General features: G+C 44.1%; 64 protein-coding genes (2 of these 64 cut by a window edge). 45 read left to right on the top strand and 19 right to left on the bottom strand.

All coding sequences use genetic code 11. From position 1 onward, the window contains the following. The 8 genes from DP120_RS08140 to DP120_RS08105 form a co-directional block, all read left to right on the top strand. On the top strand, nucleotides 1-505 hold the end of the coding sequence (locus tag DP120_RS08140) for a DegT/DnrJ/EryC1/StrS family aminotransferase (protein WP_112223134.1). The gene continues 695 nt to the left of window position 1, outside the view; 505 of the gene's 1200 nt are visible here — the last part of the coding sequence; its start codon lies off the left edge, out of view; it ends in the stop codon at nucleotides 503-505. Between the two features lie 189 nt (nucleotides 506-694). Continuing rightward, complete coding sequence (locus tag DP120_RS08135) at nucleotides 695-1825, top strand: YeiH family protein (protein WP_112223285.1); 1131 nt, start codon at nucleotides 695-697, stop codon at nucleotides 1823-1825. Nucleotides 1826-1892: 67 nt separating this feature from the next. Next, nucleotides 1893-2222, top strand: a complete 330-nt coding sequence (locus tag DP120_RS08130; RefSeq protein ID WP_112223133.1) for a hypothetical protein — start codon at nucleotides 1893-1895, stop codon at nucleotides 2220-2222. 140 nt (nucleotides 2223-2362) lie between these two features. Continuing rightward, nucleotides 2363-2668, top strand: coding sequence for an antibiotic biosynthesis monooxygenase family protein (locus DP120_RS08125; protein WP_112223132.1), 306 nt, complete (start codon nucleotides 2363-2365; stop codon nucleotides 2666-2668). Then, a complete protein-coding gene (locus DP120_RS08120) occupies nucleotides 2665-3018 on the top strand; it encodes a hypothetical protein (protein ID WP_112223131.1) in 354 nt (117 codons plus the stop codon). Before DP120_RS08125 ends, DP120_RS08120 begins: the two co-directional genes overlap by 4 nt. Nucleotides 3019-3034: 16 nt before the next feature. After that, a complete protein-coding gene (locus DP120_RS08115) occupies nucleotides 3035-3691 on the top strand; it encodes a cobalamin B12-binding domain-containing protein (protein WP_112223130.1) in 657 nt (218 codons plus the stop codon). Continuing rightward, nucleotides 3669-4436 (top strand): STAS domain-containing protein, encoded by a 768-nt coding sequence (locus DP120_RS08110; protein WP_112223129.1) that lies wholly within the window; start codon nucleotides 3669-3671, stop codon nucleotides 4434-4436. The genes DP120_RS08115 and DP120_RS08110 overlap by 23 nt, the downstream gene beginning before the upstream one ends. A gap of 164 nt (nucleotides 4437-4600) precedes the next feature. Further along, on the top strand, nucleotides 4601-5608 hold the full coding sequence (locus tag DP120_RS08105; protein WP_112223128.1) for an LLM class flavin-dependent oxidoreductase: 1008 nt from the start codon (nucleotides 4601-4603) through the stop codon (nucleotides 5606-5608). 214 nt (nucleotides 5609-5822) lie between these two features. Here DP120_RS08105 and DP120_RS18400 read toward each other — a convergent pair whose 3' ends face one another. Further along, nucleotides 5823-5996 carry a hypothetical protein gene (locus DP120_RS18400; protein WP_165843741.1) on the bottom strand — a complete coding sequence of 58 codons (174 nt, stop codon included), beginning with the start codon at nucleotides 5994-5996 and terminating at the stop codon, nucleotides 5823-5825. 155 nt (nucleotides 5997-6151) lie between these two features. On the opposite strand from DP120_RS18400, the gene DP120_RS08100 reads away from it, so the two are divergent. After that, nucleotides 6152-6958, top strand: a complete 807-nt coding sequence (locus DP120_RS08100) for a serine hydrolase (RefSeq protein WP_112223127.1) — start codon at nucleotides 6152-6154, stop codon at nucleotides 6956-6958. A gap of 17 nt (nucleotides 6959-6975) precedes the next feature. Here the strand turns inward: DP120_RS08100 and DP120_RS08095 are convergent, their stop codons facing one another. The 4 genes from DP120_RS08095 to DP120_RS08080 all read right to left on the bottom strand — a co-directional run bounded on the left by DP120_RS08095 (nucleotide 6976) and on the right by DP120_RS08080 (nucleotide 10264). Then, a complete protein-coding gene (locus tag DP120_RS08095) occupies nucleotides 6976-7860 on the bottom strand; it encodes a hypothetical protein (protein WP_165843740.1) in 885 nt (294 codons plus the stop codon). A 181-nt stretch (nucleotides 7861-8041) separates the two neighbouring features. Continuing rightward, nucleotides 8042-8764, bottom strand: coding sequence for an amino acid ABC transporter ATP-binding protein (locus DP120_RS08090; protein ID WP_112223126.1), 723 nt, complete (start codon nucleotides 8762-8764; stop codon nucleotides 8042-8044). Beyond that, entirely contained in the window at nucleotides 8757-9416 is a 660-nt protein-coding gene (locus tag DP120_RS08085; protein ID WP_112223125.1) for an amino acid ABC transporter permease, read from the bottom strand. Before DP120_RS08085 ends, DP120_RS08090 begins: the two co-directional genes overlap by 8 nt. A 77-nt stretch (nucleotides 9417-9493) precedes the next feature. Continuing rightward, on the bottom strand, nucleotides 9494-10264 hold the full coding sequence (locus DP120_RS08080) for a transporter substrate-binding domain-containing protein (RefSeq protein WP_112223124.1): 771 nt from the start codon (nucleotides 10262-10264) through the stop codon (nucleotides 9494-9496). A 169-nt stretch (nucleotides 10265-10433) separates the two neighbouring features. Here DP120_RS08080 and pcp point away from each other — a divergent pair, with 169 nt between their 5' ends. Together pcp and DP120_RS08070 are read left to right on the top strand one after the other, a co-directional pair. Continuing rightward, nucleotides 10434-11081 carry a pyroglutamyl-peptidase I gene (pcp, locus tag DP120_RS08075; protein WP_112223123.1) on the top strand — a complete coding sequence of 216 codons (648 nt, stop codon included), beginning with the start codon at nucleotides 10434-10436 and terminating at the stop codon, nucleotides 11079-11081. Nucleotides 11082-11105: 24 nt separating this feature from the next. Further along, nucleotides 11106-11315 (top strand): hypothetical protein, encoded by a 210-nt coding sequence (locus DP120_RS08070; protein WP_112223122.1) that lies wholly within the window; start codon nucleotides 11106-11108, stop codon nucleotides 11313-11315. A gap of 54 nt (nucleotides 11316-11369) precedes the next feature. Here the strand turns inward: DP120_RS08070 and DP120_RS08065 are convergent, their stop codons facing one another. Next, nucleotides 11370-12038: an HAD family hydrolase gene (locus tag DP120_RS08065; protein ID WP_338066466.1), complete on the bottom strand. Its 669-nt coding sequence runs from the start codon at nucleotides 12036-12038 to the stop codon at nucleotides 11370-11372. Between the two features lie 139 nt (nucleotides 12039-12177). Here DP120_RS08065 and DP120_RS08060 point away from each other — a divergent pair, with 139 nt between their 5' ends. Both DP120_RS08060 and DP120_RS08055 read left to right on the top strand, forming a co-directional pair. After that, nucleotides 12178-12468, top strand: coding sequence for a hypothetical protein (locus tag DP120_RS08060; RefSeq protein ID WP_112223120.1), 291 nt, complete (start codon nucleotides 12178-12180; stop codon nucleotides 12466-12468). Between the two features lie 258 nt (nucleotides 12469-12726). Beyond that, a complete protein-coding gene (locus DP120_RS08055) occupies nucleotides 12727-14400 on the top strand; it encodes an acyl-CoA dehydrogenase family protein (protein ID WP_112223119.1) in 1674 nt (557 codons plus the stop codon). Nucleotides 14401-14645: 245 nt separating this feature from the next. Here DP120_RS08055 and DP120_RS18395 read toward each other — a convergent pair whose 3' ends face one another. Genes DP120_RS18395 through aceA form a run of 4 tightly spaced genes read right to left on the bottom strand, consistent with a single transcriptional unit; the run spans nucleotide 14646 to nucleotide 17999 of the window. Continuing rightward, a complete protein-coding gene (locus DP120_RS18395) occupies nucleotides 14646-14915 on the bottom strand; it encodes a hypothetical protein (protein WP_165843739.1) in 270 nt (89 codons plus the stop codon). Nucleotides 14916-14959: 44 nt separating this feature from the next. Further along, the gene (gene yhfH / locus DP120_RS08050; protein ID WP_112223118.1) at nucleotides 14960-15091 is read right to left on the bottom strand and encodes a protein YhfH; all 132 of its coding nucleotides are present in this window, start codon (nucleotides 15089-15091) and stop codon (nucleotides 14960-14962) included. A gap of 19 nt (nucleotides 15092-15110) precedes the next feature. Beyond that, on the bottom strand, nucleotides 15111-16703 hold the full coding sequence (gene aceB / locus DP120_RS08045) for a malate synthase A (RefSeq protein WP_112223117.1): 1593 nt from the start codon (nucleotides 16701-16703) through the stop codon (nucleotides 15111-15113). A 6-nt stretch (nucleotides 16704-16709) separates the two neighbouring features. Continuing rightward, nucleotides 16710-17999 (bottom strand): isocitrate lyase, encoded by a 1290-nt coding sequence (gene aceA, locus DP120_RS08040; protein WP_420812428.1) that lies wholly within the window; start codon nucleotides 17997-17999, stop codon nucleotides 16710-16712. A 172-nt stretch (nucleotides 18000-18171) separates the two neighbouring features. On the opposite strand from aceA, the gene DP120_RS08035 reads away from it, so the two are divergent. Both DP120_RS08035 and DP120_RS08030 read left to right on the top strand, forming a co-directional pair. Beyond that, the gene (locus DP120_RS08035) at nucleotides 18172-18822 is read left to right on the top strand and encodes a LytTR family DNA-binding domain-containing protein (RefSeq protein WP_112223115.1); all 651 of its coding nucleotides are present in this window, start codon (nucleotides 18172-18174) and stop codon (nucleotides 18820-18822) included. Between the two features lie 70 nt (nucleotides 18823-18892). After that, entirely contained in the window at nucleotides 18893-19387 is a 495-nt protein-coding gene (locus tag DP120_RS08030) for a cupin domain-containing protein (protein ID WP_112223114.1), read from the top strand. Nucleotides 19388-19783: 396 nt separating this feature from the next. Here the strand turns inward: DP120_RS08030 and DP120_RS08025 are convergent, their stop codons facing one another. Then, nucleotides 19784-21208: an NAD-dependent succinate-semialdehyde dehydrogenase gene (locus DP120_RS08025; protein ID WP_112223113.1), complete on the bottom strand. Its 1425-nt coding sequence runs from the start codon at nucleotides 21206-21208 to the stop codon at nucleotides 19784-19786. Nucleotides 21209-21406: 198 nt separating this feature from the next. On the opposite strand from DP120_RS08025, the gene DP120_RS08020 reads away from it, so the two are divergent. From DP120_RS08020 to DP120_RS07995, 6 genes are all read left to right on the top strand, one after another. Continuing rightward, the gene (locus DP120_RS08020; protein WP_112223112.1) at nucleotides 21407-21703 is read left to right on the top strand and encodes a replication/maintenance protein RepL; all 297 of its coding nucleotides are present in this window, start codon (nucleotides 21407-21409) and stop codon (nucleotides 21701-21703) included. A gap of 393 nt (nucleotides 21704-22096) precedes the next feature. Next, complete coding sequence (locus tag DP120_RS08015) at nucleotides 22097-22762, top strand: YveK family protein (RefSeq protein ID WP_112223111.1); 666 nt, start codon at nucleotides 22097-22099, stop codon at nucleotides 22760-22762. A 25-nt stretch (nucleotides 22763-22787) separates the two neighbouring features. Then, complete coding sequence (locus DP120_RS08010; RefSeq protein WP_112223110.1) at nucleotides 22788-23792, top strand: GNAT family N-acetyltransferase; 1005 nt, start codon at nucleotides 22788-22790, stop codon at nucleotides 23790-23792. Between the two features lie 58 nt (nucleotides 23793-23850). Further along, entirely contained in the window at nucleotides 23851-24318 is a 468-nt protein-coding gene (locus DP120_RS08005) for a hypothetical protein (protein ID WP_112223109.1), read from the top strand. Nucleotides 24319-24353: 35 nt separating this feature from the next. Beyond that, entirely contained in the window at nucleotides 24354-24671 is a 318-nt protein-coding gene (locus DP120_RS08000; protein WP_112223108.1) for an MGMT family protein, read from the top strand. Nucleotides 24672-24839: 168 nt separating this feature from the next. After that, nucleotides 24840-25574 carry a gamma-glutamyl-gamma-aminobutyrate hydrolase family protein gene (locus tag DP120_RS07995; protein WP_112223107.1) on the top strand — a complete coding sequence of 245 codons (735 nt, stop codon included), beginning with the start codon at nucleotides 24840-24842 and terminating at the stop codon, nucleotides 25572-25574. Between the two features lie 53 nt (nucleotides 25575-25627). On the opposite strand, the gene DP120_RS07990 is transcribed toward DP120_RS07995, so the two are convergent. Both DP120_RS07990 and DP120_RS07985 read right to left on the bottom strand, forming a co-directional pair. After that, nucleotides 25628-25843 (bottom strand): hypothetical protein, encoded by a 216-nt coding sequence (locus DP120_RS07990; RefSeq protein WP_112223106.1) that lies wholly within the window; start codon nucleotides 25841-25843, stop codon nucleotides 25628-25630. Next, a complete protein-coding gene (locus DP120_RS07985) occupies nucleotides 25840-27189 on the bottom strand; it encodes a tetratricopeptide repeat protein (protein WP_240611986.1) in 1350 nt (449 codons plus the stop codon). Before DP120_RS07985 ends, DP120_RS07990 begins: the two co-directional genes overlap by 4 nt. A gap of 232 nt (nucleotides 27190-27421) precedes the next feature. On the opposite strand from DP120_RS07985, the gene DP120_RS07980 reads away from it, so the two are divergent. Both DP120_RS07980 and DP120_RS07975 read left to right on the top strand, forming a co-directional pair. Beyond that, nucleotides 27422-28135, top strand: a complete 714-nt coding sequence (locus tag DP120_RS07980) for a YflT domain-containing protein (protein WP_240611985.1) — start codon at nucleotides 27422-27424, stop codon at nucleotides 28133-28135. Nucleotides 28136-28289: 154 nt separating this feature from the next. Next, a complete protein-coding gene (locus DP120_RS07975) occupies nucleotides 28290-29321 on the top strand; it encodes a general stress protein (protein WP_112223104.1) in 1032 nt (343 codons plus the stop codon). Between the two features lie 108 nt (nucleotides 29322-29429). Here DP120_RS07975 and DP120_RS07970 read toward each other — a convergent pair whose 3' ends face one another. Continuing rightward, the gene (locus DP120_RS07970) at nucleotides 29430-29738 is read right to left on the bottom strand and encodes a hypothetical protein (protein WP_112223103.1); all 309 of its coding nucleotides are present in this window, start codon (nucleotides 29736-29738) and stop codon (nucleotides 29430-29432) included. Between the two features lie 106 nt (nucleotides 29739-29844). Between DP120_RS07970 and DP120_RS07965 the strand changes: the two genes are divergently transcribed. Next, nucleotides 29845-30810: an NAD-dependent epimerase/dehydratase family protein gene (locus DP120_RS07965; RefSeq protein WP_112223102.1), complete on the top strand. Its 966-nt coding sequence runs from the start codon at nucleotides 29845-29847 to the stop codon at nucleotides 30808-30810. Nucleotides 30811-30938: 128 nt separating this feature from the next. After that, a complete protein-coding gene (locus DP120_RS07960; RefSeq protein WP_112223101.1) occupies nucleotides 30939-32015 on the top strand; it encodes a glycosyltransferase family 4 protein in 1077 nt (358 codons plus the stop codon). 100 nt (nucleotides 32016-32115) lie between these two features. On the opposite strand, the gene DP120_RS07955 is transcribed toward DP120_RS07960, so the two are convergent. After that, on the bottom strand, nucleotides 32116-33153 hold the full coding sequence (locus DP120_RS07955) for an LCP family protein (protein WP_112223100.1): 1038 nt from the start codon (nucleotides 33151-33153) through the stop codon (nucleotides 32116-32118). A 163-nt stretch (nucleotides 33154-33316) separates the two neighbouring features. After that, complete coding sequence (locus tag DP120_RS07950; protein WP_112223099.1) at nucleotides 33317-33952, bottom strand: YigZ family protein; 636 nt, start codon at nucleotides 33950-33952, stop codon at nucleotides 33317-33319. A 155-nt stretch (nucleotides 33953-34107) separates the two neighbouring features. On the opposite strand from DP120_RS07950, the gene DP120_RS07945 reads away from it, so the two are divergent. From DP120_RS07945 to DP120_RS18685, 6 genes are all read left to right on the top strand, one after another. Beyond that, nucleotides 34108-35253, top strand: coding sequence for a sensor histidine kinase (locus DP120_RS07945; protein WP_112223098.1), 1146 nt, complete (start codon nucleotides 34108-34110; stop codon nucleotides 35251-35253). A gap of 26 nt (nucleotides 35254-35279) precedes the next feature. Then, nucleotides 35280-35954, top strand: coding sequence for a response regulator (locus DP120_RS07940; protein WP_112223097.1), 675 nt, complete (start codon nucleotides 35280-35282; stop codon nucleotides 35952-35954). Between the two features lie 142 nt (nucleotides 35955-36096). Next, the gene (locus DP120_RS07935; protein ID WP_112223096.1) at nucleotides 36097-36654 is read left to right on the top strand and encodes a DUF4440 domain-containing protein; all 558 of its coding nucleotides are present in this window, start codon (nucleotides 36097-36099) and stop codon (nucleotides 36652-36654) included. 90 nt (nucleotides 36655-36744) lie between these two features. Beyond that, nucleotides 36745-37581: a DegV family protein gene (locus DP120_RS07930; protein WP_112223282.1), complete on the top strand. Its 837-nt coding sequence runs from the start codon at nucleotides 36745-36747 to the stop codon at nucleotides 37579-37581. 65 nt (nucleotides 37582-37646) lie between these two features. Further along, complete coding sequence (locus DP120_RS07925; protein WP_112223095.1) at nucleotides 37647-38975, top strand: ATP-dependent helicase ComFA; 1329 nt, start codon at nucleotides 37647-37649, stop codon at nucleotides 38973-38975. Continuing rightward, nucleotides 38972-39628, top strand: a complete 657-nt coding sequence (locus DP120_RS18685; protein WP_240611984.1) for a ComF family protein — start codon at nucleotides 38972-38974, stop codon at nucleotides 39626-39628. Before DP120_RS07925 ends, DP120_RS18685 begins: the two co-directional genes overlap by 4 nt. A 41-nt stretch (nucleotides 39629-39669) precedes the next feature. Here the strand turns inward: DP120_RS18685 and DP120_RS07915 are convergent, their stop codons facing one another. Further along, nucleotides 39670-40377: an SDR family NAD(P)-dependent oxidoreductase gene (locus DP120_RS07915; RefSeq protein ID WP_112223094.1), complete on the bottom strand. Its 708-nt coding sequence runs from the start codon at nucleotides 40375-40377 to the stop codon at nucleotides 39670-39672. Between the two features lie 129 nt (nucleotides 40378-40506). Between DP120_RS07915 and hpf the strand changes: the two genes are divergently transcribed. The 12 genes from hpf to DP120_RS07855 all read left to right on the top strand — a co-directional run bounded on the left by hpf (nucleotide 40507) and on the right by DP120_RS07855 (nucleotide 53617). Continuing rightward, nucleotides 40507-41073 carry a ribosome hibernation-promoting factor, HPF/YfiA family gene (gene hpf, locus DP120_RS07910; protein WP_112223093.1) on the top strand — a complete coding sequence of 189 codons (567 nt, stop codon included), beginning with the start codon at nucleotides 40507-40509 and terminating at the stop codon, nucleotides 41071-41073. A 349-nt stretch (nucleotides 41074-41422) separates the two neighbouring features. Continuing rightward, on the top strand, nucleotides 41423-43939 hold the full coding sequence (secA, locus tag DP120_RS07905; RefSeq protein ID WP_112223092.1) for a preprotein translocase subunit SecA: 2517 nt from the start codon (nucleotides 41423-41425) through the stop codon (nucleotides 43937-43939). A gap of 161 nt (nucleotides 43940-44100) precedes the next feature. Next, a protein-coding gene (gene prfB / locus DP120_RS07900; RefSeq protein WP_112223280.1) for a peptide chain release factor 2 occupies nucleotides 44101-45202 on the top strand; the annotation gives its coding sequence in 2 pieces (ribosomal slippage) (nucleotides 44101-44172 and nucleotides 44174-45202; 1101 coding nt in all). A gap of 467 nt (nucleotides 45203-45669) precedes the next feature. Further along, nucleotides 45670-46542 (top strand): YitT family protein, encoded by an 873-nt coding sequence (locus DP120_RS07895; protein ID WP_112223091.1) that lies wholly within the window; start codon nucleotides 45670-45672, stop codon nucleotides 46540-46542. A 46-nt stretch (nucleotides 46543-46588) separates the two neighbouring features. Then, on the top strand, nucleotides 46589-46945 hold the full coding sequence (gene cccB, locus DP120_RS07890) for a cytochrome c551 (RefSeq protein ID WP_112223090.1): 357 nt from the start codon (nucleotides 46589-46591) through the stop codon (nucleotides 46943-46945). Between the two features lie 287 nt (nucleotides 46946-47232). After that, on the top strand, nucleotides 47233-47919 hold the full coding sequence (gene ftsE, locus DP120_RS07885) for a cell division ATP-binding protein FtsE (protein WP_084244664.1): 687 nt from the start codon (nucleotides 47233-47235) through the stop codon (nucleotides 47917-47919). Continuing rightward, entirely contained in the window at nucleotides 47909-48793 is an 885-nt protein-coding gene (ftsX, locus tag DP120_RS07880; RefSeq protein ID WP_112223089.1) for a permease-like cell division protein FtsX, read from the top strand. Before ftsE ends, ftsX begins: the two co-directional genes overlap by 11 nt. A 96-nt stretch (nucleotides 48794-48889) precedes the next feature. Then, entirely contained in the window at nucleotides 48890-50212 is a 1323-nt protein-coding gene (locus DP120_RS07875; RefSeq protein ID WP_112223088.1) for a murein hydrolase activator EnvC family protein, read from the top strand. A gap of 123 nt (nucleotides 50213-50335) precedes the next feature. Beyond that, a complete protein-coding gene (locus DP120_RS07870) occupies nucleotides 50336-50911 on the top strand; it encodes a redoxin domain-containing protein (protein ID WP_112223087.1) in 576 nt (191 codons plus the stop codon). A gap of 12 nt (nucleotides 50912-50923) precedes the next feature. Continuing rightward, on the top strand, nucleotides 50924-52030 hold the full coding sequence (locus tag DP120_RS07865; RefSeq protein WP_112223086.1) for a trans-sulfuration enzyme family protein: 1107 nt from the start codon (nucleotides 50924-50926) through the stop codon (nucleotides 52028-52030). A gap of 127 nt (nucleotides 52031-52157) precedes the next feature. Beyond that, nucleotides 52158-53306, top strand: a complete 1149-nt coding sequence (locus DP120_RS07860) for a PDZ domain-containing protein (protein ID WP_112223279.1) — start codon at nucleotides 52158-52160, stop codon at nucleotides 53304-53306. A 53-nt stretch (nucleotides 53307-53359) separates the two neighbouring features. Next, nucleotides 53360-53617: a CsbA family protein gene (locus tag DP120_RS07855; protein WP_112223085.1), complete on the top strand. Its 258-nt coding sequence runs from the start codon at nucleotides 53360-53362 to the stop codon at nucleotides 53615-53617. A 13-nt stretch (nucleotides 53618-53630) separates the two neighbouring features. On the opposite strand, the gene DP120_RS07850 is transcribed toward DP120_RS07855, so the two are convergent. Together DP120_RS07850 and DP120_RS07845 are read right to left on the bottom strand one after the other, a co-directional pair. After that, a complete protein-coding gene (locus DP120_RS07850; RefSeq protein ID WP_112223084.1) occupies nucleotides 53631-53936 on the bottom strand; it encodes an AzlD domain-containing protein in 306 nt (101 codons plus the stop codon). Beyond that, on the bottom strand, nucleotides 53936-54628 hold the full coding sequence (locus tag DP120_RS07845; protein ID WP_112223083.1) for an AzlC family ABC transporter permease: 693 nt from the start codon (nucleotides 54626-54628) through the stop codon (nucleotides 53936-53938). The genes DP120_RS07850 and DP120_RS07845 overlap by 1 nt, the downstream gene beginning before the upstream one ends. Nucleotides 54629-54768: 140 nt before the next feature. On the opposite strand from DP120_RS07845, the gene DP120_RS07840 reads away from it, so the two are divergent. Then, entirely contained in the window at nucleotides 54769-55398 is a 630-nt protein-coding gene (locus DP120_RS07840; protein WP_112223082.1) for a TVP38/TMEM64 family protein, read from the top strand. A 77-nt stretch (nucleotides 55399-55475) separates the two neighbouring features. Beyond that, on the top strand, nucleotides 55476-56266 hold the start of the coding sequence (gene addB, locus DP120_RS07835) for a helicase-exonuclease AddAB subunit AddB (protein WP_112223081.1). 2686 nt of this gene lie beyond the right edge of the window; the window shows 791 of its 3477 coding nt (coding positions 1-791); it begins with the start codon at nucleotides 55476-55478; its stop codon lies beyond the right edge, outside the window.

Here is a 56266-nt window from a genome sequence, read left to right as displayed (position 1 = left end):
CTTTCTGTCATCACAGGCTAAAGATGATGCCCCTTTTTATAAACACAGTGAAGTCGGCTATAACTATCGCATGAGCAATGTGTTGGCCGGTATTGGCAGAGCTCAGCTCGAAGCGATCGATGACCGGGTGGAAGCTCGGCGTGCAGTCTATAAACGTTACGAAGAAGAACTTGCTGATTTGCCGGCCGTCAGCTTTCAGCCGGAAATCGAAGGCAGTTTTTCAAACCGCTGGCTCACCGTTATGCTTTTGGATCCGGAAGTAACACGCGTTACGCCACACCGGCTGAAAAGAGCATTGGAATCCGATAATATTGAAGCCCGCTATGTCTGGAAACCGCTGCATACCCAAAAACTTTTCGAAACAGCGAAGTTCTATCGGCATGAAGGCAAGGTCCCGGTCAGCGAGAAACTTTTCAAATATGGATTGTGCCTGCCATCCGGTTCCAATATGACTTACGATGAGCAAACGCGCGTGATCGAAGGCATCAGAAAAATGCTTGTGTAGTTTTATAGAGCCGGTTATCGACCGCAGCACACACATAAAACTAATGAATAAAACCAGGCCGCCCACCGGCCTGGTTTTATTCGTTGTGAGCTCTTTTTAGCAATCACATATATCCCTTTGATGATACTATGTATAATATAGTATTGACGGGAACAGGGAGACGATGAAATGGCGAGCAAAGAAAACACAATGAGCAAAATTATCGGTGCACTCCCAGGGTTGCTTCTGAGCGGGGCAGTCATGGCCATGGGAATATTCAGCGCCCAGCTGATTGGTGTGCTGCTTGTGACGGGCGGTATCCTGCCTGCAGGAAGTGCCAGCCCCATCTCTGGTATTTTTACTGCCATTTTGATCGGGATACTTATCCGGAATTTAATTGGCTTGCCTGATTTCTTCGGTGCGGGCATCGACTTTGCACTTAAATATGCCTTGCGCGCAGGAATCATTCTACTCGGTCTGCGCCTCAGCCTAAGCGAAGCATTAAAGCTTGGTGCTTGGGGAGTGCCATTGATCATCGCCTGTATCTCAACCGGTCTTTTCGTAACATTGTATTTTACACGTAAGCTCAACCAATCGAGCCGTCTTGGCACCCTGATTGCCACCGGTACCGGGATATGCGGTGTCACCGCTATCATGGCAACGGCTCCGGTGATTAAAGCGCGTGAGAACGAAATCTCCTATGCCATTGCCAATATTACGATTTTCGGTTTGATCGGCATGCTGTTCTATCCATATCTTGCGCATATCTTTTTTGCGGATAATCCGGTCAAAGCGGGACTGTTTCTTGGGACCGCAATCCATGATACGGCCCAGGTCGCTGGGGCAGCATTGATTTACGCTCAAGTTTTTAACGCGAATGAAGTCATTGATGTCGCAACGATTACAAAACTGACCCGCAATGTTTTCATCATTGCAGTGATACCATTTGTTTCCTATCTTTTTTTCCGCAATCACAGAGAAAGCGAAGAGGGGAATGCAGGACAGTTGCCGAAATGGTATAAGCTCTTTCCGTTATTCATCCTCGGTTTTCTTTTGCTGTCGATGATGAGGTCAATCGGTGATGCGACCGCGTCAGGAAACGGACAGGCATTCGGCTTGTTTTCGCCAACCGGCTGGGAGGAATTCCATCGTTTTTGGAGTTCTTTCGGTTCAACATATATGCTTGGCATTGCAATGGCGGCTGTAGGGTTGTCAACTAATTTGAAAGCTTTCAAGGGAATGGGCATCACTCCGTTTTACATCGGATTGATTGCGGCGGTTGCTGTAGGTTCCGTCAGTCTGCTGCTGATCGCATTGTTCGGGGATTACGTCGCTGTGTAAATTAGGCGGCGTTTTTTAAAGCTCCGCCACGGGTATACTCGTATTAGCAGACAAGGAGGAGATTTTCATGGATATTCAACCAGAACGGGATATGTTGAAAGACGATTATGGCAATTATTATGTTGTCTCGAACGCTTCGGGCGATTCATTAACCATTATAAATGCCGCCTTGTATTATGCGTTCAACCAAATGATCGATGAAGAGTTTGTGGCAAAAGCGCGCGAGCTCTATCCGAATGATGTTGCATGCGGTAAGTTTTTCGCCGATCAGGTCATGGAGCATATCGAGGAACTTGAGAAACCGGAATCAACCGGCAATATCTATCCAATCGAAGAAGTGAAGAAGCACTACGATCTCCATGTAAAACCGATTTATGAAGATTCCTTCCATATGTAATGAGAAAGCCTTTGCCGATGCGAAGGCTTTTCATTTTATAGGGTCTGTGAATAGCGAATGATCTTCCTTCAATTCTTTTAATTCGGATGCCGTAATGTTATACTTTTATAATCAAAATTAGAAAAGGGAGGCCCATAAAAATGTATATCGTTACATCTACGGTGCTGGTGTCTCCGGAAAAGACGGATGAAGTGATCGGCATTTACCGGAAACGCTCAAGGCGGGTTGATGAGAATGAAGGTTTCCTTTCATTTAAACTGATCCAAAATACGAAAAAGAAAAATGAACTGACTGTCCATATGGAATGGGAATCAAAAGAAGCATATATGGCTTGGGTCAAGAGCCAGGAGTTTAAGGAAATCCATGATATGGAGAAGAATTATCCGGATCAGGAACTTGCCGGAATCATTCCGACAGTCCGTCAATATGAGGTAGTGGCCGAGTGAAGATAGAAACGAAGCAATTGATAGCCGCTGAAGCGGCAAAAAGTATATATGAAGCGTATCCGGATTTATGGGACCGTTTCGGCGAAAAAGGTTTTATCCACACGGAAAAGGATAATCATCACCATTTGGATCATTTGGAGACAGCTTTTTCAATGGCGGATGAGGCTATCTTTTTGGATTATACAAAGTGGCTTGAATCGGTTCTTCGGAGCCGGGGTGTTGAAACGGCCTTGATCATTGATAATTTTGATCGCCTGATAGCGATATTGCCGAAAAAAGTGGATAAGGAAGAAGAAGTGTTTATGCTTGGGTGTTTGAAAAAAGCGAACCGGCTTTTAGGACAGGTATGAGCAAAAGGAGGCTGGCATGACGGAACAAGCACGTGAACTGGCTGAAGTGTTTTTGGCTGGCGAAGACGAAAAAGCGATGGAAACCGTTCTTGGGTATTTGGAAGATCATTCGCATGATGAGCTATACCACGACTTACTGACGCCAGCGATGTATTTGATCGGAGACTGGTGGCAGGAGAACCTCATTTCAGTGGCGGACGAACATCTGGCGACAGCGATCTGTGATTTTGTGGTTTCGGCGGCAGAATTGAAACGGCAGCCGAAAAATGGAGTACACCGTAAAGTGATGGTCCTTGGCCCGGAAGGCGAAGATCATTACATTGGCTTGAAAATGGTTTCGTCTCTGTTCAAAGACCATGGGTGGCAGGTCCAGTATATGGGACCGAATCTGCCTTTGGATGCAGCGCTTGAATCTGCCCGGCGCTGGCAGCCGGATGTTATCGCAATGTCCGCTGCACTTGCTTACCGTTTGCCTTCTCTCAAAGCATATTCAAAGGCTTTCCGGCAACTTGAATTTAAACCGGCAATCATTCTTGGAGGGCGTGCGGTTGCTGCCGCTGATATTTCGAAGATACGAATTGAAGGAACGCTTGTCGTCAAAGACTTGCCCCAGTTAAAAAATTGGCTACAAACCGGAAAGGAAGCAGAAAATGACTTCGATATCTCCATTTGACAGCTGGCCGCTGCCGGCATATCAATTGAATAGCGAGCTTGAGATTGTTGAATCGTCAGGAACAGCGAAATCGATGTTCGGGGAAAAACCGCATTTTTTGGATCTTCTTGATGAAGGAAGTGTTTCAAAAGCTGCGAATTTTCTTCAAGCATCCAATTTTTCAGGTCCGTTTGAATTGAATTTTAAAAACACTGCTGGATATCTGCAGGTTTGCGACCTTCATTGCAAATGGGACAGTGATTTTACCCTGAATGTAATCGTTGTTCCGAAAGATAATCAGGTCTCAAAGATTTCTGCCCAGCTGTCCAGCCTGCGAAACCGTTTGAATGATACAAATTATGATTTGTTGCTTGAAAAAGAACGTACCGAGAAATTACTGCAGCGTGTCCGGGAATTATCGGCACCGACCATTGAACTTGGAGATGGGCATCTGCTGATCCCGTTTTTTGGCGATTTGGATTCAGCGAAAATCGAGTCGATCAAAAGCCATATCCTTAATGATGTCTATGCCAAAAATGCTGAAACTGTAATTCTTGATCTGACCGCAATGGATAAAATCAGCCAGGAAGGGATGGGCTATCTGAATGCACTTTTGCAGACTTTCAAAGTAATGGGAATCGACACTATCATTACAGGCGTCCATCCGGAGCATGCCAAGCAACTGCATGCCTTGCAAACGACAATTCATATGCGCTTTGAAGCATCACTGGCAGCTGTATTGTCCGAGCGGCGTTTAGTGATATAAACTCTTGAACAATGAAATGAATAAGCAGGAAAACCGGTGCCTGTGCTCCGGTTTTTATTTTTTCAGAAAAGCTTTTCTTCTTAAAATGTAGATTCCCTGAGCCGGAAAGATGCCTATTAATGGCAAATTCGCTACAATTGTTTTGAGAAGGAGTGAAATGTATTATGCCAATAAAGAAATTCAATCATATACCACTGGCTGTACTTGATTTGGCGCCGATTAATGAAGGCGACGAAACAGCACAGGCATTCAAAAATAGCGTTAATCTTGCTCAGCATGTCGAGAAACTGGGCTTTAATCGCTTCTGGCTTGCCGAGCACCACAATATGCCGGGAATCGGCAGTTCAGCGACATCAGTGCTGATCGGCCATATTGCCGGCCATACAGAATCCATACGTGTCGGCTCCGGTGGCGTCATGCTTCCGAACCATGCACCACTTGTTATAGCTGAACAGTTCGGAACGCTGGAAACAATTTATCCAGGACGCATCGACCTGGGACTTGGGCGTGCCCCGGGCAGTGACCAAGGCACTTCCTATGCACTGCGCCGGACTTTGGGCACAACGGGCGACGAATTCCCTCAGCTTGTCGCGGAATTGGAGAATTACTTCTCTCCGAATCCAGTTGGACGGGTAAAAGCCTATCCTGGCACCGACTTGAATATTCCACTCTGGCTGCTTGGTTCAAGCGGGTTCAGTGCGCAGCTTGCTGCACAGAAGGGCTTGCCGTTTTCATTTGCCAGCCATTTTGCACCGGATTATATGATGCAGGCCCTGCAGTTATATCATCAGAATTTCAAACCGTCGAAAGCTTTGGATAAACCGTATGCGATGCTTGGCGTCAATATCATCGCTGCCGATACCCAGGAACGCGCCGAATGGCTTGCCACTTCCCAGCAGCAGCAGATGTTCAGCCTTATGCGCGGGGAACCGACAACATTCCGTGCACCGATCGACAATATTGAAGAAGTCTGGTCGCCGCGTGAAATTGCGATTTACCGGGAGAAAATGAATTCCGAATCGACAATTGTCGGAACGCCGGATGTGGTGCATGAAAAACTGACAGCATTCATCAATAAAACAAGAGCTGACGAAATTATCGTCAACTCCCAAATTTTCCATCACGAAGACCGTTTGCGTTCTTACGAAATTGTAGCGGACATGATGGAGTAATATATGTAGAAAACCCCGCAGGAATGCGGGGTTTTTTAATGGGCAAGAACGTGAAATTTTTTTGTATGAGGATTCTTAGGAAAAGTGTTTCCTTGGTTAGACTCCAGCGCCCAGCTCTTCGGGTCATAAGCCAGCCCAGCTCTGCGGTCAAGACCGCGCCGCTGTTCTGGCTTGTGCCTTTCAGAGCTTGACGGGCGCTTGCGCTTTTCTTTTGTTATTGCAGTTCCCGGGCTTTATCGTCGTTGCGTTTTATCTCAGCAGGAGCATCGTCTTCTTCGTTATAAGGTGCATAATCAGGGGCTCCTTCACCGATCATATTCAACGCAGCGTAATAATCCTCATCCATTCGGCGTTCCATTTCCCTTAAATCAGAAAACTTGCGTTCCATAATTATCAGCCTCCTTCTGAATTAATATGCAGCACCGGCGGAAGAAGAGTGTCCCTTTACTCTTAGTATACTGATATTTCAGTTAATTTAAAGTGGAATGTCTTATAAAGATTTTCACAGGAAATATCGTATAATCAAAAGGTGGAGGTGGCCATATGGAAGCGGATGAAATACTCGAATTTCAAGTGAAAAAAGCACTGGAACATTCTTCCGGAAAGGTATCTTTAGCCATTGAGACAAAAAATGGCCGAATTGACATCAACAGCCATAAGCAGATGAAGTCTGCAAGCACGATAAAATTGGCCGTGCTGTTGGAGGCTTTTAGCCAGATTGACCGTGATTTGGTGAAGCCATACGATATCATAAGACTCCAACCGGAAGATTTCACGCAAGGGTCCGGTGTATTATTCCATCTGGGTTCTGTTAAAAAACTGTCCTTCGAAGATTTGCTGACATTGATGATCATCGTTTCCGATAATACAGCATCCAATCTAGTAATACGCACAGTCGGCATCGACAGAGTCAATGCGCTTTTGAATCGTCTTGGATGTAATGAAACCGTGCTGGGCCGTCAATTTATGGATATCCAGGCAGCCTTGGATGGGCTCGATAATTTCACATCGGCGGCAGACTTGGTGACAATGCTGAAAGCGGTGGATTCTGGGGAATTGTTATCGGAAGACAGCCGCAGGCGTGTGCTTCATATTCTGAAGAAACAGCAATTGCTTACGAATCTGCATGGCCGAATTGATGAAGAAGATGAAGTTTCGGTCGCTTCAAAATCCGGCAGTCTGCCGGGTGTTGTAAATGATGCAGGGATTTTTGAATACCGCGGCGATAAAGTCTATGCAGCTGTGCTAGTAAGTGATTCACCTGACAATCACAGCGGCCAGGAAGTAATCGCGGAAATCGGCGGCTATATTTATGACTGGCTGAAAATGCAAGAAAGCCCTGCTGGATAAATTCAGCAGGGCTTTTACTAATTTTGGGATGCTTCAGCATTCAATAGCATGGTCTCGAAATACAGGGAAGGGGACGTTTCGTTCCATTCCTGTGAAGCAGGGTCTGCTGTTCGTTCGTCGATATAGCCATATGCCAGCTGTGTGCGCGGGTCATCGGTGATCGGCAGTTTCACCAGAGGGCCTTCCGGTGTCAGCCAGTTGAGCTGCTGATAGCGATTGTCGAGGGCAAACTCGATCCAGTCTTCTTCCGCTTCCTTGCTTTCAAAGAAAGGTTCATCCGCAATCATCACCCAGGTGTGGAGGTAATGTTTTGGCGGTAACCAAAAACTTTTCTCCATAATACCTTCTTCAATGGTGAAGTTCGGGTTTTCTGTACGCAGTTCATGCGCCTGTCCATCATTGTCCTGTGGAATTATACGGGATACATACAAATTGCCCTGCAGGAAATGCTTGCCGCCAGCTGCGATTGTGCCAAACGGATTGCTGGTCGGGTCTTCTCCGAACACATCATCAGCCTCATTGGTTACCGGACGGGGATTCCAGGAATTAGTCTCTGCATTTTCGAGCTCTTTATGAATCAGAGTGATAGCGAATGGCAGCCAGCTGGAATTATGCAATTCATCAAAAAGGATGGTCACATCATTTTCCAATGTACGCTCGGTCATCGTATATGTGCCGACATCCAAACCGACAAATGTCATATCGCGGACGGTGGTGATATCCGTGTCCTGTTCCGTAATTTCCGGTTCGCCAAGCGTGATGAAAGTCGGCTTCTTGATGGTGAGTGTAACGCCATCTTCATCATATATCGTTTCTTCGTTCGTCAGGAACATGACCGCAGTGAAGATGATCATGGCCATAAAAAATACAACGAATAGTAAAATCATCAGTTTTCTGAACAAAATTTCCACCTCTTATTTCGTTTGAACGCATTGCTTCGATTATATCACGCCAATGAACCCAGCGCGGCAGACAGTTTTGAGCAATAGATGAACGTTGAATGGATGGAGAATGAATAAAGGAACATAAAAATCAGTGGAAAGTTATTTCCACTGATTTTTATAGGTTTGGCAATTTAATTGCTTACAGCACTTTCTCCAGGAATTCACGTGCACGTTCCGTTTTCGGACTGGCAAAGAAGGCTGCAGGCGAACCTTCTTCGACGAGGCTGCCGTGGTCCAGAAAAATGACGCGGTCAGCGACTTCACGGGCAAAGCCCATTTCATGGGTGACGACAACCATCGTCATACCGGATTTCGCAAGGTCCTTCATGACATCGAGCACTTCTTTGACCATTTCGGGATCGAGAGCGGAAGTCGGTTCGTCGAACAACAGCAGCTCCGGCTCCATCGCCAGTGCGCGGGCAATTGCGACACGCTGTTTCTGGCCGCCTGACAAGCTGGATGGATAGGCAGCTGCTTTATCGGATAAACCGACTTTAGCGAGCAGGAGACGAGCTTTGTCATTTGCTTCAGCCCGTTTCAGCCCTTTTACTTTAATCGGGGCGTATGTCAGATTCTCAAGCACCGTCAAATGAGGAAACAGATGGAAATGCTGGAACACCATACCGATCTGCTGCCGGCTTTTATGGATGTCCGCTCCTTTGGCAGTCAAATCGGTTTCATTGATCAGGACGGTTCCGGAAGTCGGTTTCTCCAATAGATTCAGACAGCGCAGGAAAGTCGACTTGCCCGATCCCGAGGGACCGATGACTGAAACGACTTCGCCTTGTTTGATTGTTACGGATATATCATTCAGCACCAGATTTGAGCCGAATTTCTTATAGAGGTTCTGTACTTTAATCACTTAACTTCAGCCTCCGTTCAATCATTCTTCCGATGACAGTGAGAACCATGACCATGCACCAGTAAATAAACCCGACAAATAATAATGGCTCGAAATTCCGGAACAGATCGGAACCTACAACCTGCGCACGGCGCATCAGATCTAGATAGCCGATAGTGGACACGATTGCGGATTCTTTAGTCAGGGTAATGAATTCATTCATAAGGGCAGGCAGTATATTTTTCAAAGCCTGCGGTAAGATGATGTCTTTCATCATTGCGCGGTATGGGATGCCAAGAGCCTGTGCAGCTTCCATCTGCCCTTTGTCGACTGCCTGTATGCCGGCACGGATGATTTCGGAAATATAGGCGGATGAGTTCAAGCCGAAAGCAAGGACGGCGGACGTAAATGCATTGATATCATAGCCAGTCAATTGAGGAACAGAATAGTAGATAATCATCAATTGCAGGATCAGCGGAGTTCCTCGGAAAATTGATGTATAGGCGTCAGCAAACCAGCGGAGAGGCTTTACTGTGCCGATTTTGAATAAGGCAAGCAACGTACCCAGAATGGAACCCACTATAATGGAGACGATGACAAATTGGATTGTTGTCCAGATCCCTTTCAGCATGAAGGGTATGTATGGGACTAGTTGAGAGAAATCGAGGTTCATGGGAGTCAGCTCTTTTCCAGGTTCAGATTTTTAAAAGGAAGGATCAGGGGAAAATTTTCCCCTGATCCGGATGTTTTCTATTTTTCTTCGCTTAACCATTTGTCCTGCAGTTCTTTCAAAAAGCCGCTTTCTTCCGCTTTTGCCAAGACTTCATTGACATCGTCCACAAGCTCGCTGCCTTTCGGGAAGGCTGCAGCCATGCCAGGTGAGCTTGTTGTAGGATCGTCAAAAGCTTCCAAATCCTGTTGTTCCAGGTAACCGAGTGCGACTTCCTTGTCCATGTATGCGGCTTCGATGCGACCGGAGAGCAGTTCTTGGATCAAAGCACCTGAATCATCCAAAGCTTTCAGTTCGAAATTGACGTTTTCTTCTTCAAGGATTTTGTTCGCGCCTTCTTCCTGGATAGTGCCAAGCTGTACGCCGACTGTCAGCCCTTCGAGATCATCGAGGCTTTTGACATCAGAACCCGCTGGTACAACGAACATTTCCCCGGAATGATTATACTCTGTGGAGAAATCCACATTTTCACGACGTGAATCCGTTGCGGACATTCCGGCAATAACGATATCCACACGGTCGTTTTGCAAGGCACCAATCAGGCCGTCGAATTTCATATCCGTAATTTTAAGTTCGTAGCCCAGTTCATCTGCTATGTAATGTGCCAAGTCAATATCAAAACCGACGAACTCCCCTTCAGCATTGATGGATTCAAATGGAGGGAATTCAGCTGATGTCCCCATTTCCAGCACTTTCTTCTCTTCTGTATCTGCAGAAGTATCGTCGCCACATGCGCCAAGCAGTAAAGCCGCTGATGTCAATAAACCGATGAACAATGATTTCTTTTTCATAATTGATTCCTCCAATGAATTAATTTTTATTCGTTAATATGTATAATAAGGGGTAAAATATGCAATGTAAAGAGTAAATATTCTATTTAGTGAATAATTATGTATTTAGATTATTCTGCATTTTAAAGTGGTTTGCTGTATGATTAATAATAAGAGGGGAGGCTGGGCAATGAAAAAGTTGCTGTTGACGGGCTTTGAACCGTTTCTGGATTTCTCAGTAAATCCAACGATGAAAGTAGTGGAAGAATTGGACAATGCTGTTGTTGGCGAGTACCAGGTAATTGGCAGGATACTGCCTGTTGACTTTGCGAAAGCAGGAGGTCAGCTGATAGACCTGATTGAGGAAATCGAACCGGACGCAGTAGTTTCCTTAGGGCTGGCAGCCGGCCGATTCAAGATGACGCCAGAACGGATCGGCATCAATCTCAAGGATGGACCGGTTGATAATGAAGGTAATCAGCCAGTCGATGAACCCGTACAATTGGATGGAGCGGCGGGATACTTGTCGACGTTGCCCATCCGAAATATGGTCAACCGCATGATTGAAGAGGGATTGCCATCGGATATATCAAATACAGCAGGTGCATATTTATGCAATAACGTTATGTACGAAGCATTGCATTACTTGGCCATACATAAGAAGGACGTCCCATCCGGTTTTATTCATATGCCCGCTTCACATGAACTGGCAATCGAACATGGCAATGTGCCAAGCTGGCCGCATCGTGATCTGGTAAAAGGGGTGAGGATTTGTTTGGAGGTTTTGGCGGCGGAAGAGGCGTCTGAGTCCAGTTCTGAAAATGCAGTTACCCAGTGATCAATCAAATGAAGGAGGAGCCTTGTGGAGAAAGTTAAAATTCATCCCTTGACCCAATTTGCGTTGATCATCAGTTCCATAACGATGGGGTTGTTTGCTTATCAGAATTTCAGCGCAGACAATACTGCTTATGGCATCGTATTTATCGTTCTGGCAATCTTGCTGTTAACCATGGTGGTTTACGGATTTGTGCGGAACCGAAAAGTCGGTGAGCAGCAGGGTCAGCAAAACTGATGAAAAAAGCAGACAGTATCACAGGTGGGTTGCCTGGATACTGTCTGCTTTTTATTATTGGATGATTTCCCAGTCACGCTTCTCTGCCACGTTACGCAGGCGTAGTTCTGGATGGACGGCAACCGGATTGCCGACAAGTTCGAGCACCGGCAGGTCAGAAAAGCTGTCTCCGTATGCAAAGCTGTTTGACCAATCAATCTGCTGGCCATTCAATGCTTCCTGGATCTTTTCCGTTTTTAATGAACCTTGGATGTGCGTTACAGGCGTCCGGTGATCCAGGATGCCGTTCTTATAATGAATTTCTGTTCCGATGATTTTTTCAATCGGCAATTTTTCCGTGACCGCATGAAGCAGCGGCATGAAGGCGCCGGATACGAGCATCACGTACACATTGTCGGCAACATGCTGGCGCAGCCGTTCAACAACCCGGCTGTTCATATCATCGTGCATCTTATCCGCGATTTCCGCGAAAAACTGTTCCAGTTCCGTCCGGCTGAATGTCTCGAGTGCCATCAGATACGCCTGCACGGAGCGCGCACGCATTTTCGCTTCCGGATAGATTTTTAGTTTGTGGCCAAGATAAGGAGGCATAATTGCGCGGTAAAATCGGCGATAGCGCAAACTGTGTTCCGGATGGTTTTTCAGATGTGCCATCATCAATTGGAAAGTTTCTTTCGAATACAGGGTTCCGTCAAAATCAAATATTGCTACTCGCACTCTCATCACTCCGGTTTCATTGAGTCTATATTCTCCATCATAACGGAAACCCAGTTCGTCTTCCAGTTCCCGGAAGATGTTTATTAAAATTCAGGGGCAGGGTATAGGACAGTAAAGCAGTATTAAAGAGACAGGAGGAAAAAGCATGCAAAAGCAGCAGATCACAGTGGGGTATATAGAATTGACAGAAGATGAATCAGAAAGTCTTTTTGAAAAGGTGCAAAAAGATAAAGGTATTGAAGGATACGCGGAACTGCAGGGATTAATGGACGATTTCGACTCGCGTGTCATCGAGCCGAGTGAGGAACCTCTGCAAGATATGCTCGGTGAAGAAGCTCCTGCCGAGGAAAGTGACAAAGGCACCCGCTACATCGAAGTCTTCAACAAACTCGAAGAGGATTCGCGTTACCGCATCAAAGCATCCAAACAGCATTAATAGTTTAAAAGCCGGGCAGATGATGCCTGGCTTTTTTTGTGGATGAATAAATGAGCATCCGCTGGCGGTTTGGAGTAAAGGTAAATTTAGATTTGATGGACGCAGCGCAAACAAATCAGAATCTGCGCAAATAAATCATCTTAAAAGATGTTGCCAGCACAAAAGAGAGGCAAGAACTTATAGAAGAGCCCTATTACTATAGACGAGAACAAATGCTAAACTTGAAATAACTAAAAATTGAAAAAAGAGGTGTCTGACATGGTCGTATTAAAAGGGCAAGCGCTGTCGGGTGAACGCAACTTCTACAGTAAAGACGAGACATTGAAAAAAATATTAGTTGATGTATTGCCAGCTGATTTCCTGGAATATGCAGACCGGGAGTTATCTTCATTCGGCAGGCTTGCCGCCAATGAAATCGACGAGCGTGCACGTCACACTGACCGGGAAGGCGGGCCGAAATTGGAAAAATACGACCGGCTCGGTGAAGATATCTCGCATGTGTGGGTCAATGAAGGATATAAAAAGACAGTCTCAGAAACATACGCAACGGGCATTGTCGGCTACGTGCATAAGGAAATCCCGGAAATAGGGCGCAAAGGGAATTATGTATACAGCTTCGCGCAAGGCTATCTGCTGTCACAGTCGGAACCCGGATTTTATTGTCCGGTGACGTTGACAATGGCGACGGCTTACTTACTGGACCACTTTGCGGATGAAGAAGTGAAGGCACGATTTTTGCCGCATGTCTGTGCCACAGAAGATGTGGAATTATTCGAAGGCGCCACTTTTCTGACAGAGCGGCAAGGCGGATCGGATGTCGGCGCAAACGAAGTGAAGGCAGTGGAGTCAGAGTCGGGATACCATTTATACGGTGAGAAGTATTTTGCATCAAATGCCGGCATGGCAGGTGTGGCTATGGTGCTTGCGAGAATAGAAGGCGCGCCGGAAGGTTCAAGGGGCCTGACTTTATTCGCGGTGCCGTGGCGTGTCGATGGTAAATTGAACGGCATTAAGATCCGGCGCTTGAAAGACAAACTGGGTGTGCGGGCAGTGCCATCGGGCGAAGTTGAATTCGACGGGGCGGAAGCGTTTGTTGTCGGGGATCCGGCGCAGGGGCTGAAGTACATGATGGAAGCTCTGAACTTGTCGCGGATTTGCAATGGGGTGGCGTCCATCGGCATCATGAAACGCGCGCTGGATGAAGCAGCGGAATATGCAGGTCGCCGCACTGCCTTTGGCCGCAAGCTGACGGATTTTCCGATGGTGCAGGACAGTTTGATGAAGCTGCGCGCCAAACAGGAATTTGAAACTGCCGCGATTTTTGACTTAATCACGCTTTATGACCGGATAACATCCGGTGAAGCTTCGTCTGAGGAGCAGGTATTAAACCGGCTGCTGATTGCAATTCTGAAAAAAGAGTCGGCCGAGCAGGCCATCCATTTCTCGCACGAGGCGATTGAGATGCACGGCGGCAACGGTTATATCGAGGATTTCGTGACGCCACGTCTGCTGCGTAATGCCCAGGTGCTGACAGTGTGGGAAGGGACAGCAAATATCCTTGGCCTTGAATTGATCCGTCTCGTCAATAAATTCAGTGCGCATGAAGTGTTTGGGCGGCATTTGATGGGACGTTTGAATAAGCTGGCGGCGACTGCTGATGTAGAAGTGGTGCGGTGTAAGCTGAAGGAATTGCAGGGTGAATTAACTACTTTTGCCGGTTTTGAAGCTGACTTGCAGACGTTTGAAGCGAAAATCTTGATGCAGAAAATGGCGCAGCTGTTTGAAAATGTGGTCGCGCTGGAATGGGCGGAGAAGCATGGCGGCGTTTATGTACCGCTTGCTGAAATTTTCACGGAAATGACGTGGAATACGCGTGAATTGGGCGCTGAAATGAAAACTGTGAAGTATTTTGGATATGTGATGGGTGGATAAATGGAGACCGGCCGCAGATTGGTGATCTGCGGCCGGTTTTTAATGTTGTTTTGAAGAGGTAATTCCCAGTTATTTGGATATACTGTCCGGAACCACTCAAATACTGTCTGTTAGAGACCAAATACTGTCCATTGTAAGTCAGTTACTGTCCAATAGAAGCCAAATACTGTCCAATACGTTTTGGGCAAGAAATATAGGAGGTAATTTCCCGCAAAGTTTACTAATTTGATTGAAAATAAACGAAATCACCTCCCATAGTAAAATTGAAAATCCAGTATTTGGCGATACTTTCCAATATGGCATAAATACTTTCCAAATTGGCTCAGATACTTTCCAATTGACGCTAAATACTTTCCAAAAAGGGTTAAATACTTTCTAATTGATTTTCTAGAATTAATTTGCATAATGCTGGAAATAGTATTGTCATCCCTTTCCCAGATATTTGGATATACTGTCCGCAAATCAAAAATACTGTCCTGAGAAGAAAAATGCTGTCCGGAACCAATTTCTCCCATAAAAAAGCGGTCCGCACTCAGCGGACCGCTTCACCGTACATATTCTATTCTTCGCCATGCCCCATGCAGCGTTCGCATTCGTAGACGATCGACTCACGCTGCTCCTGGATTTCTGCTCCACATTCGCGGCATTCTTTCTTAGTGCGTGTTCCGTAAGTTGTCTGCAAGTTTTTCATAATGATCTCCTCCAATAAATTAGTTTAGTTTGTCATACCCTGGCAGTGTCAGAAACTCAGCAAAATCACTTTCCAATGTCAGTTTTGCAAATAATTCTCGGGCAGCGGCATAGTTACCGGAAACATAAACTTCTTCACCGACGGCTTTTTTAATCTTATCGGTTTCTTCATCAAGAAAATCATGGAACAGGCTGACGTTAATCTTACGGCCGTCTTCAAGGATTCCTTTTGGATGGCGGATCCACTGCCATACCTGGGAGCGGGAAATTTCAGCGGTCGCTGCGTCTTCCATCAGGTTATTGATGGGAGCGGCGCCGTTGCCGGATAGCCAGGATGCGATGTACTGGATGCCGACAGAGATGTTGGAGCGCAAGCCTTCTTCGGTAATGGTGCCGTGAGGGACTTCAACGAGCTCCTCAGCGGTGACGTTTACGTCGTCAGGCTGTCTGTCGATCTGGTTCGCATTCGGCATATGTTCGTTGAATTGTTCCATCGCCACTGCGACCATTCCTGGATGGGCGACCCATGTGCCATCGTGGCCGTCCGTCACTTCGCGGCGTTTGTCTTCTGCAACTTTCGCAAAAGCAGCGCTGTTGGCAGCGTCATCACCTTTGACTGGGATCTGGGCAGCCATTCCGCCCATTGCCGGTGCACCTCTGCGGTGACAAGTTTTGATGCACAATAAAGTATAGGCTCTCATAAACGGTACAGTCATCGTCACCTGGGAGCGGTCCGGGAAAATATAATCCGGATTACCCCGCATCCGCTTGATGACGGAGAAGATATAATCCCAGCGGCCGCAGTTAAGGCCAGCGGAATGGTCATGCAGTTCATACAGGATTTCATCCATTTCAAAAGCCGCGAGAATCGTTTCGATCAGCACCGTTGCGCGGATGGAACCGTGCGGAATGCCGAGTTCCTGCTGGGCGAAAACGAAAACATCATTCCACAACCTCGCTTCGAGATGGCTTTCAAGTTTCGGCAAATAGAAGTAAGGGCCGGAACCGCGGGCAATCAACTCTTTCGCGTTATGGAAGAAATATAACCCGAAATCGACGAGGCTGCCGGAAGCGGCGCGGCCGCCAATTTCAATATTCTTCTCCGGCAAATGCCAGCCGCGGGGCCGCACCATCAATACGGCCGTTTCTTCATTCAATGCATATTTTTTACCCGTTTCAGGAATTTCGAAATCGATTTGGCGGCGAACTGCATCGTATAGATTCACCTGGCCATCGATTACATTAAACCAATTCGGCGCAGTGGCATCTTCCAGATCCGCCATGAACATCTTCGCTCCGGAATTCAAAGCGTTGATGAGCATCTTGCGGTTGGTCGGACCTGTGATTTCAACGCGTCGGTCTTTCATATCATCCGGCAGGGCAGCGACCGTCCAGTCACCGTCCCGGATGTGTTTGGTTTCCGGCAGAAAATCGAGTTTTTTGCCGGAGTTCAATTCTTTCTGGCGCACTTGGCGCCGGTCCAGCAATTCGCGCCGGCGCTGGTCGAAATTTTTATGAAGCTTTTCGACAAATTCAAGGGCTTCCGGCGTCAGGATCTTTTCCATGTCCGGCGTAATGTCGGCAGTGATTTTGATATCCGATTTGGTAATCAAACTACATCACCCTTTCACCGCTTGGAATTGAGCTGTTTCTGTAGATCCTTTCATTGCGGTAGTAGAGCTTGTGCCGCCGGAAATGATCTGTGATACTTCATCGAAATAGCCTGTACCGACTTCGCGCTGGTGACGTGTAGCCGTATAGCCTTTTTCTTCGCTGGCGAATTCAGCCTGCTGCAATTTCGAGTATGCGGCCATGCCGTTGTCCTTATAATCATGCGCAAGTTCGAACATGCTGTGGTTGAGTGCATGGAAGCCTGCCAATGTAACGAATTGGAATTTGTAGCCCATCTTGCCAAGTTCAACTTGGTACTTCGCGATTGTTTCTTCATCCAATTTCGCTTTCCAGTTAAATGAAGGAGAACAGTTGTAAGCAAGAAGCTTACCAGGATATTCAGCATGGATGGCATCTGCGAATTGCTGTGCTTCTTCAAGGTTCGGGTGCGAAGTTTCACACCACACTAAATCTGCATACGGTGCATAAGCGAGTCCGCGGGCAATCGCCTGGTCGATGCCAGGGTTCGTGCGGTAGAAGCCTTCCGGTGTGCGTTCGCCGGTGATGAAACGGTGGTCAGCAGGATCGATGTCGCTTGTGATCAAGTCTGCTGCATCCGCATCTGTTCTGGCGATCAGCAATGTCGGAACCCCAAGTACATCAGCTGCAAGTCTTGCTGAAATCAGATTGCGCACTGCGTTTTGTGTCGGTTGCAATACTTTGCCGCCGAGATGGCCACATTTTTTCTCTGAAGCCAATTGATCTTCGAAATGGACGCCGGCTGCACCAGCTTCGATCATCGCTTTCATTAATTCGAAAACATTCAGCGGTCCGCCGAATCCAGCTTCCGCATCAGCGACGATTGGTGCGAACCAGTCGATGCCTTCTGTGCCTTCGACATTATCGACCTGATCGGCGCGCTGCAATGCCTGGTTGATTTTCTTAACGACGTTAGGCACGGAATCGACCGGATATAAACTTTGATCCGGGTACATCTGACCTGCTGAGTTTGCATCTGCGGCCACTTGCCAGCCGCTCAGGTAAATCGCCTGAAGGCCTGCTTTAACCTGCTGTACTGCCTGGTTCCCGGTCAACGCTCCAAGCGCGTTAACAAAATCCATTTCGTGGATGGAACGGAAAAGACGATCGGCACCGCGTCTTGCGAGTGTATATTCAATTTGAACAGAGCCGCGAAGTTTCACTACATCTTCTGCCGAATAAGGGCGGGTAATGCCGTTCCATCTGCTATCCTGTTCCCAGTATTTCTTCAATTCTTCAATTTGCTGCTTGCTTACCATCAAATCATTCCCTTCGAATAAAAATTTTTATTTAACTGTATTAATACAGTTTGTGTTGATGTATATTAATATATAACAGATAATTCTGATTGTCCTGAAATTTGGATGAACAGTTTTATTGGAGGATAAAATGGTGTATTAGCAGACAAACGACTGGAAAGGGGCCGAAGGGATGGAAAAAGGATTAGTGGAACAGATCAGCCAAATCATGGGAGACTGGCTTCCGGAAGCCGCGTCAATCGCTGTAGCAGTAGGGGATTCGTATGTATATTTCAAAGCGGGGGAGCTCGATCTGCGGATACATGCAGGAGATCCGGTGCCTGCCGGAAGTGTGGCGGAACTGACGTTCAAAAAAAGAGGGAAGGTTGAAAAACTGGTGGAAAACTCGCCATTGGGTTTTCCTTATTACGGTATCGGTTATCCGGTGGAGTACGCGGGACAGGCAGGAGTATTGGTGGTTATCCTGCCGCCTAACAATGTATTGGCGAGAAAGCCGCAGCTTCGTTTTTTGACCGGCAAGCTCGAAGACAATTGGCGGCCAGTGCCGATTGAGCGTGTGACACATATCGAAAGCAGCCAGAAAAAGACCTGGTTCTATTCCGAAGAAGAAGCCTACAGTACAATCCATACATTGAAAGAACTCAGATATCAATTGCCGGATTATTTTCTGCCGGTCCATCGTTCCTTTATTGTGAACATTAATTATATAGAAGAAATCGCTCGCGACGTTTCTTCGAACTACGTTCTCACAATGAAAGACGGCTCGCTGCTGCCGGTCAGCCAAAATTATGCTGGATCAATCCGGGAACGCCTCGGCTTTTAAAACTGTATCAATTGATTAATATCCTGACAGCCGGGTAAAGTCCTATAAAAAGCTTTGGAGTGATTAATTGATGGAAAAAGCGAATTTCATTCATTTTGAAGATGATGGCATGATACCGAACAACGACTCATTGGGTGTGGCAATTTATCCCGGGGCATTTGAAAACAATCCGGAAAAGATTGAAGAGACGTTTAATAAGAATGGCTGGACGAACAGCTGGACAAATGGAGTATTTGATTACCACCATTACCACAGCAACACACACGAAGCACTTGGTGTGCGCTCCGGCTCGGCTGTTTTAATGCTTGGCGGCGAAGACGGACAAGAAATTGAAGTCAAAACAGGCGATGTTGCAGTTTTGCCTGCAGGCACAGGACATAAGAAACTGTCCGCCAGCGACGATTTCCAGATAGTCGGCGCATATCCGGGCGGTGTCAGCCCGAACAAGAAAGTCGGGAATCTGGATGAACGACCGTACGTACTGGAAGATATCCAGAATACACCTTTACCGCAGAAAGACCCGGTCTATGGCAATGAAGGGCCTCTGCTCGACAACTGGAAATAAAATATCCCCTGCTCACAATATCTGTGAGCAGGGGATATTTCTTTAGTTTTAAGACTGTCGGGATGTAGTGTTTTCCTGTCCAGACTCCAGTGCCTAGCTAGCTCTTCGGGTCATAAGCCAGCCCAGCTGCGTGGTCAGGACCACTTCGCTGCTCTGACTAAACCCTTATTGCTCCTGCATCGCTGGGCTAGCTTCGTCGCAAAGAGATGACCCAAATTACATTTGGTTCATCTCTTGCCTTTCTGAGCTAACCGGGCGCTTGCGCTTTTCAGTTGTCCAGACTCCGGCGACCCAGCTCTTCGAGTCATAAGCCAACCCAGCTGCCGTGGCAACGGACGCCACTCTGCTGGTCTGTCTTATGCTTTTCAGAGCTAAACGGGTGCCGTCGCTTATCTTTTATAACTGAATCGAAATATATTTTGTCTCCAGGAATGCTTCCAAACCTTCCTGTCCGCCTTCACGTCCGATGCCGCTTTCTTTCATGCCGCCAAATGGTGCCTGGGCCGCGGATGGCAATCCATCATTCCAGCCAACGATGCCATAATCGAGATTTTCAGCGATATAGGTTCCACGCGTCATGCTGTCGGTGAAGAAATAGGCAGCCAATCCGAAACGGGTGTCATTGGCCAATTTAACAGCTTCTTCATCTGTTTTGAATGTCATGATCGGTGCAACGGGACCGAATGTTTCCTCATTCATGACCAGCATATCGGAATTCGCGTTCAGCAACACTGTCGGATTATAGAAATAGGAATCGTTTTCTGCTTTGCCGTCGCCGCCGACAAGCACTTTGGCACCTCTGTCGACTGCATCTTTGACGTGTTCCGCCACTTTTTCGTAACCATCCTTATCGACAAGCGGACCGATTTGCACGCCTTCATCCAGACCGTTGCCGACTTTCAAGTCCGAAGCGGCTTCCTGCAGCTTGCGCGAAAACTCTTCGACAATACTTTCCTGGACATAGATCCGGTTTCCGCAGACACAAGTCTGTCCGGCATTGCGGAACTTGGATGCCACTACGCCTTTAACAGCTTCTTCAATATTTGCATCATCCAAGACAATAATCGGTGCATGCCCGCCCAGTTCAAGAGACAGGTTCAGCATCGTTTCTGAACTTTGTTTCATCAGCTCTTTTCCGATTTCAGTAGAGCCGGTGAATGTCAGCTTGCGGACTGACGGATGGCTGGTAAATACTTTACCGATTTTGCTGGCGCTACCCGTCACCATATTGATGACGCCTTTCGGGAAACCTGCTTCTTCAGCCAATTCATAGATTCGCACGGCTGTCAGCGGGGTTAACTTCGCGGGTTTGGCGACAAATGTGCATCCGGCTGCGAGCGCAGGTGCCATTTTTCGGGCCATCATTGCAGCAGGGAAATTCCACGGAGTTATAGATACCACTACGCCGACCGGCTGCTTGATCACTTGGATGCGTTTGCCGTCCTTGCTGGCGGGAACTGTCCGGCCATAAACGCGCTTGCCTTCTTCGGCAAACCAGGAAATGAATGCAGCGGAATATTCAATTTCACCGATCGACTCAGCAAGTGGCTTGCCCATTTCCTTTGTCATGATTTCTGCAACTTCCTGTTTGTTTTCCATAAGCAGGTCATGCCATTTCATCAGCAATTCTGACCGGTGATAAGCGGTCGTCTTCGACCATTCGGGGAATGCAGCAGCGGCTGCTTCAATGGCTTGGGTGGCTTCGTCTTCACCGCCGTTTGGGACTGTTCCCACCTGTTCGCCTGTTGCAGGGTTCAGTACGTTTATGACACCATCGCCGGCAGTTGACCATTCACCGTTAATATAATGTTTTCCTTCCATTCCTATAACCTCCTCGGATATTTTTCTACTCCAATCTTATACCCTGTTAGCAGAAATTTTAATTGCAAAGGAATAAAAAAGGGAAAGGAGTTACCTCAATTTTTCCTTTTTTCCGCTGAAATGTCTATTTGAAAAGAGAAAGGGTATAAGTAGTAAAGAATGGGAAAATACAAGTTTGTAAGCAGGAGGTTGAGATTGATGAAAGTCAGCGAAAACCATAAAGCAGTGTCTGGACCATTTACAGAACGCAGGATTGAAGAGATATGCCATGACTGTTTTTCGTCAGAATCCGAACGCATAGCAGAAACAGGAGAAAAATTTGTCAGTTACTTTGTGGTTAATGCATCTTCAGACGGTGTATTATTTAAAACAATTAAAGAGATTACGCATGATATAAATATTCCTCATCAATCTTTATCGAAAGTTTTGAAGGTCCTGGAAGATAAAAAAGTTATTTACCGCCGCAATGGAATCATTGGATTATGGAAAGAATGAGATATTAAATACTTATTTAAATGATTTTTTTTTAATATTTTAATATAAATATGGATGACTATTGTTACTTTATGTTACAGAACCTTATCTATTCAATCTTGCAGAGATTATTAAAGTGATTATGCGAAGCTTTATCCTTTATGGGGTAGGGCTTTTTTACATGGTGTTTTTTAATCGATAAAAGGAGGGTATTAATGCCTAAAAATGTAATATACGTAATATTTGTAATTATTGTAGGAGACTTTATGCTCATAATTCGATAAGTTTATTTCATTTTTATTAATTAAATAGTAGAAGTACTTAGGATTATGTGATATAAAGGTACTATAATAATCTGAATTTTTAGATATAAAAGAGCATAAAACTATTTCTTTTTAATAAGGAGGAAATTTTATGGCGGAAAAAGTCATGGTTTTTAATATGCTGAAGAGTCTAAAGAATCATATAAAGTTGATCATAGGAGTTGCAATTCTTTCCACAGGTACTATCTGGGCGTTGCTCACTTTTATATTTGCACCGAATTACCAAGCTACAAGCCAACTTTACATAGAGCAGCCAACTGCGGGGCTTCCTGAAGCAGGCCAGATAGAAAAGTCGGCTGATCCGCAGGTTGTAGAGGCTTATAGTGCAATGATCAAGAGCAGTGAAGTTTTGTCGGCGGCTATCGAGGAAACTGGAATTTCACTGACACCGGCGGAGTTGTTTGAAAAAGTGACAGTTTCAAATGTACCTTCCTCTCATGTCCTGAATATCACTGTAGAGGATAAGAGCAGGAAAGTTGCTGGCGAAATAACAAATTCACTGGCAAACCTGGCAGTTTCTGAGGGTTGGAAACTTATGAATGTTGATAACCTTGAAATCATTGCCAAAGCTTCCGTAGAAGAGGTACCGCCTGTACTGGAAGAAAATGGACTTTACGTTTTGTTGGTCGGTGGGATTTTCGGCACTATCGTGGGTATCCTGGTAGCGTTCATAGCAGAATTATTTAATATGCTAATCCGGACCGGTGTCCTCGAACGGAGAAGAAAAAGATCGAGTTTCCAGACAGTGTTTAAGTAATTTAGTTTTGAATGGGGGAACTTAAATGTATGAGCTGGTCTCTGCCAGCCAAACAAACCGCTGGCAGCAAATTTTAGAACTTTTTAATATCACGGATATCTATTATTCATGTGAATATTTCCATAGTGCCCTTAAATTGGATCCAGGTGAAGCGACCCTTTTTTACTTTGTGGATGATACCGGAGAAGGGGAGGTTGCCTATCCCTTCATTAAACGCCAAATTAATGAAGAAGAGTTCTCTTTTTATGATATAACAACTCCATTCGGATACGGAGGCCCTGTGCTGAAAGTTGATGGGGATGGCTATAGACTGGCCGCTAATTTTCTTGCTGGCTTCTCGAATTATTGCCAGGCTGAAAAAATTGTTGCGGAATTTATCCGTTTTCATCCTCTGGTGAACAATGCGGAATTCTTCAAAGACGAGCTGGAGCTCATTCCTGTTTGCAACACCTATACAGTTCCATTACAAGATTTTTCACCTCAAAATGTTTTCGGGGATAGAGAAGCTGTTTCTGAATATGCCGTAAAGAAACTGGGGACTGTTAAGCATATGTTCGATTTTTTGGTTCTGTATTATTCCACCATAAGGCTGAATGAGGAAAAAGACAGCTATTACTTTTTCACTAATGATTATTTTGAATCCCTGGTCAGTGCTCTTGGGCCGAACCTTCAGCTCTTTGGTGCTTATAAAGGCAATAAGCTTCTGGCAGCATATTATGTGCTCACAACAAAAGGCGGGATTATATACAATCACTTGAGCGGAAAAGCGGAAGGCGCGGAAGTTCCGGGAGCAGAAGAAGCGCTTTTAGAAAAAATAGCGGTGTGGGGAGCTGAAAATAATTATTTTCAATACCACTTGGCGGGCAAGCAAATTGGAGTTTCCGGACAGGCGGAAACAACCGGGAAACCGTCATATGCAACAGCTGCCTCTACTTATTACATTGCTCGATTGGTCCATGATCAGGAAGTATACAAAGCATTTCACCCATTAGAAGAAACAGAACTGATAAAACGATACGGCAATGTCTAAATCGATGTTCATGTGAATGTGAATAAATGATTGAAACGATTATCAGGGAGGGATCTATTTGAGGTATCTTCAATATAAAGGGGTAGTGGAACGGGAATATAAAATGTCATTAAAAAAAATCATGCATCAATTATGTGTAACGGAAAATTTAAATGCAGTAAACGGTGCAAAAAAATTAGGGATTGCCAAGGAGATATTCGTCTATTGGAGACGTTATTTCCGTTTAGAGGAAAGACAATTGCTTTTTGACCAGACCATTAATGACTTAAAGGAGTCGCAATCGCCTTTCACTGACGAGGCTGGCAAAGAGAATACCAAACCAAATATTGCAATGCCTCCTTCAAATACTATAGATGAGTTGGAGGATGTAGTGGATGCATTAATCGGGTATTATAAACATATCCATTACACAAGCGGAGGTTTATCACTCCAAACAGCCAAACTGCCTTTATATGAATTCAGCAAAACAGTGATTGTCGATTATAAGAATGGCGAACTTGCCAAAGAACTGCAGAAAGAAAGCTGAAGTAATGGAAATAGTCTAAAGAGGAAAGAAACTTTATGGAGGCTTTTACAAGTAAGGCGATACAAGTAATTCAAAATATACCTTCAGGCAAAGTAATGACCTATGGACAAATTGCTTCGCACGCCGGCAGTCCAAGAGGCGCGAGACAAGTGGCTCGTCTGCTTCACAGTATGAGTGCAAAATACGATCTGCCATGGCACCGTGTGATAAATGCAGCAGGTGAAATTTCGATTCAGGATGAAAATCAGCGCAAAATCCAGGCAGATCTTCTGCGGGCAGAAGGCGTAGAAATAAAAGCAGCGAGAGTCGATTTAAATCATTACCGTTTTAATCCCGAAAAAGATGCAGATTAAATACACGATGCAATTCTGCTGCAGCATTCGAAAACTGGCCGTTTTGACAAATGTTTTAGCTAAAGGTAATCAAGGGTATAGAAAGCAGAGTATATTTCGTTAGAAGTACTTCTCATATAAAATGATTCGCAAGAAGTGACTCTGCTGACAGGAAAGAGGTACCCATTTATGACAAACAGAAAAAAACCTGTGATAGGCATTACCGCACGCGTAGAAAAAGACCAGACATACACACTTGACCCAGTATACGGAAAGGCAATTCTTCAATCAGGAGGACTTCCGTTGATCGTTCCAATTGTTGATAAAGAAGATATACCATTATTATGTGAACGGCTCGATGGCCTGATTGTCACAGGGGGCGGGGATATTAACCCGACTCTATACGGCGAAGAACCGCATCCAAGCCTTGGAGCTGTATATCCAGGCAGTGATGAATATGAAAAAGAACTTATTATCGAATTTTTAAAATTGGATAAACCCTTCATGGGAATGTGCCGCGGACTGCAAATGCTGAATGTATCTCTTGGAGGTACTAACTATCAGGATTTGGAAGCTGAATATGAAGGTACATTATATCAGCATCTTCAACTGGCTATGCGTACTCACCGTACTCATTCAGTTGAGTTGGAAGAAGACAGCCGCCTGTATGACATCATGGGTGAAAAGAAATTCCATGTTAACTCATTCCATCACCAGGGAGTGCGCGATGTCTCTGACAAATTGAGAGTGTCTGCCCGTGCGGCGGATGGACTGGTCGAAGCGTTGGAAAGTGTTAACCATCAGTTCGTACTTGGCATCCAATGGCACCCTGAAGAGTTTGCGCTGCAGAATGATCAGGCTTCGATCAATATTTTCGATAGATTTGTTGAGGGATGTCTGGTAGATAAATATCAAAACCAATAATTAAATGAAAGCAAAATAAAAAAGCTGCTCAGTTAAGCAGCTTTTTTATTTTGTTATGCATTGTCGGACACGTTGCTCCAAGGCTGAGGAACTTTATCAGCCACATCGAATTTGAGACTCCAAGGCTGAGGAACTTTATCAGCCACATCGAATTTGATGTTCTCAGGCTGAGAGACTTTATCGGTTACTTGAGAAGAATACACTCCAGTACCAACTAATAGAAATGCAGCTAAAAATGCTGTAAAGGAATATGTAACAACTTTTTTCATGATTCTTTCCACTCCTCTTTGATAGTTAATAAATTTCTAAAAGATTGATTGGATTTTTTAAAAGCAGTTGTCGCTTTTAAAAAATCGCTTTGTTTAATGTAAGTATTTCCTAATAAGGTTAAATAAAAACCTAGTTCAAAATTTTTATTGTGTGATTCTAGAATAGGAACAAGATTTTCTAAAAGTTCTTCTTCAAATTTCTTGATTTCATTATTCAAAAAGTAAGAAAGACACATAAACTCAATGTAAATTTCTTTGAAAGTCTCATTAGAAGGACTAGAAAGACTTAAATTCTTCTCATTAATAGCGGCGTGTCCCTTTTCAAGTATATCTTTTGCGTCATCCCACTTATTTAATTCAATATAGCACTTTATCATGAGACAGTAGCCTAGAAGGATGTCAGATGTATATTCATAAGGTTTATACTGCATCGCTTTTTGTAAGTGCTCCAAAGCTAGTTCGAAATTTTGAAATTGGAAATAGAAGTGTCCATAATTATATTCAGTATCAAATTTTAATGGTTCATTATCTAATTTATTACTAATAGTAAGAGCGTGTTTAAAGTGCTCTTTAGCCTTCCTAAAGTTTCCGATTCTTCTTTCGTTAATCGCAAGATTTAAATGACATTCAACAATTCGTTTGGGAACAAACTCTTGTTGGTATATCCTTAATGCCATTTCTGAATATTTATTAGCCAGTGATATTTCCCAACATTGAGTAGATGAGATACCAATAGAGTAATATAAATCTGCAAATTCTGAAGGAGTTAATGTAGTGGGAGAAATTTTTTCGGCTAGTAAATATGTTTTCAAAGCTAAATTAAATTCATTCAAAATGTAATGATAGTTCCCAATATATTTATGATACAGATAGAACTGTTCCTGATTCATAAATTCTTTAAACCGCTCAATGTCTTTTAATTTTTCTTCTGCACTATCCAAATCTCCGGTTACAATAAAAAATCTAATTTGCTGTATGCAATATTCTAATTCAGTTTCTTCGTCACTATGCAATAAAGGATGGTCATGGATATCTGCATACTGTTCCATAACCTTTGCTTTATTTTGTGGATGCAGTAGAAGAGTTTTTAAATTTTTTACTAACACCTTGCCAACTGGATTGTCTTTAGGTGCCAGTGGAATCGCTAATTTCTTACATAATGCTTCAAGTTCTTTAAGGCCGGGTTCTTTTAAACCGGACTCAATTTTTTTCAGCTCTTTTGGGAGAAGGATCCCAGAAGCAAGATCTTCTAAGCTTATTCTTTTTTTCATTCTGTGATACTTGAGCCGCATTCCAGTGTCCATTGATTCTCTCCTTTCCGTTTGCATGGGCAGAACTTCAATCATCCATGTAGGAGAGTTACTCTCTAGTTTCTCCGGTGCATTGGAGAAGTAAGAAGTAGAAAGATTGCTTAGTACGATAATTTCCGCCTCCACATCTTAAGTATACTTTATTATATCTCTATTTTTACCATCTTATCATCAATTTTCTAAATAAACTGCTTTTTTTATTATCGTACATTAAAAATATAATAAAAAGGTAAAAAATACCTATCATTACAGATAGTTCAGGTAAGGAATGGCTCATGTTATTATCGGCAGTTTTTATGAAAAGTTTAACGGTTCCGGCCATATGGGTAATATATATGAAACGACAAATATCTATTTGGAGGTACTGACTATGGATAGAGAGAAAAATGTATTGGCAGTAGTTTACTCGGAAGAGGATCTATTGAGGAAAATCGAGGCTTTAAAAGCCCAGGGATATAAAGAAAGTGATATACATTTGGTAGCGCAGGATGGCGATCGTCTGGATTCGATTGAAAGCAAAACTGGAGCGGAAGGCGAAGAAGTTAATTCTTTCAAGGATAAATTCAAAGGCTTTATCAGCGGAGAAGGCAGTGTGCGTGAGGGCGTGAAATCCCTGGGCTTAAATGACCAGGAAACAGAACGCTATACTGCTGACATTGCAAAAGGCGGTATCTTGCTTTATACGGAAGAAGAACGTGCAGGAATATTGGAAGCAGTTGAAAAGGGTGAATTGAAAAATAATCAAGGAACCGAAACCCCGGAAGAAAATAAGCGCCATCAATTCATTAATTCCGTGGATAATAATTTTGATGAACAGGAAGACAGATTTGCACGCGGTGAGTCATTTCTCAATGATCCGATATTGATTAAAGATGAGGACCATGTGTCATTTACTACGCAGGAAAAACCAGAAGTTGAAAAAGCCAGAGGCGGTACTAGCGAAGCTGAGAAGCATACGAAGAGCGATAAAAAATACCGTTAATGTTCCATCCCCTTTCCTATTTAATATGAAAGGGGTTTTATTTTGAAGCGAAATTTACAGGACGAAAAACCCTAACTTCCTGCAGCAGGTTTTATTTTTCAGAAGGTTCGGGTAAACATTATATAAGACGATTAAACAGGAGGCTGAACTGAACATGACACCGAATAATAGAGAATTCGAAATGGTATACAGCCAGGAAGAGATGGAACAGCGCATCGAACAATTAAAAATGCATGGCTACAGTGAAAATGATATTCATGTATTGGCGAGAGATAAGGATGTTTTCGATTCATATGAAAGCCAGTCGAACGTTGATAAACAAGAAGCGGAATCATTTTCAAGCAAATTCAAATCTTTCTTTAGTGGAGAAGATACCGTCCAATCACAGTTGAGAGATTTGGATCTGGATCAGTCTTCAATTGACAGATATAGTGAAGATATTAAGAAAGGTGCTATCTTATTGTATACAGACGGGGATTCCTACAACAGAGACCGTGACAATTCTGCAGTCGGATACAGCTCCAGAACGGGTGGAATTGACGAGAGAAACAGAAATACTGCTTTTGCTCCATTCGGACGTGATATTGAACGGGACGGAAACAAATTTAATGATGAAAAAATCAGGGACGAGGATGTCAGGGCAGATGCAGATGATAATGGCACCAGAGCTGATGGACTTTCATCCCGAACGATTGCGCGGGATTCGGAACAAATCTACACTACCGAAGTCCGTCGGGAAGATCAGCACGGAGACCCGGGATACGGCAATAAGACGAAGGATTCCCGATTAGAGGGTGCGAACATCCATCCCACCACCGATGCAAAGCCTGAAGATGAAGGTTCTCTGAAAGAGAAAAGTTTTGACCATGAACCGCAATTGGAAACTGAAGCTCAAGAGGACGATCTGAATCGTGAAGAAGGTGTAAACCGCAGACAGGATGAACCATCTCCTGGTGTAGATCCGAATTTAGGGCCAGCGCCATTCGGTAGAGATTCCGAAGAAGAGCACTTAGTCAGAGACAACGATGACTATAATGACAGAAACGGAAGCGGACAGAAGGATCCGAAGCATGCGCTTGATGGCAATGATAATGTGGATAACCGACAGAATTCCAGAGACACACGGTCATTCCATGAAGATGTGGAAAAGAAAACTTCAACACCACCTACACCAAGACTTTTTTAAGCAGCTGCGGTCAGCGTCCTGCAATCAGTAAGTGAGGATGCAAAAAGGGTTCCGCTCATTTAATTGAGTGGAACCCTTTCTTTTGTAAATAAAAAAACTCTCAGTCGCTCACTGAAAGTTTTTGGTTATGGGCTGATTGTATATGGCTTCCAATGTTTCTTTAGCTGTGTTCTGTATATTGATGCAAAGATCTTCTTCTGCTAATCGATTCAGAGTTGTAAGTGGTGTAAAAGAATTTCTGGCAACACTTTCTCTTACTTCGGCATGCTGGTCCATGGATAGGTCGACAAGTAATCCTGCACAAGTGATGGATTTGGCAAGTTCGGCACGTTTTTCATGCTGCATTTTTAAAACTGCTGCTTCATCCCAACCGGTCCAATCCGTTAACCTTGAATAAAATTGCAGATTGCCATTCATGCTGTTTTTGCACCCCTATATTTTTTATAATATTCTAACTGAATTGTATTATAACAGGTTTGAGCTGAATAGCTACTATATTAATTATTAATTTGGAGGATGAGTTATGAAAATTCTTGTCATTGGCGGAACTTCATTTGTAGGGCGTCATATTGTTGAGGAAGCGCTAAAAAAGGAACATGCAGTCACCCTGTTTAATAGAGGGAAGAGTAACCCTGATCTTTTTTCGGAAGTACCGCGTATTACCGGTGACAGAAGGAAGGCTGCTGACAAACTTGAAAAAGAAAAGTGGGATGCAGTGATCGATACTTCTGCTTATACACCGTCTGATTTACTGCCAGTACTGAAATATATTTCTACGGACCATTATACATTTATCTCGACGATATCCGTTTATGACGATTTTAGCAAAGGCCCTGTGAAAGAAAACAGCTCCATACATATGGGGATTGAAGGGGAGGAAGTGACGGGTGAGACATACGGTCCGCTTAAAGTAACATGTGAAAAACTTGTGGAGGATCGATTTCCGGACAATTCATTGATAATCCGTCCCGGAATTGTTGCCGGCCCCCACGACCCGACAGACCGTTTTACTTATTGGGCATTGAAGTTGAATGAAGGAGGGGAAGTTTTGATCCCGGGCAGCCGTTCCAGAAAAGTTCAATGGATAGATGCTCGAGACCTTGCCGCATTCACCATCAGCAATATCGAAAATAGAACTAACGGCACATTTAATCTTGCTGCAAATCCGGTTACTATGGAAGAGCTTGTGAAAAATCTGGCCTCGCCTGATTTGGTCCCGCTATGGGTGAGTGATCAAATTCTGCTGGACACAGGAATAAAGCCTTTTGGGTTTCGACTTTGGATTCCTGTAACGAAGGAGCACCCGGAAGGTTTCATCCTGGCAGATAACACCAACGCCAAAGAAATGAGCTGGAAACCGAGAGGGCTGGCAGAAACGGCAGAAGCCGTACGCGAATGGAAAAAAGGTTCCAGCAGCAGCGATTTAACTATTGCTATTGATGCAGAGCTGAAAAACAAAATTAGAATTGCTGTAGAAAATGATCGTTAAATAACGGAACTATTTTCAAATGGGAACGTCTAATTGGAATAACTAGGAATTTATATGTATCATGTTAGAATCTGTGCTATAATAGCATTGAATTTCTATGTGTATATGAATTATTAAGGAGGAAAGGTATGTTATACCTCGTTTTGGTTGTGGCATTTATTGCTTCTATTGTGCTGACCCCGCTGGTTAAGCGCCTTGCCTTCAGGGTTGGAGCAGTGGACCGTCCAAATTACCGGAAAGTCCATGCACGCATAATGCCGCGTTTAGGTGGATTAGCCATTTTCGGATCGTTTTTAATCGGATATTTTATATTAAGACCTGTGGATCCTATATCCAATGCAGTTGAACCTGCGTTTATACCGATTACAACCGCCATCATCATTGGCGCATTTATAATCATCATCACTGGTGTTTTTGATGATATGCTTGAAATTACGGCAAAGGCGAAAATGCTGGGGCAATTATTGGCCGCGTCGATTGTCGTCGTAGGCGGCGGGCTTGAAATTTCGTTTATCAATCTGCCTTTTGGCGGAGAAATCGATTTTGGTTATTTCAGTATACCGTTGACTATTATCTGGATTATCGCAATCACAAATGCCATCAACTTGATTGATGGCCTGGATGGTCTGGCTGCCGGTGTTTCATCAATAGCGCTGGTCACATTGGCCGTCATGGCATTTATCATGGGAGATATTTTCGTAATGTCTACAGCCGCTATTTTGGCAGCCAGTTCCATCGGCTTCCTGTTTTATAATTTCCATCCGGCAAAAATATTTATGGGCGATACCGGGGCTTTATTCCTCGGATTCATGATTTCCGTCCTTGCCTTGATGGGCTTTAAGAATGTTACGATGGTGGCGCTGATTATCCCTGTCATTATGCTGGGCGTTCCCATTTCTGATACATTCTTCGCAATTGTCAGAAGGGTGCGGGAAAAACAGCCGATTTCTGCTGCAGATAAATCGCATTTGCACCATTGTTTGTTAAATATCGGATTCTCGCATAGCCAGACAGTGTTGATCATTTACGGCATAGCTGCTTTGTTCGGCTTGGCAGCCCTATTGTTCTCGCAGGCAACACTGTGGGGAGGAATTCTCCTATTGGGGGTCATGCTTCTTGCAATTGAATTGTTTGTAGAAGTGGTTGGACTGGCAGGCAAGAATTATCGTCCATTGATCAATCTGGTAAAAATGATAGGTAAATAAAAAACTGACCACAAATCACAGGATTTGTGGTCAGTTTTTTTGTTTATTGTATAGCTGCATACTGAAAAAGAGACGTTCCGGGAAGGAACGTCTCTTTTGGTTATTCATTATTATAGGCTTCATTTCCATATTCGCTCGAACTGTTATCTGAAAAAGAAGATGTGTCAGGCTTCAGACCTAAATGGCTTTGAAGGATATCCTGGACTTCCATTAATGATTCTTCATCAAGCTGCCAGTAATAGATGCCGGTCGACATGTCATCATATCCAATTAAAGAAATCGTTTCAACTTCAGGTTTGCCGTCTTTAGCGTATTCGAAGAATGCCTGCATATCTTTAAAAGAAAGATTCGTTTTCATGTTATCGCCGACTGCATCAATTACATCAGCGTATTTTGTGAATGAACCGGCTGATAAAGCCTTATCCATAATAGCCTGCAAAATCATCTGCTGGCGTTTGCCACGCTCGATGTCATTGTCGTAATGGCGAGTCCGTGCCAGTGCTAGTGCTTCACTGCCGTCGACTGTCTGGATTCCTTCTTCCAGGCTTATAGCGCCTGCATTATCGAATTCATCCTGCTCTTCGAGGTCATAAGGAACATCAACCCGGATACCGTCTAGGGCATCGACTACATCGATGAATGCTTCGAAATCCATTCTTACATAATAGTCAACGGGTATCTCCAGGAGGTTCTCGACTGATTCAATAGTAGAGCTGGGTCCATTATACGCATAAGCATGGGTAATTTTATCTTCTTTGCCCGCATCAGGTATGAAAGTGTAAGTATCACGCGGGATGCTTACAAGTTTTATGGATTTATCCTCATTGTTCAGTGTCGCAAGCACCAATGCGTCAGACCTGATGCTGCTGGAACTCTGGTCTCGCTTGCTGCTGTCATCCACACCGATGAACAGAATGGAGATATCGTCGTGGAGCGGCTCGACTTTTTCATCCCGTAAATCCGACATTTCACGATCGCCTGTTTCAAAAGCATTATTAGCGGCATTTTCGGCTTTTTTAACCAAATATATTCCGTACGCGGAAAGGCATAGCAATAAGGATACTGCCAGGGTCAGAGAAATTTTGATCATCGTCCTTTTTTTGGACGATTTAGCTTTGCGGTATTTTTTACGGTTCATGGTTATAGCTCCTCTAATTAGGAATGGGCTAACCGATTTGTGAGTTCAGGTTGTTCCAATCGTTTTTCTTCTATATAACAGTGCAAGCATTTTTTACCTTTAAACAACAGTATTATAATCAACTTATTATACAGTTTTTTTGCTTTCAAGTAAATCTTATTGCTCAATCTACAGGAAATTCCAGATATTCCTTTTCAGTACAAATTAAGGAAGCCTGGCCGTTGGTAAGTTCATTCATCCAGGCGGAGAATTGCTCTTCCAACGAGATAGGGACATGGATGTATAAATCGACTCCATCGGTATATTCAATGGTTTTTAAAGGATACTCAGACTGCCGGACTTCGTTTTCCACTTTTCCGAGCCAGGTATAATCGATGGTCACTTTCATCAAGGAATGCAATCGCCTTTCAATGATGCCGGCTGCTGCCAGAGCTTCGGAAGCAGCTTTGCCATATGCCCGGATCAAACCGCCGCTTCCCAGTTTAATGCCGCCGAAATAGCGGGTAACTACGATGACGGTATCTTTCAAGTGCTTCTTTTTTAAAACCTCGAGTATTGGGACGCCAGCTGTTCCACTGGGCTCCCCGTCATCGTTGGCTTTTTGGATCGAGTCATGTTCACCCAGCATATAGGCAGAACAATTATGATTGGCCGATCGGTGCTGCTCTTTAATGGAATTGATAAAATCGATTGCCTGCTGCTCTGTTTCGGCTCTTGCGGCATATCCGATAAAACGCGATTTTTGTATAAGCAGTTCAGCATTGGCCGAACTGCCTGCAGTCATGTAAGATTCTCGCAATTTAAACCCCCCTGTTGTAAAATGAAATCAGACAATTTGTAATGTATTTTTAATATAAGCTTACTTATATAGTGATATACTTGTTAAAGCCTATGCAGGCATAAAGATGCAAGGATTTGACATAATGCACGAAGATTATCTAAGGCGGTTTTGAAATGTCCAGAAAAATCGATGGAAAAGAGTTGGATTCCATTTACGATGAGCTGCTGGCCAAAATGGAGCAGTCAAAAAAAGATATTTTCATTATAAGTGAGCAAAGTCGCCAGGGTTACGAGGAAATGAAGGACGAGCTGGAAGATGTCCGTTTAAACATTTCTGCAATTATTAAAACCGGTGACTTATTGGAAGAGAAAACTCGTGCTGCAAGGAGACGCCTTGCGGAAGTATCGGGTTCATTCAATTCCTATACGGAAGAGCAGATTCGCCAATCCTATGAAAATGCTAATAATTTACAGGTGCAATTGTCTGCCAATAGATCCGAAGAAAAGAAATACCGCCAAAAGCGGGATAGGCTTCAACGGCGTCTGCAGACATTATTACAGACTATTGAACGGGCTGAAAAGCTTGTCAATCAATTGAATATCACCATGAATTACCTCTCATCCGATTATGAAGAGGTTGAAGATGCAATCGAAAAGCCGCAGCTAAATCACGATTATAGCCTGCGGATCATCGAAGCGCAAGAAGAAGAAAGAAAACGGCTGTCACGAGAAATTCATGATGGGCCTGCACAAATGATGGCTAACGTATTGCTGAGGTCAGACCTGATTGAACGGACTTACCGTGAAAAAGGGGCCGAGCAGGCATTCCGGGAGATTACTTCTTTAAAAGAGATGGTACGACATGCTTTGACCGAAGTCAGGAGAATTATTTACGATCTCCGCCCAATGGCGCTGGATGACCTGGGGCTAGTCCCGACTTTGAGGAAGTACCTGGATACTACCGGAGATTACAATCCGGGTACATTTCTAACTTTTGAATCCAATGGGACCGAAAGAAGATTGCCTTCAAGTTATGAGACATCCATATTCCGTTTAGTGCAGGAAGCGATATCGAATGCAATCCGGCACGGGAAAGCGACGGTTATAGAAGTTAAATTGGAATGGCTGAAAGAACATGTTAGCATTACTGTAAGTGATAATGGCACCGGATTTGATCAAAGCATCGTGAAAAATCAGTCATTCGGGTTAATCGGGATGAAAGAGAGAATCGAATTGATCAAAGGTGATTTCATCATAAATTCAAGTCTCGGGGAAGGAACAATATTAATGTTTCAAATTCCCTATGAATTGGGTATATAAGAACGGTATTTGAGGAGGACAACATAATGACGAAAATTATTATTGTAGACGATCACCAGTTATTCCGTGAAGGAGTAAAAAGGATTCTTGATTTCGAAGAAACATTCGAAGTTGTTGCCGAGGGCGGCGACGGGACGGAAGTCATTAAATTGTATGAGGAAAATCAACCGGATGTTGTATTGATGGATATTAACATGCCCCAGAAGAACGGTGTAGAAGCTACAGGGGAGTTAATGGAGAAGCATCCAGAGGCAAAAGTCATTATGCTGTCGATTCACGATGATGAATCTTACGTAACACACGCTTTGAAGACCGGTGCATTAGGCTATATGCTGAAGGAAATGGATGCAGAAGCAATCATCCAGGCCATCAAAGTTGTAGCAAAAGGTGGATCATACTTGCATCCGAAAGTTACACGCAATCTGGTAATGGAATTCCGCCGTTTAAGTGAACGGGAAAACAAAGGATCGTTCCATCAGACGGAAATCCGTCGTCCATACCATTTGCTGACGAAACGTGAAAGCGAAGTTTTGCAATTATTGACGGACGGCCAAAGCAACCGGATTATCGGGGAAACTTTGTTCATCTCTGAAAAAACGGTTAAAAACCACGTTTCCAGCATCCTTCAAAAAATGCAGGTTAATGACCGTACCCAAGCAGTTGTTACAGCGATTAAAAATGGCTGGGTTGAAGTAAGATAATCGGAGTTCTATGCGATGGCCATGCGCCATCGCTTTTTTATATTTTCAGTAAGAAATAAGGGAAATCTGCCGGAATTGACACAGTTTCTTCATTGAAATAAGCAAGTTCCTGTGTCAAAATGAAGCGCAGGAGGAGTGCCCGATGAAAAAAATGATAATGCTCGCAAGTATGGTGCTTTTGCTGTCTGCCTGTTCAGAGGAAAGTAGTACTGCCGAGAACGAAAACTCAGTAAACGACAGCAATCTTGAAAATGAAAACAATGCTGTGGACCATGGCATGGAAGATAAATCTGCCGGCTTCACTATGGACAGTGATGGTGAAGTGATCGAGGCGGAAGTTCCGAAAGAAGAAGAGCAAGCGATTCTTGCAGCGTATGACGAATATATCGCAGCTTTCAATGCGGAAGATCTGGAACGCTATATGGCTGTAATTGCAGAAGAGCCGGAAGGGTTTGACCGTGCAGAAGATCAACTGGCTTTGGAAGAAGCGTTTACTGCCTATGACACAGAATACAATCCATCTAATAAGACGATAGTGAAATATACTCCTGACCGCGCAGAGGTCTTCGCTGAAATTGAAGTGTCTGTAACAGCTGCTGAGGCTGGAGCAAATACTGAGCAATCCGGAAGGCAAGTAGTGATTTTCAAAAAAGAAGATGCTGACTGGAAAGTCAGCGGCCTTCATTTTATAGGCAATTAATAAAATTCTTCCCGCCATCAACGGGAAGATTTTTTTATGTGTAGTTATTTGAGTGATATTTGGTAAACTGTAGGAGGAGGATGATTTATGTTGAAAACAGCAATCGTGACCGACAGCACTGCCTATTTACCGGCAGATGTCCGTGAAAAATACAATATACATATGATTCCGCTGCAAGTTACTTTCGGTTTGGAATCTTTTGAAGAAGAACGGGAATTGACGGTTGATGAATTTTATAGAAAATCAGAAAGTGAAATGCCCAAAACCTCACAACCGCCAATTGGCGAGTTTATTAACTTATTTAAAAGGCTTTCCGAGAATTATGATGAAATTGTGACCATCCATCTTTCCAGCGGTATCAGCGGAACTTTTGCTGGGGCCATACAGGCCGGGGAGTTGGCGGAAAAAACAGAAGTGTATGCGTTCGATTCTGAAATTTCCTGTGCCATGCAAGAATTTTATGCACTTAAAGCTGCAGAAATGGCGAATAGCGGCAGTAATGCAAAAGCGATTTTGGAAGAATTGGAAAAAATGAAAGAAACGATGAAAGGCTATTTCATGGTGGAAGACCTAAAGCACCTTCAGCGGGGAGGCCGGTTATCCGGAGCCCAGGCGCTCGTAGGCGGTATGCTGCAAATAAAACCGTTGCTGCATTTTAAGGAAACGAAGATTGTGCCGTTTGAAAAAATCCGTACACGTAAAAAAGCGATGAACCGAATGGTCTATTTACTGCAGGAAGATGTACGTTCGGGAGATCAATTTAAAGCGACAATTATTCATGCAAACCGGGAAGAAGATGCAACCGATTGGAAAAAGGAACTGGAGCAGCAGTTTCCTTCAGTGGAATTTGATATTTCTTATTTTGGGCCGGTTATCGGTGTACATTTAGGAGAAGGCTCAATGGGTCTTGGCTGGGTAAAAAAATGACCGGCCAAGATTTTTTTATTATTTAGATTTATGGATAGGCAAGACAAAAACAGAGGAGTTGGCCAATGAAAGAGATTCAAGATTTTCTTGTCGGCAGAATTTGGCTGAGGGATTTCACCCCTTTTCCTGAAGAGGCAATTGAAAAAGCAATTAACCAAGGTTTTATTGCTGTGCAAAAAGGGATTACTGAAAAGTTGGAATGTGCCAGATGCCTCGAGAATTCGAGTGAAAAAATTATTCCGTATAATTGTGCAAAATGCGAAAGGATTTGTTATTATTGCCGGCACTGCATCAGGATGGGCAGAGTCAGCTCGTGCACAGATCTTATCACCTGGAAAGAACCTCTGGAATTATCCCCTTATTCCCATTCGTTTTCATGGAATGGCGAACTTACTAACCTCCAACAACAGGCTTCCGACGAATTGGATGAAAGCCTGCGAAGAAACAGATCCCATTTAGTATATGCCGTTTGCGGTGCAGGGAAGACGGAATTATTGTTTCCGCCGCTGCATAAAGCACTATCTGAAGGTAAACGGATCTGTATTGCGGCGCCGCGCACCGATGTAGTGCTTGAGTTGTCTCCTCGCCTTAAAGCGGCTTTCCCTGATACAGTCATGCATACGTTATACGGCGGAGCGATCTTTGAAGAAGGATTTGCCCAGCTGGTAGTGGCTACCACTCATCAGCTTTATCGTTTTCAACAGGCGTTTGACCTGGTAATTGTTGACGAAGCAGATGCTTATCCTTATTCCTATGACCTTGCGCTGGCAAGGGCGGTCACCAAATCCTTGAAAGAAAATGCTCCAATTGTTTATGTTTCTGCGACACCTTCAAAGGAAATGCTGAAAACAGCAGTAAACCAGTCGAAAATCTTCCGCCGTTTCCATGGACATCCGCTGCCTGTTCCTGAATACCGTTCCCTATGGAATTACCGGAAATCATTCAACACCAATAAAATTCCGGAAAAGCTGAAAGACTGGGTGAAACTTAGACTGGAGAAAAACGAACCTTTTATGCTCTTTTTTCCTACTATTGAAATGATCAGGCAGGCAGAGCCTTTATTCAAATTGATCGACAGTAGAATTGAAGCTGTCCACTCCAAGGATGAAGACCGAAAAGAAAAAGTAATGAAGTTGCGGAGAGGTGAAATCCCCGGTGTTTTGACTTCATCTATATTGGAAAGAGGGGTGACCATTGCCAATGTACAGGTGGGGATTGTGGGTGCAGACGAAGCAGTTTTTGAAGCTGCGGCGTTAATCCAGATGGCGGGAAGAGCAGGGCGTTCAAGTGCATTTCCGAATGGAGAAGTGATATTTTTCCATAACGGTATATCCAGGCAGATGGATGATGCCCGCAATCTCATAAAATTTTATAACCAGGAGGGGCAGCGATGAATTGCTATTTATGCGAAGGTGTTTTGGATTTGAAACCTTCCTGGCGGGATTTGTTTTTCATGGACCGGGAAGAAACGGTTTGTCTAAATTGCAGTGCAACATTCGAAAAACTCATACAAGGCTGTAAAATTTGCAGTGCTTCCGGTCCGGGAATCTGCGAAGAATGTACTCACTGGGAAACAACAGAATTTCGGGGAACCATTGACTATGGGCAATGCCTATATGTTTATAACGACGCTATGAAGGACTATTTTCATCAATTCAAATTCCTCCAGGATGTGGTGCTGGCTGAAGTATTTGCAGAGGAACTGGTAAAAGCGGTAAGAAAAACAAAGGCCGCAGCCGTCCCTATTCCGATGAACCCGGTAAAATTGAGGGAACGGACTTTTGCCCAAGTGGACAGCATACTGGAAGCTGGCGGAGCCGATTATGTCCATCTTCTACAGAAGAATGAAGAGGTCCAGGGAGAGAAAAACAAAGGAGAACGCATTAGTACCCGGGGATTGTTTACATTGAACGGCAATTCTGTTCCTAAAAATATCGTGCTTGTGGATGATATGTATACGACCGGTACAACACTGCGTCTCGCTGCAAAAATCTTAAAAGAGGCAGGCGCGGAAACGGTTGCGTTCGTGGCATTAATAAGGGCATGATATCAAAAAAGAAAAAAACGGGCAGATTCCGCCCGTTCTCCCTAATGTTCATAAATCATCTTTCTTGTCATCCCGCCGTCAATCGTTAAGCATTCAGCAGTGATAAAGGAGTTTTCTGGATTGCATAAAAAAAGGCACGCCCGCGCAATATCAGAAACGTCACCGACTCGTCCGCTCCAATGCTGCTGATGGTCAATATCTCTCAATTCTTCATTCGCTCCAGTATGAATCCAGCCCGGAGCGATGGAGTTCACCCTAATACCATTTTCACTCAGGGAAGCTGCAAGTGAATGGGTCAATCCGTAAATCCCGCCTTTTGATGCTGAATACAATTCCGTATGGGGTTCAGACATAAAAGCCCTTGTTGAGGCCATATTTACGATGGAACGAAGATCACTGGACATATACCTTGCAGCTTCGCGGCTGCATATGAATACTGATTTGAGATTGGTATCCAAAATCCGGTTCCAGTCATCTTCTTCAACTTCCCAAATCGATTTAAACTCTGAAACGCCTGCATTATTGATCAGCACGTGAATCGCTCCATATTTTTCATGGATCTGTTTCATCGTATTGGTCACTTGTTCGAAGTTTCCAACATCACATCGCATAAATGCAACGCCTTCAATTTCAACTTCTTCTATATCCAGGCCGATCACTTTCGCTTCTTTCTGAACGAAATGGCCGGCAATGCTTTTGCCGATTCCTTGTGCGGCTCCTGTAACGACGACAACTTTGTTTGTAAACATCGCCTTCACCTCCTTGCCATATAGTTTACCTGTAATTCATAATGCTGAAACTATTTACGTTTTAAGAAGGATTCAGCAGGGAACATATAGAAATGTAACAGTGTAAGAGATTAAGAAGGAGGAGTTAACATGCTGCAATTTAATATTAAAGGTGACAACATTGAAGTAACTCCAGCAATCAGAGACCACATTGAAAAGAAAGTTGAAAAAATCGAACGTTATTTCCCTGAGGGAACCAATGCTCATGCAATGGTGTACCTGAAGGCGATCAATAACAGCCAATCTAAAGTTGAGATAACTATACCGATGAAAAACCTGACTTTGCGTGCTGAAGAGCGGCATGATGAATTGTATGCAGCAGTGGATTTGATCGTTGGCAAGCTCGAACGTCAAATCCGTAAATATAAAACGAAAGTAAACCGCAAGTTCCGTGACCGTGAACCAATGGGGCAGGCATTCGCCAATTATGAGAATGAGGTGAACGGCGATGTTGAAGATGATACTGAGGAAGATTTCACAATCGTGCGCACAAAACAATTTGATTTGAAGCCGATGGACGAAGAAGAAGCGGTATTGCAGATGAATATGCTTGGGCACAATTTCTTCGTATTCACTGATGCGGAAACTAATGACACAAACATTGTTTATAAACGTAAAGACGGAAGCTATGGCTTGATCGAAACAAGTTCTTCCTGATTTGTAACAGAAATTTTTAAAAAAGACTTTTTAAAAAATAACATGGCTGGACAGAATTCAGATTCTGTCCAGCTTTTTTCTGCTAACTGAAAGAAATGCTCTGCTGTGGCTAACCATTTTCCAGGTTCCGTGTGGAGATATACTCTTTTTCATCCTGCTCTTCTTTGTTTGCACGCTTTTCTATGCAGTGTTAAAATGAGGAGTGAGATTTTTCGGAAATCAATCGATATTCCGGACTATTAATGATTCTTAATGATTCTTAAAGATTGCGATCCAACTGACACATAAATAACAGCAATAGCGATCTGGTCGGATAGAAGGACTGGACACTGCGCAAGGAGCGGTATAAATGTTAGGAGTATTAAATAAAGTATTTGACCCGAACAAAAGGGATTTAAAAAGACTGGAAAAAATTGCTGATACTGTGGAGGTCCTGGCGTCCGATTTTGCAGCTCTTTCCGATGATGCTTTAAAAGCAAAAACAGAGGAATTTATCAACCGCCACGCCAAAGGTGAATCACTTGATGATTTATTGCCTGAAGCATTCGCGACGGTAAGAGAAGCTTCAAAACGTGTGCTTGGATTATATCCTTTCCGCGTTCAGCTTATGGGTGCAGCTGCTTTGCACGAAGGCAATATCGCCGAGATGAAAACAGGTGAAGGTAAAACCCTTACTTCTACAATGGCAATCTATTTGAACGCACTCAGCAAAAAAGGTGCACATGTTGTCACAGTCAACGAATATTTAGCCAGCCGTGATGCTGAAGAAATGGGTAAACTGTATACATGGCTCGGCTTAACTGTGGGTTTAAACACAAACAACCTGACAAAAGAAGAAAAACATCAGGCATATCTGGCTGACATCACATACAGCACGAACAACGAACTTGGTTTTGATTATCTGCGCGACAACATGGTTCTTTATAAAGAAGATATGGTTCAGCGTCCATTAAACTTTGCCGTAATCGATGAAGTGGATTCCATTTTGATTGATGAAGCACGTACACCGTTGATCATCTCAGGGCAGGCTGCTAAATCAGCCCAGCTTTATATGCAGGCCAACGCGTTTATCCGCATGCTGCGCAAGGATACGGATTACACATACGATGAAACGACAAAAGGCGTTGTTTTGACTGAAGAAGGGATTGAAAAAGTTGAAAAGGCATTTGGCATCGAGAATCTTTTCGATATCAACCACGTGCGTTTGAACCATGCCATCAACCAATCCTTGAAAGCACACGTAACGATGCATAATGATGTCGATTACGTGGTGCAGGACGGCGAAGTAGTAATCGTTGACCAATTTACCGGACGTTTGATGAAAGGCCGCCGTTATTCTGATGGCCTTCACCAGGCAATTGAAGCTAAAGAAGGCCTGGAAGTTCAAAACGAATCAATGACAATGGCAACTATCACTTTCCAGAACTTCTTCCGTATGTACGATAAATTGTCGGGCATGACAGGGACAGCGAAAACCGAAGAAGAGGAATTCCGAAACATCTACAATATGAACGTCATTGCAATTCCGACAAATAAACCGATTATCCGGGATGACCGGGTCGATTTAATCTACGCGACCACTGAAGGGAAATATAAGGCGGTAGGCGAGGATATAGCTGAACGGCATCAAAAAGGACAGCCGGTTCTTGTCGGTACGGTCGCCATTGAAACTTCAGAAATCATCTCCAATTATTTGACGAAAAAAGGCATCCGGCATTCTGTGCTGAACGCGAAAAACCATGCGCACGAAGCCGAGATCATTTTGAATGCAGGCCAAAAAGGCGCGGTTACCATCGCGACGAACATGGCCGGTCGTGGTACGGATATCAAACTTGGTGAAGGTGTCATTGAAGCGGGCGGTTTGGCCGTTCTCGGTACTGAGCGCCATGAATCCCGCCGTATCGATAACCAGCTGCGAGGCCGTTCCGGCCGTCAAGGAGATCCGGGTGTAACACAATTTTATCTTTCTTTGGAAGATGATTTGATGCGCCGCTTCGGGTCTGACGCAATGCGCAATATGATGGGCAAACTTGGCATGGACGATTCACAGCCATTGCAATCAAAAATGGTCACCCGTTCAGTCGAATCAGCGCAAAAACGTGTTGAAGGGAACAACTTTGATGCCCGTAAACGTTTGCTTCAATATGATGATGTTCTTCGCCAGCAACGCGAAATCATCTACAAAGAACGTATGGAAGTCCTTGAAACCGATAATATGCGGGCGTTGGTTGAAAATATGATTGATAACACAGTCAGCCGTGTTGTTTATTCGCATACGACTGATGAAAAACCGGAAAACTGGCATTTGAAAACACTTGCTGATGTGCTTTCAGCAAACCTCTTGCCTGAAGATGCAGTGACTGAATCGGATCTGCAGAATAAAACGCAGGAAGAAATTATCGATTTCATCAAAGCTGAAGTTGATAAACACTATGATGAGAAAGAAGTGGAAATGACTCCGGAGCGTATGCGTGAATTCGAGAAAGTTGTGCTGCTCCGTTCAATTGATACGAAATGGATCGATCATATCGATGCGATGGATCAATTGCGCCAAGGTATTCATTTGCGTGCTTACGGACAGAACGATCCACTTCGTGAATACCAGCATGAAGGATTTGCGATGTTCGAGGCGATGGTTGAAGCCATTGAGGACGATGTCGCTAAATATGCAATGAAAGCGGAAATCCGCAATAATCTGCAACGTGAAGAAGTTGCTAAAGGACAGGCGGTCAATCCGAAAGAAGGCGGCGAAGCAGCCAAGAAGAAAAAAGAACCGATCCGCAACGATTCTGCAATCGGACGAAATGAACCTTGCCCATGCGGCAGCGGCAAGAAATTCAAAAATTGCCACGGTGCAACTGCATAAGGAATACCTAATTGCCGAAGAGCTCTATGCTCTTCGGTGTTATTTACGGGAAAAATATGAAATTTTAATATAGAAAACGGCTCTGGAGGGGCGACGTACTGCCCAGACTCCAGCAGCAACAAGGCGCTTGCGCTTTTCTTACGAGGAGGAAATATATAATGATGGAATTAGCAGATATTCGAAATGAGCTCGACAAATCTTCCGCAAAGCTAGCGGATTTCAGGGGGTCTCTTTGACTTAGAAAACAAAGAGGCCAGAATTCAGGAATTGGATGAAATGATGATCGATCCCGATTTTTGGAACAACCAGGAAGCAGCGCAAGTCGTAATTTCAGAATTGAACGGTTTAAAGGAAATCGTCAATACCTATCACGACTTTGTGGAATCTCAGGAAAACATGGAGATGACCCTCGAATTGTTGCGCGAAGAAATGGATGAAGAATTACATGAAGACCTCAGTGAAGAACTAAAAGAGTTTAAAACCAAACTCAGTGATTATGAATTACAGATGCTTTTAAGTGAACCTTATGATAAAAACAATGCGATTTTGGAATTGCATCCGGGAGCAGGCGGAACCGAATCCCAGGATTGGTGTTCAATGCTTCTCCGGATGTATACGCGCTGGGCTGAAAAACGCGGCTTCAAAGTTGAAACACTCGACTATCTGGCAGGTGAAGAAGCTGGGGTCAAATCCGTTACACTCGGAATAAAGGGCCATAACGCATATGGTTACCTGAAAGCGGAAAAAGGGGTTCATCGCCTTGTCCGCATTTCACCTTTTGACTCTTCAGGAAGACGTCATACTTCATTTGTATCATGTGAAGTCATGCCGGAATTCACTGGAGAAATCGAAATTGATATCCGTACAGAAGACTTGAAAATCGATACGTACCGGGCAAGCGGCGCCGGCGGCCAGCATATTAACACGACTGATTCAGCTGTCCGCATCACTCACCTTCCAACGGGTGCAGTGGTAACATGCCAACAGGAACGTTCACAGATCAAAAACCGTGAGAAAGCGATGCAGATGCTGAAAGCAAAACTGTATGCGTTGAAAATCGAAGAACAGGAAGCACAGCTTCTTGAAATTCGTGGGGAACAAAAAGAAATCGGCTGGGGAAGCCAGATCCGCTCTTATGTGTTCCACCCATATTCGATGGTAAAAGATCACCGCACGAATTTTGAAACAGGGAATCTGCAGGCGGTCATGGATGGAGACATCGATGGCTTCATCAACTCGTTGCTGCGGTCGAAGATGCAATAAAGAAAAGCGGAAACGGCCGTTCAGCTCCGACAAGCGTAAGGCGCTCTGGCGTAGCGGCGTGTTTTCAGCCGCCTAGTCAGAGAGACTTACGACTCGAGGAGTTGGCCGTTGGAGTCTGGACAGAGAAAAGTGACAACGCCCGTTTAGCTCTGACAGGCAAGAGATGGATCAAATGTAATTTGAGACATCTCTTTGCGACGAAGCTAGCGCAGCGATGCAGGAGCAATACGGGTTTAGACAGACCAACGAAGTGGCCTTGGCCGCGCAGTTGGGCTGGCTTATGACCCGAAGAGCTGGGCCGTTGGAGTCTGGACAAAGAAAAGCGATCCCGTAGACTTTATGTCTGCGGGTTTTTTCTTTATCCAGATGAAGTTCACAAGCAGCGTCCGCTTTGGTATACTCTGACAGGGCTTATCATTAATATTGGCCGAAAAGAATAAAGTACAGGAAAGAGGAAATGGATTAATATGGCTAAGAAAAATCAACGCAATAGAAAAGAAGCGCATCCATTTTTAACTGAATTCATGGATTACATATATGTCATCATCGGCTCAGCGCTGGTTGCGATTTCGTTTAACGTTTTCCTTTTGCCGAACGAAGTTGCTTCAGGAGGAGTCAGCGGGATCAGTACAATCCTGTTTGGGCTTTTTGAATGGAAACCGGCATTTGTGCAATGGGCATTTAATGTCCCATTATTTATTGCAGGGGTAATTCTGCTGGGGAAGAATTTCGGCTTGAAATCTGCAGTTGGAACCATCTTCCTTCCGTTTGTCGTTTACCTGACGGAAGACTGGGAAGCCTGGACGCTGAATCCGCTCTTGGGAGCATTGTTCGGAGGCATACTGGTTGGCTTGGGACTTGGCATCGTCTTCCGTGGAAAAGCTTCTACAGGAGGAACGGATCTGGCAGCTCAAATCATTACGAAGTTCACTGGTTTGACACTTGGTACGAGCATCGCGTTAATAGATGGAATGATTGTGTTAGCCGCAGCAGTTGTTTTTGATATTGAGAGAGGGCTCTACGCATTGATCGGGCTATATGTCACTTCAAAAACCATTGATCTGGTTCAGGTCGGATTTGGCAGATCAAAACTTGTCTATATTATTACAACGAAACAAATGGAAATTCGGGATGCGATTTATGAAGAAGTGGACCGTGGTGTTACAAAGCTGACTGCAACTGGCGGTTATACAGATTCCGAACGTCCAATATTGATGGTTGTTGTCCATCAGACAGAGTTCACGAAATTGAAACAGGTGGTAAAAAGAGTTGACCCTACTGCATTTGTCATCGTTTCCGATGCATCGGAAGTTTTAGGTGAAGGTTTCAAACGGGCATAGCTCAGGTATACTTGTACTAATGAATTATTTAGAAGGAGGAAACACGATGAAAAAAAGTTTAATGGCATTATTATTCGGTACTACGCTCATTCTGGGAGCTTGTGGAGGCGGAGAAAGTACAGAGCCTGCGGAAGAAACACCGGAAGAAACACCAGAAGAAACTCCTTCAGGTGGGGAATCTTCAATTGATGCGGAACAGATTGTAAATCAAAACTGTATTTCCTGCCACGGTGAAAACCTTGAAGGGCAAGGGAATTTCCCTCCGCTTAATGATGTGGGATCCAGATTATCGGAAGACGAAATTCTGACAGTCATTCTGGAAGGCCGGGGTGCAATGCCGGCTAAGATTATCGAAGGCGAAGAAGCTGAAGCAGTAGCTGCCTGGTTATCGGAACAGCAATAAAATCAGAAGTAAGCGATCAAACCGACTGAAAAGTCGGTTTTTTTATATGCGAAAATTATATTAAAATATAGCAGTTATCTTAAATGACAATAATATTATATAGGTAATAAGAAATGCAAAATTTACAAAAGTGTATCCAAAAGCACATGAATTGTTGCAAAACCTGACGTTATTTGATACAGAAATGTAATATAATAAGGGTTTTAAAAGTGCTACAATGGGTTTGCTGGTTTTTTAGGACACTTAATGTTTTTGTGAAATACAATATATATAGGTGGTTATAATAGATGATACAAATGAAGAACGTCTATAAAAAATATCCAAACGGCATAGTTGCTCTCAACGGCATGAACGTTGAGATCAAACAAGGTGAGTTTGTATATATAGTAGGTCCAAGTGGAGCCGGTAAATCGACTTTCATCAAAATGATGTATCGAGAAGAAAGCCCGACTTCAGGACAGATGCTGGTCAATGGAGTAGACCTTGCAAAGATTAAAAGAAAGAACGTTCCATTGCTGCGCCGCCAAATCGGCGTCGTATTCCAGGATTTCAAATTGCTGCCGAGATTGAATGTCTATGAAAACGTAGCATTTGCTTTGGAAGTAATTGAGGAAAAACCTGAAGCTATCCGCAAACGCGTGTTGGAAGTTCTCGATCTTGTAGGTTTGAAGCATAAAGCACGGATGTTCCCTAGAGAATTGTCCGGGGGAGAGCAGCAACGGATTTCAGTTGCCCGTTCAATCGTCAACACACCGAAAGTGGTTATTGCCGATGAGCCTACTGGAAACCTTGACCCTGAAACTTCATGGGATATCATGAATCTCTTCGAACGCATCAATGCTAGCGGAACAACTATTTTGATGGCAACACATAACCGGGAAATCGTGAATACAATGAGACACCGTGTCATCGCAATCGAAGGCGGACTAATTGCCCGGGATGAAGTTGGAGGTGACTACGGCTATGAAGGCTAGAACATTAACTCGGCATTTCCGTGAAAGCCTTAAGAGCCTTGGGCGCAACGGCTGGATGACATTTGCATCCGTCAGCGCAGTAACAGTCACATTATTATTGGTCGGGGTTTTTGTCCTGATTATGATGAACTTGAATAAAGTGGCAGATGACCTTGAAAACGATGTGGAAATCAAATCTTTCGTATCATTGGAAGCTGATGAAGCACGCGTAACAGAAATGGAAACTGCCATCAAGAGTATGTCCGGTGTTGAATCGGTCAACTACTCCACTAAAGAAGAAGAACTTTCTGATTTAGTATTGGACTTTGGTAAAGAGTTCAGTCTTTTTGAACAAAACAATCCACTTTTGGATGTTTTTTATGTAAAAGCGACTGAGCCGCAGCAAACTGAAAATGTTGCAAAAGAAATTTCACAACTTGAAGGCATTGAAAAAGTGAAATACGGTGAAGGTAAAATCGAGAAATTGTTCACATTCCTGAACACTGGCCGCAACGTAGGACTCGTTTTGATCCTTGCCTTGTTATTTACCGCAATGTTCCTGATTTCAAACACGATCCGTATCACAATTGTTGCGAGACGGCATGAAATTGAAATCATGAAATTGGTCGGTGCAACAAACTGGTTCGTCCGAATTCCATTCATTCTTGAAGGAATGTGGCTTGGCTTGCTTGGTTCGATCCTTCCGATCGGCTTGATCATTGCCCTTTACTACAATGTCACTGAATTCGCACAGCCTAAATTGAGTGGCGAAATGATCCAGCTTCTGGACTTTGCACCATTCATCTACCAGGTAAGTGCATTGATCCTCCTTATGGGAGTATTCATCGGAATCTGGGGAAGCTTCATGTCAATCCGCAAATTCCTGCGTGTTTAATAATAGAAGATAGTTAGTAAGAACAATATAAAGAGTCGTAGAGAGAGAAAAAGAGACAGATAGATAAGAACGTAAAGCCGAAAGGGGAACACGAACTTGAACTCGAAGTCGAAATGGATGTTGTCTGTTGTTTCATTATTATTGGCGATTACGATGGTAACCCCATCAGTAAGCGCCAATGATTTGAGCGACCTGAAAAAGGAACAGCAGGAAGCTGAAAGAAAAAAGAGCGAATTAAATTCGAATATCAATGAAAAAGCGAATGCAATCAGCGAAAATCAATCTACACTTGAAAAAATCGTTGCACAAATAAATGAGTTGGAAAATAAGATTACTGAAACCGAGGATAAAATCAATTCTGTACAAGCTGAAATTGACCAGACGATTGTAGAAATCGAAGAGTTGAAAGCCTCGATCGAAGAATTAGAGCGTAAAATTGCTGAACGCGAAGAATTGCTTAAGGAACGCGCACGCGCTATCCAATTAAGCGGCGGTTCGGTTGACTATATCGATGTATTGCTTGGGGCAAACAGCTTCGTGGATTTCATCGACCGTTTCTCAGCAGTAAATATGCTGATCGAAGCAGATCGTGATATTATGCGCGAACAGGCAGAGGACAAAAAACTTCTTGCTGAACAAAAAGCTGAAGTGGAAAGCAAATTGGCGGAGCAAGAACAACGCCGTGCAGAATTGGAAGATTTAAAAGCATCACTTGATAGCAAAAAGAAAGAACAGGCAGGCTTGAAAGCGGACTTGGAAGCAGAGCAGAAACGCCTTGCTAAAGAAAAATCCGATTTGGAAAAAGAGCATGCTGAAGTAATTGGCGTAAGCAATGCCTTAGCGAAAAAAATCGCTGATGAACAGGCACGATTGCAGGAAATTGCAAGAAAAGCTGAAGAAGAACGCAAACGCAAAGAAGCGGCTGAAAGAGCTGCAGCCCAAAAAGCGGCAGCAAGCAACCAGTCTTCAAGCTCATCAGTTACAACATACAGCGCACCGGTTCAAAACAGTGGTGGTTTCATCCGTCCAGCAGCTGGCCGTTTATCATCCAACTACGGTGGCCGTAATATTGGAGCGGGCCACGAGAATCACTTGGGTATTGACATCGCAAATGGAATAGGAACTTCAATCAATGCAGCAGCTTCAGGTTATGTATCCTATGCTGGCGCTATGGGAACCTACGGCAATGTCATCATGATTACACATTCGATCAATGGTCAGGCTTATACCACTGTATATGCACACCTTAGCTCGATTGGCGTATCTGTTGGACAAGGTGTATCTCAAGGACAACGCATTGGTGGAATGGGCAGCACAGGCCGTTCGACTGGATCGCACTTACATTTTGAAATTCACATCGGATCTTGGAATGGTGCACGTTCAAATGCAGTTAACCCTATCAATTATATCGGCGGATAAATTATTGACCGGCATCGTCACAGATGCCGGTTTTTTTACGGATTTTTATGCTTTTGCTGTCTGGACAGTAGCATACTGAATGGATTTTATCGTATGATGATATCCGAATGGAGTGAAAACTTTATGAAGAGAATATTGGGCTTATTGCTGGTTGGAGCTTTGATTGTCATACTGGTAGTAGGGATTGTACAAAAAAATGTTGAGGAGAGGCAGGCAACGGACCGTTTGAATGCGGGCAGCGTTGTGGATTTTCTCCCGACAGATGAAGGTTTGGCAAAAGGAGAGACAGCTCCGGACTTTGAATTGACCACACTCGCCGGGGAGTCTGTCAGGCTTTCTGATTATAAAGGAAAAAAAGTCATTTTAAATTTTTGGGCCACTTGGTGCCCCCCTTGCCGGGCAGAAATGCCGGATATGCAGAAATATTATGATGAGCAGGCCGATGGTGAAAACGTTGAAATCCTGGCCGTCAACCTGACAACTGCTGACAAGGGAATGGATAAGATAAATGCATTCGTTGAGGAATTCAGTTTAACTTTCCCGGTACCGATGGATACAGAAGGTGAAATCGGTGATCTTTATCAGGCGGCAAGCATCCCGACTTCCTATATGATTGATACTGAAGGCAGGGTTCAACAAAAAATTGTTGGTCCAATGAATGAAGAAATGATGGAAGAATTTATTGCAGACATGGAATAGGGGGAAATGAAAATGACATCAATCGAAACAAAATCTGTTCATACAGCACAAATGAAAGAACGGACGATACAGCCGAAAGTTATGCCGGTTTACCAAACTTCCGCTTTCGCTTTTTCTTCCCTGGAAGAATTGGAAGGCTATTATGAGGGGAATGGCACTTATCTTTATTCCAGAACAGCCAATCCGAATACGGATGCACTTGGACAGACAGTTGCCGACCTTGAAGGGGCACCAAAAGGGGTAGCTGCTTCTTCAGGAACTTCAGCAATTCTCGCAGGTATCCTATCAGTTGTGAAAAGCGGGGATCATATTCTGGCAGCGGAAGATGTTTACGGTGGCACGTTTCTTCTATTGAAAGAAGAACTTTCTTTAATGGGGATACAGGTCCATTTTGCGGATTTCTCCGATATTAGTGCGATTGAACAAATCCTCATCGATTACCCTGAGGTAAAGATGATATTCAGTGAGTCCATCACCAATCCGTTTTTACGCGTGGAAGACATGGAAGTGCTTGACCAGCTGAAAAAACATTATGGTCTGAAGGTGATGATCGATAATACGTTTGCCACACCCTATACGATGACGCCGTATAATAATGGCGCAGACCTGGTCGCCCACAGTGCCACAAAATACCTTGGCGGCCACAGTGATGTAACGGCTGGTGTATTGGTTGGAGATGAGGAGCTTGTTGCGCTTGCTGAAAAGCGCATCGTCAATATGGGATTCAATCTCAGCCCTTTTGAAGCATGGCTCACTATCCGCGGAATCAAAACATTGGCACTGCGAATGAAAGCACAAACTGAAAATGCCCAGGCAATTGCAAATTTCCTCAATGAAAAAACAAAAGTCTGGTATCCCGGGAAAGGTGCAATCGTCAGCTTTGAAGTTCCTGAAGCAATCGATGTGTCCGTTTTCTTCTCATCACTGGGATGGATAAAAATCGTGCCGACGCTTGCAGGTGTTGAAACCACGGTTTCCTATCCTTATGGCACTTCCCACCGGGCATTGTCAGAAGAAGAAAAGGCAAAAGTCGGCGTGACTCGCCGCATAATCAGATTATCAGCAGGCATCGAAGGCATTGAAGATATTTTGGAACAACTGGGTGCCGCATTTAGTTAACTTGAAACTTCCATAGAGCCGACCGCCTGCATAACCTGGACAAAAAGAAGTACAGTATGCAGGGGTTCTTTGGTACAATGGAAGATAACGTCAATAGCCGGTGAATGGATGGTGAACAAGGATGGTCATGGAAGCTTTAATGGATATCGGCAGATTTTTTGTCAATCCACTTTTATACATAGCGCTGCTTGCAGCAATTTTACTTGGTTATTTCAGGGTCAAAAAGGAAAGGAAGCTATTCCGCACCCGAATTGTTTGGGGCTGGAGAGAATTCGGCCACTTGCTGAAGGATGGCATCCTCTACGCGCTTATTTTTTCTGTCTTGTTCTCAGCAATCGGGTTGACGGTTTCATTGGAATGGCTCGTGGCATTAAGTCTAGTCAGTGCCCTGATAGTAATTTCAGGAATATACTACCTGGCTTCATTCGCCTATCTGGCTTTGGGAGCAATCGGACTCGGATGGCTGCTTGCGAATTATGGATGGACGATTCCATTTGGCCTTTTCGATTTCGGAGGTTACGCGGCAGCTTGGAATTGGCTGTTGCCTGTAGCGCTGATCACTGGGGCGATGGTTTTTCTGGAGGGTCGCCTTGTTGCGCGGCGAGGAGAGGAAGCTTCTTCTCCAAGGCTCGAAAAAACGTCTCGCGGACTGACTGCTGTCTTCTATAAAGCGAAAAGGTTATGGCTGATTCCACTGCTTTTAGTGGTGCCAGGCGACTTGCTCGATGCCTATCTGCCTTATTGGCCACAATTTACAATTGGCAGCAGCAGCTTTTCGTTTATTTTGTTTCCCGCTGTAATCGGTTTCCAAAGCAAAGCGCGCAAATCATTGCCTGTGCATCTCTATCCGAAGCTCGGCAACCAAATTTGGGTTCTGGGACTTGCCATTATTGTCCTCGCTCTGTTTGCCTATCTTTGGGAACCGATGGCATTAATCGCCTTAGTAGCAGGCGCAGCAGGCCGTGCAGGCATTTCGCTGTTTTCTTTGCTCAATGAAAATAAAGGCAATCATGCAGTAGCTCCGCAAGCGACGGGAGTTATGATAGTAGATGTTCTTGCCGACTCGCCTGCAGAGAAAATGGGGCTTGTTCGAGGAGAAATCATCCGTAAAGTGAACGGATTGACTGTTACAAACGAAACAGAACTTTATGAAGCAATCCAGATAAATGCTGCCCATTGCCGCCTGGAAGTGCTGGATCACAATAAGGAAATACGCCTTAGACAGCATGTTATTTTCAGGCATGACCATTACCGGCTTGGATTGATCGTTGTTTGATCTTACAGGCCAGTTTGCACAGTTCGACAGTTCGAATCAGAGGAGATGAATCCATGGAGTCGATGGTTACTAAATTCTTTTTGTCGCTGCTGGTTCCAGGGCTTCTCGTTATTCTGTTCACCCGAGTGACTTTCAATCATATTGTCGGCTTGGTTCTGACGGTAGCGCTAATTGCGGCCGCTGTTTACGCCGGTTACACCAATACATGGTTTCTTTACGTCGTCAATGCCGCTTCATTGACCGCAGGATTCTGGTATGCCACAACAATGTATAATCGCAGCAAAAAAGCCGACATTCATGAAGATGAATGACGGCTTTTCTTAATTATAGGAATAGACTGTAAACTGCAAGGACGGCGATTGAGCCTAAAACTACTATCATGACATTAGCTCCCAGCAGAGCGATGCCGAATGCCGCTGCTGCACCGATGACACCGAACCAGATATTGTCCTGGATGAAAAAAATCGCAGGGAAAATCAATGCACCGAGAACCGCAAAAGGGATGTTGCGTAAAATGTTCTGAATTGAAGAGGGGAGCTCCCGGCCCTCCAGAAAAGTCAGCGGTATGGCCCGCGGAATATAAGTAACGATGGCCATGCCGAGTATTGTCCACCAAATCCATGAACCCATTATGATCGTCCTCCTTTTGAAGCTATCAATTCAATGATGATGGCGGAAGCTAACGTAGAGACAAGAATTGCCCATCCAGTCGTCAGCCAGCCGGTAAAAAAGAAGAGTGAATTCAATAAGGCGGCAATGGCGGCAAGGCTGACGACTTTTCGATTGCCCCTCATCGAAGGTACCAATAGTCCGACAAACAAGGCGTATAGAGCAATTGACATGGCAGCCTGCAGGAATTCTGGAAGGTTGGCACCAATCAGATGACCGAGTGCCGTGAAAACGACCCAGCTTCCATAGGAAATGACAATAACGCCGGCTGCAAAAGTTGTGCGAAGATTATCTTCCTTCTGGATTGCCAGGACGGAGAAAGATTCATCTGTAATGCCAAATGCGTATAACGCCTTTTTCCAGCGCGCATCGGGTTGCATCTTTTCATTGAGCGAAGCCGTCATAAGAAAGTGGCGGATATTCACGATGAATGTGTTCAGAATGATTACTGCAGGAGCGACTCCCGCTGTGATCAACGTTAATGATATGTATTGGGCTGCTCCTGCAAATACAAAAATGCTCATGGCAGTAGCTTCCAACAGCGACAGCCCTGTAGTCTTTGCTAAAAGTCCGAAAGTCAAAGCCACCGGAAAGTAACCGATGGCGATACTGACTCCAGCTTTTAGCCCCGCAGAAAATCCGCGTTGTTCCATCTTCCTCTCTCCTTATGTAAAAGTATTTCTCTTTTCCAAATACGGGTAAAGAGTGTAAAGTAGTTATAATAGCATATCATAATAATATTCGAATTTTGAATCAAAAATTGAAAAATCTTATAAGCTTAAGGAATGAGCATATGTCAGAATTCTTTTCACAGGAAAACATTACAGCTTTATATGATTCTTACCGGTCTATCGGGCCATTCATCGGATTTTTGCTTCCTTTCATCGAAGCGTTCCTTCCGTTTCTTCCGCTTTTTGTGTTTGTATTTGCCAATGCGGGAGCATATGGTCTGCTTTTCGGCTTTCTAATATCCCTAGCCGGTTCAGTTGTCGGTTCATACAGCGTTTTTCTGATTATCCGCAAGTACGGCCGGGCTAAATTTTTGAATTTCATGACCAAACACCAGAAAGTTGAAAAGCTGATCCTTTGGGTGGAACGAAATGGCTTTGGTCCTTTATTTCTGTTGCTGTGTTTTCCATTTACTCCATCAGCGCTGGTGAATCTGGTGGCGGGATTATCCAATATCAGCAAGCGTTATTACTTATGGACTTTGATTGCGGGCAAATCGGTAATGGTATTCATGATTACATATGTTGGATACGATATACGGGCATTATTCAATAATCCGGTGAGAACCATAATAGTTATTACCGTAATAGTCCTTCTTTATATAGTAGGAAAAATAATTGAAAAAAGGCTGAACAGAAAAGTGGAAGAAGATTTCAAAAAAGCCGCAGATAAAAATTGGCAGGATAAAAAGTGAATAAATGCTGAAACTGGCTGGATGGTAAAGTTTGCGATAAAATAAGAACAAACGTTCTAAAAGGGAAGGGTGTTCGTATGTCGTTAAGAGTTATCTATGGGCGTGCAGGTTCGGGTAAAACTCGATTTATAATAGATGAAATTGTTGAAACCTTAAAGGGACAGCCAGATGGCGATCCGATATTTTTCATCGTTCCGGATCAAATGTCATTCTCTACAGAGTACCGACTCTCTTCGGCGGATGGCATGAAAGGGATGATCCGCGCGCAGGCAGTGACCTTCAAACGGCTTGCCTGGAGGGTATTGCAGGAGGCTGGAGGCATCAGCCGAAAGGAAGTGGACAGCTTTGGCTACCGGATGCTGATCCGCAGCTTGCTTGAGGAACATAAAGAGGAATTTCAGCTTTTTCGCCGTGCAGCAGGAAAACGAGGTTTTACCGATCAGATTGAACAATTGATCAAAGAGTTTTCAAGATATTGCGTGGACTGCGGCGAGCTTACGGAAATTCGTTCCTCGTTGGCTGAAGCAGGAGCACCAAGGACTTTACTGGATAAAGCTGCGGATCTTGAGTTGATACTGGCTGAGATTGAAAGTCGCTTGGGTTCAGTATTTGTAGATTCCGAAGGCCACCTGGCTTTATTGTCCGAAAAAATCCGGTTCTCTGACCAGGTAAAAAATTCCGATATCTATATCGACGGTTTTGTTACATTTACAGCCCGTGAATATGAAATTATCTTTGAATTGATGAGACATGCCAAATCTGTGACCATTGCATTGCCGATGGACGGAGCAGCTAATGCAAACGACGAGCAGGCCTTGTTTTTCCAATCCGCCAGTACGGCACGCCGCCTGGTTGACCAGGCAAAAAA

This window comes from Planococcus halotolerans (genome assembly GCF_003289955.1).
Taxonomy (GTDB): domain Bacteria; phylum Bacillota; class Bacilli; order Bacillales_A; family Planococcaceae; genus Planococcus; species Planococcus halotolerans.
This window is presented reverse-complemented; position numbering and strand designations above follow the sequence as displayed.

Bases quoted from the DNA above. Each gene is read 5' to 3' on its own strand.
- DP120_RS08080 (WP_112223124.1), bottom strand. From the start codon at position 10,264: ATGAAAAAGAAATCATTGTTCATCGGTTTATTGACATCAGCGGCTTTA.
- DP120_RS08135 (WP_112223285.1), top strand. From the start codon at position 695: ATGAGCAAAATTATCGGTGCACTCCCAGGGTTGCTTCTGAGCGGGGCA.
- DP120_RS08020 (WP_112223112.1), top strand. From the start codon at position 21,407: ATGAAAGTCAGCGAAAACCATAAAGCAGTGTCTGGACCATTTACAGAA.
- DP120_RS08130 (WP_112223133.1), top strand. From the start codon at position 1,893: ATGGATATTCAACCAGAACGGGATATGTTGAAAGACGATTATGGCAAT.
- DP120_RS07965 (WP_112223102.1), top strand. From the start codon at position 29,845: ATGAAAATTCTTGTCATTGGCGGAACTTCATTTGTAGGGCGTCATATT.
- DP120_RS07935 (WP_112223096.1), top strand. From the start codon at position 36,097: ATGAAAAAAATGATAATGCTCGCAAGTATGGTGCTTTTGCTGTCTGCC.
- DP120_RS07850 (WP_112223084.1), bottom strand. From the start codon at position 53,936: ATGGGTTCATGGATTTGGTGGACAATACTCGGCATGGCCATCGTTACT.
- DP120_RS07865 (WP_112223086.1), top strand. From the start codon at position 50,924: ATGACATCAATCGAAACAAAATCTGTTCATACAGCACAAATGAAAGAA.
- DP120_RS08060 (WP_112223120.1), top strand. From the start codon at position 12,178: ATGCAAAAGCAGCAGATCACAGTGGGGTATATAGAATTGACAGAAGAT.
- DP120_RS07840 (WP_112223082.1), top strand. From the start codon at position 54,769: ATGTCAGAATTCTTTTCACAGGAAAACATTACAGCTTTATATGATTCT.
- DP120_RS08035 (WP_112223115.1), top strand. From the start codon at position 18,172: ATGGAAAAAGGATTAGTGGAACAGATCAGCCAAATCATGGGAGACTGG.
- DP120_RS08100 (WP_112223127.1), top strand. From the start codon at position 6,152: ATGGAAGCGGATGAAATACTCGAATTTCAAGTGAAAAAAGCACTGGAA.
- yhfH (WP_112223118.1), bottom strand. From the start codon at position 15,091: ATGAAAAACTTGCAGACAACTTACGGAACACGCACTAAGAAAGAATGC.
- DP120_RS08115 (WP_112223130.1), top strand. From the start codon at position 3,035: ATGACGGAACAAGCACGTGAACTGGCTGAAGTGTTTTTGGCTGGCGAA.
- DP120_RS18400 (WP_165843741.1), bottom strand. From the start codon at position 5,996: ATGGAACGCAAGTTTTCTGATTTAAGGGAAATGGAACGCCGAATGGAT.
- DP120_RS07980 (WP_240611985.1), top strand. From the start codon at position 27,422: ATGGCTCATGTTATTATCGGCAGTTTTTATGAAAAGTTTAACGGTTCC.
- DP120_RS07990 (WP_112223106.1), bottom strand. From the start codon at position 25,843: ATGAAAAAAGTTGTTACATATTCCTTTACAGCATTTTTAGCTGCATTT.
- DP120_RS18395 (WP_165843739.1), bottom strand. From the start codon at position 14,915: ATGGGAGAAATTGGTTCCGGACAGCATTTTTCTTCTCAGGACAGTATT.
- DP120_RS07925 (WP_112223095.1), top strand. From the start codon at position 37,647: ATGAAAGAGATTCAAGATTTTCTTGTCGGCAGAATTTGGCTGAGGGAT.
- DP120_RS08085 (WP_112223125.1), bottom strand. From the start codon at position 9,416: ATGAACCTCGATTTCTCTCAACTAGTCCCATACATACCCTTCATGCTG.
- DP120_RS08105 (WP_112223128.1), top strand. From the start codon at position 4,601: ATGCCAATAAAGAAATTCAATCATATACCACTGGCTGTACTTGATTTG.
- DP120_RS07985 (WP_240611986.1), bottom strand. From the start codon at position 27,189: ATGATTGAAGTTCTGCCCATGCAAACGGAAAGGAGAGAATCAATGGAC.
- secA (WP_112223092.1), top strand. From the start codon at position 41,423: ATGTTAGGAGTATTAAATAAAGTATTTGACCCGAACAAAAGGGATTTA.
- DP120_RS07870 (WP_112223087.1), top strand. From the start codon at position 50,336: ATGAAGAGAATATTGGGCTTATTGCTGGTTGGAGCTTTGATTGTCATA.
- DP120_RS07860 (WP_112223279.1), top strand. From the start codon at position 52,158: ATGGAAGCTTTAATGGATATCGGCAGATTTTTTGTCAATCCACTTTTA.
- ftsX (WP_112223089.1), top strand. From the start codon at position 47,909: ATGAAGGCTAGAACATTAACTCGGCATTTCCGTGAAAGCCTTAAGAGC.
- DP120_RS08065 (WP_338066466.1), bottom strand. From the start codon at position 12,038: ATGAGAGTGCGAGTAGCAATATTTGATTTTGACGGAACCCTGTATTCG.
- ftsE (WP_084244664.1), top strand. From the start codon at position 47,233: ATGATACAAATGAAGAACGTCTATAAAAAATATCCAAACGGCATAGTT.
- hpf (WP_112223093.1), top strand. From the start codon at position 40,507: ATGCTGCAATTTAATATTAAAGGTGACAACATTGAAGTAACTCCAGCA.
- DP120_RS08030 (WP_112223114.1), top strand. From the start codon at position 18,893: ATGGAAAAAGCGAATTTCATTCATTTTGAAGATGATGGCATGATACCG.
- DP120_RS07970 (WP_112223103.1), bottom strand. From the start codon at position 29,738: ATGAATGGCAATCTGCAATTTTATTCAAGGTTAACGGATTGGACCGGT.
- DP120_RS07940 (WP_112223097.1), top strand. From the start codon at position 35,280: ATGACGAAAATTATTATTGTAGACGATCACCAGTTATTCCGTGAAGGA.
- pcp (WP_112223123.1), top strand. From the start codon at position 10,434: ATGAAAAAGTTGCTGTTGACGGGCTTTGAACCGTTTCTGGATTTCTCA.
- DP120_RS08110 (WP_112223129.1), top strand. From the start codon at position 3,669: ATGACTTCGATATCTCCATTTGACAGCTGGCCGCTGCCGGCATATCAA.
- aceA (WP_420812428.1), bottom strand. From the start codon at position 17,999: ATGGTAAGCAAGCAGCAAATTGAAGAATTGAAGAAATACTGGGAACAG.
- DP120_RS07915 (WP_112223094.1), bottom strand. From the start codon at position 40,377: ATGTTTACAAACAAAGTTGTCGTCGTTACAGGAGCCGCACAAGGAATC.
- cccB (WP_112223090.1), top strand. From the start codon at position 46,589: ATGAAAAAAAGTTTAATGGCATTATTATTCGGTACTACGCTCATTCTG.
- DP120_RS08025 (WP_112223113.1), bottom strand. From the start codon at position 21,208: ATGGAAGGAAAACATTATATTAACGGTGAATGGTCAACTGCCGGCGAT.
- DP120_RS07945 (WP_112223098.1), top strand. From the start codon at position 34,108: ATGTCCAGAAAAATCGATGGAAAAGAGTTGGATTCCATTTACGATGAG.
- DP120_RS07955 (WP_112223100.1), bottom strand. From the start codon at position 33,153: ATGAACCGTAAAAAATACCGCAAAGCTAAATCGTCCAAAAAAAGGACG.
- DP120_RS08055 (WP_112223119.1), top strand. From the start codon at position 12,727: ATGGTCGTATTAAAAGGGCAAGCGCTGTCGGGTGAACGCAACTTCTAC.
- DP120_RS08010 (WP_112223110.1), top strand. From the start codon at position 22,788: ATGTATGAGCTGGTCTCTGCCAGCCAAACAAACCGCTGGCAGCAAATT.
- DP120_RS07960 (WP_112223101.1), top strand. From the start codon at position 30,939: ATGTTATACCTCGTTTTGGTTGTGGCATTTATTGCTTCTATTGTGCTG.
- DP120_RS18685 (WP_240611984.1), top strand. From the start codon at position 38,972: ATGAATTGCTATTTATGCGAAGGTGTTTTGGATTTGAAACCTTCCTGG.
- DP120_RS07845 (WP_112223083.1), bottom strand. From the start codon at position 54,628: ATGGAACAACGCGGATTTTCTGCGGGGCTAAAAGCTGGAGTCAGTATC.
- DP120_RS08000 (WP_112223108.1), top strand. From the start codon at position 24,354: ATGGAGGCTTTTACAAGTAAGGCGATACAAGTAATTCAAAATATACCT.
- DP120_RS08125 (WP_112223132.1), top strand. From the start codon at position 2,363: ATGTATATCGTTACATCTACGGTGCTGGTGTCTCCGGAAAAGACGGAT.
- DP120_RS07855 (WP_112223085.1), top strand. From the start codon at position 53,360: ATGGAGTCGATGGTTACTAAATTCTTTTTGTCGCTGCTGGTTCCAGGG.
- DP120_RS07895 (WP_112223091.1), top strand. From the start codon at position 45,670: ATGGCTAAGAAAAATCAACGCAATAGAAAAGAAGCGCATCCATTTTTA.
- DP120_RS07975 (WP_112223104.1), top strand. From the start codon at position 28,290: ATGACACCGAATAATAGAGAATTCGAAATGGTATACAGCCAGGAAGAG.
- DP120_RS07995 (WP_112223107.1), top strand. From the start codon at position 24,840: ATGACAAACAGAAAAAAACCTGTGATAGGCATTACCGCACGCGTAGAA.
- DP120_RS08015 (WP_112223111.1), top strand. From the start codon at position 22,097: ATGGCGGAAAAAGTCATGGTTTTTAATATGCTGAAGAGTCTAAAGAAT.